The sequence below is a fragment of the Pararhizobium mangrovi genome (assembly GCF_006516965.1).
Lineage (GTDB): Bacteria > Pseudomonadota > Alphaproteobacteria > Rhizobiales > Rhizobiaceae > Pararhizobium_B > Pararhizobium_B mangrovi.
In genome coordinates, this window is record NZ_VHLH01000010.1 from 56,698 (window position 1) to 114,368 (window position 57,671).

A 57,671-nucleotide genomic window follows, 5' to 3' on the forward strand; every position below is an offset into this window, starting at 1 on the left:
GCCGTCGTCAGCCCGAGGCTGACGGAGTTCATGACGGGAAAGGAGACGTCGCGCGTGCCGATCTGAAGCGGCATGGCGAAGTTGATCACACCGGTGAGGAACGGCATCGCCATGAAGAAGATCATGATCGTGCCGTGGGTGGAGAAGAGTTCGCCGAAATGCTCCGGCGAGAGGAAACCACCGCCGAGCCCGAAGGCCTGCTGCGTGCGCATCAGCGCGGCCTCGATCAGCGCACGCGACATCATGACGAAGGAAAGCGCGATATACATGATGCCGATGCGCTTGTGATCGACGCTCGTCAGCCATTCGCTCCAGAGATAGCGCCATTTTCCCGCGCGGGTGACGAGCGCGATGACGACGATGGCCGCCAGCACCTCGAGACCGGCCGCGGCAGTCGTGATCGTGCCGTTGACGATGGTCTCGTGCGTCGGATGCTCGATCATCGTCCAGAAGGGCAGGGCGTGCAGGTCGAGGCGGCCTAAGAGGAGATGGTGCAGCGTCACGTGCTCATTCCTCTCGTGCGGGTGGCTCGCCCGTCGCGGATGCGGCGTGCCCGGCGTCGGATCGCAGGGCGGTATCGTTCGCCGGCGATCGTTCGGAGACGATCACCTCGCTTGACGAGGCGCCGCCGTTGAACTGGTGCATGACGTTTGCCAGCAGATCGGCGGATACGTCGGTAAAGTAGACGGTTCCAGGCGGCATGGATCCACCGGCGACAGCCCGGCGAACGTCCGTCAGGCCTCCCTTGGCGCGAACGACGTCGTAGGCCTTCGCATCGAGCGGCACGCCTTTCGCCCGCACCTGCTTCACCCAGTCCGTGAAACCGCGAGCCGTCATGGCGCGGGCGCGGAACTTCTGATCATGGAAGCCCTTGCCGTTGTACTGGGTATTCTCACCGAGAAAGGTGCCGGGACGGTTCGCTTTCAAATGCAATTTCGTGCGCATGCCTGCCATGGCGTAGATCTGGCTTCCGAGAGCGGGAATGAAGAAGGATTGCATGACGCTCGCCGAAGTCAGGCGGATGTCGAGCGAGCGATCCGACGGGAAGCCGAGCACGCCCATCGTCGCGATATGCAGGTCGGGATAGACGAAGAGCCATTTCCAGTCGTAGCCGATGACCTCGACCCGCAGGGACTTGTCGGCGGCAAGCGGCGCGTACGGGTCGAGATCGTGCGTTTCCTGCCATATCCAGACCGACAGCACCACGACCACGGCCACCGGCACGCCCCAGATCAGCGCTTCGAGCGGCCAGGAAAATTTCCAGTCCGGCGCATAGCGCGCCCCGTGGTTGCGGTAGCGATACCGCCAGGCCACGAGCGGCGTGAAGATGAGCACCGGAACGACGACCACGAGCATGAGAAGGATGACGGCGTAGAAATGGTCGCGCTGCGCGGCCGCCACCGGTCCCTGGGGATCGAGAAAGCTCAGGCCTTCTGCCGCGGCGGGCCCGGAGCCTGCCGAAAGGGCAAGGGCTGCGAGCAGGCCGGTGCCGATCGCGCGCCGCCCGATGTGCGGCCTCCTGCGGAAGGTCGGCATGCTCACCGGCGCAGTCCGCGCACGAGCACGCGAAGGCCGGCCGACGCGACGAAGGCGGCGGCGCACACGCCGATGCCGGTCGCGACCGGATGCTTCACGAACTTCAGCTCGCTGCTGTAGGAAAGGGCCTCGCCGTCGAAACGGCCATGGCTGCCGTAATCGCCCTTCACGGTCTGGTCGAGATTGCCGGGACGCTGCGGCGCGTCCTCGCCGGTCATCTGGCCTTCATAGGCCGTCTTGGCGAGGTAATGATCGAGAAATTCCGCAGCGAACATCTGGCCGAGCATCACCTTCCAGGTCGACCATGTCAGCCAGATCTCGCGGCGCGGGCGAAGCGCCATGGTGTAGATCGCTTCCGCCGGCACTTCCGGCTGGTAGATCGGCGGCACCGGCTTCGGCTGCTTGCCGAGCTTGTTGCGGCCCCACGAAAACTGCGGCGTGTTCACTCCCGGCAGATGCACGACGCCGACCTTCACGCGGCTGCGGTCGTGGATGAGTTCCGAACGCAGCGAATCGGTGAAGCCGATGATGGCGTGCTTGGCGCCGCAATAGGGCGATTGCAGCGGCACCGAACGATAGGCGAGCCCCGAACCGACCTGGACGATGGTGCCGTGGTCGCGCGGCTTCATGCGCTTCAGCGCGCTCATCGTGCCGTAGACGAAGCCGAGATAGCTCACCTCGGTCGCACGCTTGAACTCGGCCGGCGTCAGATCGGCCACCGGGGCGAAGATCGTCGCCATCGCGACGTTGACCCAAACGTCGATCGGCCCGAAAGCCGCCTCGATCCTGTCGGCCGCCGCTTCGATCGCGTCGGCGTCGGCGACGTCGGCAGGGCAGGCGAGCGCCGTGCCGCCGCACGAGGCGACGAAGTCCGCGAGCGAGGCGAGGCGTTCCTCGTCGCGCGCGATCATGCCGATCTGCCACCCTTCTCGGGCGAAACGCTCCACGGTCGCACGGCCGACCCCTGCCGAGGCGCCGGTGACGACGACGGTCTTCCGCGTACGGGCTAGGTTCGGCATTTTCGTTCGCTCCTGTTTCGTTCCGCGTGCCCGTTCATCGCCGGTCATGGGCGTCGAGCGCCAGCACCGCGCTGATGAGCGCCAGATGGCTCAGTGCCTGTGGAAAATTGCCGTTGAGCCGCTTGCAGGCAGGATCGTACTCTTCCGACAGCAGCCCGAGCGGGCTCGCGACGGCGATGGTCCGCTCGATCATGCGCGCGGCGTCTTCGCGACGGTCGTCCATGAGCTGGCATTCGGCGAGCCAGAAGCCGCAGGCAAGAAAGGCGCCTTCCGGTGAGACCGATTCGCTCTCGTGCCGGCGCACCAGCCCGTCGACCAGAAGGCGGTTCTCGATTCTCGCGACGGTACCCGCCATGCGCTCGTCGCTCATCGGCAGGAAGCCCATCATCGGCAGCAGAAGCAGCGAGGCGTCGATGGTCTGGCCGCCGAAATAGGAGGTGAAGCTGTTCAGCCCGGAACTGTAGCCTTCGATGCAGATCACCTCGTGCAGCCGGTCGCGCACCGCCGTCAGCCGCGCGTGTTCCTTCCGCGAGAGCTGCTCGCAGCCGCTTCCCTTGAGGAACCGGTCGAAGGCGACCCAGGCCATGACCTTGGAGGCGACATAGTGGCGAGGCTTGCCGCGATCCTCCCAGATGCCGTGATCGGGCTCCTTCCAGGCGCTTTCGAGCTGGTCGATGATCGATCGTTCCAGCCGCAGCCCCTGTTCGGTGCGTTCCATGCCCGCCTGCTCGGAGGTGTGGAGCATGTTCAGCATCTCGCCGAAGACATCGAGCTGGAACTGGCCGGCGGCCGCGTTGCCGATGCGCACCGGCTTGGAGAAGCGATAGCCCGGCAGCCAATCGAGCACCGCTTCGTCGAGCCGGCGCGAGCCGTCGACGCGGTACATGATCTGCATCTTGTCTTCCGCGCCGCCGACGGCACGCAGGATCCAGTCTCGCCAGGCTGTCGCCTCCTCGAGATAACCGCAGGCGATCAAGGCATGGAGCGTGAAGGCCGCATCGCGAAGCCAGCAATAGCGGTAGTCCCAGTTCAGTTCGCCGCCCGGACGTTCCGGCAGCGAGGTGGTGGCCGCCGCGACGAGGCCGCCGGTCGGCCGGTGGATCAACGCCTTGAGGATGAGCAGCGATCGGCGCACTTCGCGCTCGTAGGGGACCGGCCGATCGAAGCGCGAGATCCACTCCTCCCAGTATTGGCGCGTTTCCTTCAACGCCTTGTCGGCGTCCGGCGGTTCGGGCGCCTCCTCGTGGGCGGCGGAGTAGCCGAGCGTGAAGACGTGGCGTTCGCCCTTCTTCACCTCGAAGCGGCTCGTCAGCGTTCCGTCGACGTGCTCGACCTCGCCGAGCCCGCACAGGACGAGCTTGTCCGGGCCAACATGCATGGTCGCCGATTTATCGCCGAGCGTGATCCATGGCGGCATGCGGCCATAGTCGAACCGAAACTTGCCGGTCAGCACGGTCGGGACCGTTCCATCGAGACCCTCGACGATGCGTACGATGAGCGGGCAATGGTCGCGCACCGGCATGAAGTCCGTCACGCGGATCGCGCCGTCCGCGCAGTGCATATCGGTCTCGAGGATGAGGGTGTCGTCCTGATAGCGCTGTTCGCAGCCGCTGATCTCGGCCTCGGGCCCGATCGTCCAGTGGCCGTGGTCGGTGTTGCCGACCAGTCGCGCGCAGCACGCCGCGGAATCGAAGCGGGGAAGGCACAGCCATTCGATCGAGCCAGCGGAAGAGATGAGGGCGACGGTCTCGCCGTCGCCGATCATGGCGAGGTTTTCAAGCGGTGTCGTCATGCGGCGCGTCGATCCTTTATCGCGTCGGTCGGGCTGCCTCGCCATCCCCGTGTGGTGCAACGGTACGATCGGCGACGCACGGTGAAGCGGCAACGATCGGCATTGCGAAGACGAGACCACCTGCCGTTGAAGATAGGAAGGCGTTGCAAACGAAAAGACCGTTCCAGCTCTGAAGACGCGATCGGTTTCATGACACCCGTTCTGTAAGCGTCGACGGAACGCCCCGGTTCTGCGCGAAGTTCACCAGGTCCGACGCTTCAAAACGCCGCGTCGCCGGTGGGCGGGTCGAGATCGAAACTGCCTTGCACATGGCCGCTTTCGCATCGGCTCAAGCCGAATGCTGCGGCCCCGATCAGGAGCGCGGCCGGATGAAGTGGCCCGAAAGGTAGAAGAACGTATCGCCGAGCACGGTAACGATGCGCGAGAGCAGCACCGCGACGACGATGCTCGCCTCGGTGCCGAAGTCGGGTAGCAGAAAGATGAGGACCGCTTCGCGAACCCCGAGCCCCGCAGGCGCGCCGGGCGTCACCAGTCCGATCATCCAGGCCGCCACGTAAGCGCTGACCGCAACGAGAAACGGCGAGAACGAGGCGATATCGAGCCCCGTGAAACCGGCGACCAGCGCGAAGAGCGCGCCCGAGACGAACAGGAAGCCGAGATAGAGCAGGAATGCCCGCGCGGCGAACGGGCTCAGGACCCGGGCGATCGCCGTCGCGCTGATCGCGGCGAGGGCGATGAAAACCGCGATCGCCGGACTGATACCGAGCGCGGGGAGGAACAGCGGCGCGATCAGGGGGGCGAAATGGCAGGCCGCAAAGCACAGCAGCGCCAGTTCGTAGAGGATGGACTTGCCGAGAGGCCGGTTCGGCAGCCCGGCGCCGACACCGATCACCTGGCGCCCGGCGAACTGGAAGACGTTGCCCGGCACGTATTTTGCGAGCTGCGACGTCGCGTAGGCCCAGAACGACCAGCGCACGCCGACCGTGAGATCGAGATGGCGAAGGAGGTTTAGCCATGCGGCCGCGAGCAGCGTGTCTGCAAGCGCATAGACGATGGCGAGCACGGCGATCGCGACATAGGTGCCCGGTCGCAGATGCTCGGTCTGGATGTGGCTCGAATAGGCGTAGAGCTTGAAGCCGACGAAGACGATGCCGGCGAGCCCGATCAGCGTGCCGAGCCGAACGAGCCAGACTTTGGATACCGGAAGGTTCACGCAGCCGGCGTCGCCTTCTTCGTGCAGCGAAGCATCGTCCATGGAAGCGGCGAGGCAACCTCGACGACATCGAAATACCGGCCGACGAGCGAGACGATCTTTGCCCTGGACCAATGCTGGATGTGACCGGGCGTATTGCCGAGGTTCGCGACATAGCGCCCACGTGCGAGGTTCAGCGCACGCCACAACGGCTCGCGTGGAACGCTGAGGATGAGGTCGCGTCCGACGATCCGCTGCAAGGCTTTTAGGGCCGCTTCCGGGTCCTCGATATGTTCGAACACTTCACAGCATACGACGAGTTCTGCCTCGTCGCGTCCGGATGCGACGTCGTAGATGCTGCGGACTTCGAACAGGTCAGGGGAGAGGCCGTTCCTGACGGCGTTGTCACGCGCCATCCGGATGACCTGCGAGGAGAAATCGCTGCCACGGGCGGCAATGCCCCGGCCGGCCCATTGAACGACCCAGTATCCTTCCCCGCATCCCACCTCGTGAATGCTTTCGGGTGAAAGCGCGTCGACCCAACCGTTCAGGGTGCGGGTGAAACCATCCACCATATGGCGCACGATCCGGTTGGAAGAGCCGTACTTGTCGAACGTATTGCCAATGATAACGCCGTTTTCCGCCAAGCCGCCGGCAACCTTCATGTCATCTCGCTTTCACTCTGACCGACGCACGAGAAACGGCGCCGTACTCTACTCGCGAGGCTAATGAACGGAGCGACGATCACGGCCTTCGAGTTCCGCAGCATCTGCACGCAAGATGTGGCTTTTCTGCGAGAATCGAATGTCTTCAAGAAGTCTTCGGTTGGCGGCGACGACATCGGCGAGGAAACACACGAGAACGGTCTGGAAACCGATCGTCAGGAGTGCGCCGGCAAGGATGAGGGACTGGATATGGCCTTGCCCGTCGCCGACCGCGTAGAAATAGACGAACCGGAGACCGATCAGGAGCGCGATCAGCAGGAAGAAGGCGGCGATGGCGCCGAAGAAGCGTGCGGGCCGATAGATGACGAAGATACGGATGATCGTCAGGATCGACCGGTTGATATAGGAGGGAATGCTTTTAACGAGGCGAGAGGGGCGCAGATCCGCATTGACGCCGACCGGTACCGAGACCACGCCCAGATTGTGCTGGCCCGCCTGGATGATCGTCTCGAGCGTGTAGGTATAGTTGTTGAAGAGCACGAAACGGCGTGCCGCCGTGCTGGACATGGCGCGAAAACCGCTCGGCGCGTCGGCGACGTCGGTCTTGCTGGTAATCCGCACGACCCAGCTGCCGAGCCGCTGAAGCACCTTCTTGACTGGAGAAAAATGCTCGATCTCGCGGATCGGCCGTGCGCCGATGGCAAGATCCGCGGCGCCGGAGACGATCGGGGCCGTCAGCGCGGGGATATCGGCGGCATCGTACTGGTTGTCGGCATCGGTATTCACGATGACGTCGGCGCCGAGCTTCAGGCAGGCGTCGATGCCGGTCATGAACGCATAGGCGAGCCCCCGGTTGCGCGTATGGCGCACGACGTGGTCGACGCCGTTCGCCCGTGCGACGGCGACCGTATCGTCGGCACTCCCGTCGTCGATGATCAGCCACTCGACCGTATCGAACCCTTCGACCTTTCGCGGCAGATCGTTGAGTGCGATGGCAAGCGTGCCGGCTTCGTTGTAGCAGGGAATCTGGATAATGAGCTTCATGCCGGAACTGCATCTCCACGGGTCGAGCGCGTCATGACCGCCTGATCCTTTCGCCACGGGGATTGACGTTCTAACAGTGGAAGGGCAAGGGTCAAGCAATGCTTCGGGCGCATATGTCCGATTTCTGAATCGAATGTTTTCGAATGCCGATGAAAGACCCCGATCGCAAAGCTTTGGCAATCTTCAGGTGCCGCAAACACTTTGGAAAAATCGTTTGCCCGTCCACGATCTCGAACGACCACGTTCCAGGGTGTAGAGCGCAGTGCTGAAAGGTATTTTCAAGTCGCCGCGAAACCCCCTGAGCGTCCTCTTCATTCTCTTTTCGCTGGCAATTATCATCAATATTGTCGAGTTTCCGTTCATCGAGAGGGATTCGCGACATAATTACAGTGCCGTCTACAAGTATCGATATCAGAACGTTATCCGTGTTGCCATCGATCACGACAATTCATCACGTACGGCCGTAGCGCCCTATTACTATTTAGGGCTCGTCTTTCCGGAAAGCGTCGTGGTGATGCCGACCGATGATCGTCTTGCCGATTCGGTCAGCATACGTTCCTTCGGTCTTGCTTCCGAAATTCGGTATCGCGACTACGATCCGGTCAAGCTTTTCGAGAAGACGAACATCAAGCCGCATCTGTGGAACCTGATGCAACTTGCCGACGATCGGGGAAACGTCGAGCGGGTCATCGAAAAGACGTTCGGCATCGCGACGAGCAATCAGCCCTCCGGCACGTTCGTCATCCTTCATGATCGATCCGGGCGCTTCTATTACGTGGATAGCAACCTTCTCGACGCGCAAACACGGAAGGATCTCGGCATTGGGTGAGTACGTCGTCGTTTCGGGTCTTTTCCTTTCGGGCTGGTCGTTCGGCGTCCTGACCGGACTTTCTGCGGTCGCCGCCTTCTTCTTTTCCTTCATCTGCGGCCTGTCGCTGGTCGTCTTCGTCAGCGCCGTCCTGTTGTGGCTGGGTCTGCCGACGAACGCGTTCTTCGTATGGGCGGTGGCCTGCGGTCTGCCTTTCACGCTGCTAGCAGCAAGACCGATGCGACCCGAACATCTTCGTCCCGGACATTTCCGCACGAGTCTGATCACGATTGTCGTAGGCTTGGTAAGCCTTGCGGTGCTCGTCTTTTTTCTTCGAAGCGTTCCGCTTGAAAAGTATCATATAGACACCTTCAAATATTTCAGAAGTGGGATCCTCTTCTCCCGGAACGAAACGCAATACATAAACCTTAACGACCTCGAAAAGCGGCTCTTCTCGTTTCCGATCGCGCTTTCCCTCGCCCGCATTTATGGCGAATTCTACGTCAAGTCGTTAGTGCCGGCACTGTCCATCGGCGTGCTTTCGGTCTCTCTCTTCTTCTTCTGGGCGATATCCGCGAAGGAGAACGTCACGCGTGCGGCGCGGTACGGTATAGCCGCGCTTATGCTGCTTCTGATGGTAAGCAACAATCGTTATGTCTGGAACTCGTTCTACCTCAACGATCACCTTTACGTAGCGGCCTGCGTGCTCATCATTGCCGGTGCCGGAGTTCTCAACGAGCGGATGGCCGACGTCCCGCGCAGCTTTCTCGTCAGCGTCCAGATCCTCATGATGCCGGCGCTGATCATGGGCCGGGCCGAAGGGTTTCTCCTTGCAGGCTTCGCCATCCTTCCCTTTATCCTCAATCCCGAAGTCGCTCCACGGGACAGGCGGGTGGTGCTGGCCGGCTTCGCAGTGGTGACCTTCGCCTGGCACATGTATCTCGCTCATGCCTTTATGCGAGAAGGCAGTTCACTGCCGCTTTCGGTTTTCGGCCCGGCAGCGCTCGCGGTTCTTGCCGTTCTCGCGGTCCCTTTCATCACGATCACGCCTTTGGTGCGTTTCCGAAGGGCGATCCTAATACTTGCGGAAACCGCTTTATGGGTCGCGCTGCTGGTTGCAACGATCGGCAAACCCGGCGTGATGGTCGAAAGCCTTTCCGCGACCTACCAGAATATCGTCGTGGGAGCTGGCTCCTGGGGGCGCTCTCTCGTCGTCCTCGCGGTGATCTTCGTCTTCGTCCTGGTCTTCTGCAAGGATCGGCGGCTGGCGACCCTACGCTTCCCGGTCACAGCTTCGATTCCGATGTTCTTCCTGCTGGCGTATCTACGGAATGGCGGGGCTTATCGCGTCGGAAACGGCGATTCGCTCAACCGGATGCTGATCGAGATCTTCCCGCTCGCCGTCCTCTATCTTGCGGTGGCCGCGATCTCGCTCGACTGGCGGCGTCCGTTCGTCGTTCCCGATAGGCAAGCGATATCACCGGAAAACGTTTCGAGTTCCCAAACCGCCCATCCTGCATAATCTGCGCATGGAATGGACGGACGAACCCGGCGTCCTGTCTCGGCGATCTCGTTCGTCTGAAGCTTGCACCGTAGCCAACTGTGCAAAACCGGTCGGTCCGTACGGAAAAACGCTTCTTTCTGAATCGCTTCGCTTTCCGCCTGTAAATCGAAAGGGGGAATTAAGGAATTGACTCTGCTGGAACGTGAGAACAAAATGGGAACAAGCTTGTTTTCAGCAGAAGCCGATGGACCTCGGGAATCATGGAACTCGATCATTTGCGTGGGGCGATCGCCCGGATCGAAGGGCAGGCTCGTCGCTTCGAAACTCCGATCCCGACCGGGGAAGGAAGATGGACGTTCGGTCTCGAAGCGGTGGATGCCAACCTGCCGAAGGAAGGGCTGGCGTGCGGGGCTTTACACGATCTTTTTACGGAACAAAAAGTGAACATTGCAGGCGTTTCGGCATTCCTTCTACGGCTCGTCGCGCGGCTTCCGCGTGCAGGTGCCGTCGTATGGTGTCAGTCGCCTTTCGAAACGCGAGAGTACGGCCGCCTCTACGCGCCGGGACTTGCCGGCATGGCGCTCGGGCCGGAGCGGCTCGTCGCCGTCTCGCTGTCGCATCCGCGCGAAATGGGCTTCGTGCTGGAAGCGGCACTTGCCATGGCCCCCGTGGCGGCCGTGGTGGGCGAGGGCGCACCCCTCGAATTCACGCAGACGCGCCGGCTTTCGCTGATTTCGGCAAGGAGCGGCGTGCCATGCATCTATCTCAACACCGAATGCGAGGTGGAGGCTTCCGCCGCACGCACGCGCTGGCGGGTGAACCCTGTGCCCGCCGCCGGCGATCCCGCGGACGAAAGGATGCCCGGCGCACCTGCCTGGGGGGTCGCACTCACCCGTGCGCGCGGTGGCAGGCCCGGTTTCTGGGAGCTTACATGGCATGACGCGACGCATTCTTTCCGTGCACTTTCAAGGCTTGGCGATCGATCGCCTGCGTCGGCTCGAAACCATGCGGCGACGCATGGCGACGAAGCCGCAGGACAACGCAGACGGACGGGCTGAAGCGCCGTTCGTCCTCGTCGAGAACGGTGCGAAGGGCACGCGCATCACGGCCGCCAACGGAGCCGCGTTCGGGGTCGGCGCGCGTCTCGGTCAGGCGCTGAGCGATGCGCGGGCGGTCTTTCCCGGCTTACGCGCCGAACCGGCCGACCCGGGCGCGGACGCCGAGCTTCTCGAAGGGCTTGCGCGCTGGGCGATGCGCTATTCGCCGATCGTGGCGCTAGATGGAACGGACGGGCTGATGATCGATACGACGGGATGCGAACATCTTTTCGGCGGCGAAGCGAAACTCGTCGCCGATTGCCTGAAACGGCTGCGCGCGGCCGGCTTCGCGGTCGCGGCCGGCATGGCCGGTACGCCCGCCCTTGCCTGGGCGCTCGCCCGTTTCGGGGAAGAGGCGGCGATTGCCGGTCCCGGCGAAACGCCGGCGCGCATGAAGGATTTGCCGGTTGCCGCCCTTCGCCTTTCACGGGAGCGCCGGACGCTTCTCAAGCGGTTGGGACTGAAGACGATCGGTGCGCTGGCCGCAGTGCCGCGGGCGGCCCTCGAGCGGCGCTTTCGCTCGCGGGAGGCGGCGCAATCGGTGCAGCTTCGCCTCGACCAGATGATGGGAACGCTCGATGAGCCACTCGTCCCGCTCTATCCGCCGCCGCCCTGCCGGGCGTTTCTTGCCGTCAACGAGCCGGTGATCGACATCGGCGGGGTCGAAATCGTGGTGGAGGATCTGCTCGTCAGGATCTGCCATCGCTTGGTGGAGCGTGGCGAGGGCGCACGGCTCTTCCGCCTGACGGCCTTTCGCGCCGATGGCGGCTCCAGCACGCTCCTTGTTCGGCTGTCTCGACCGGGACGGGCGCGCGAGGCGATCATGCGTCTCTTCGCAGAGCGGCTAGAAGAGATCGACTGCGGCTTCGGCATCGATGGTTTCGCCTTGTCGGCAGAGGACCTGTCGGAGCTTTCGCAAGTCCAGACGGCGCTCGCCGCCGAGGAAGCCGGAGACGGTGCGCAATCCGATCCGCGCGTCTTTTGCGACGGCATCGCGCCCCTCGTCGATACGCTCGCCAATCGGCTCGGCGCGCACAACGTGCATCAGTGGGCGCCGGTCGAAAGCCACGTTCCCGAACGGGCCGTGCGGCGCGTGGCCGTCGGTGGGGCACTCGCCTGGCAGCAATGGCAGGAAAGGGCCAGTCCAGCGCCGCGCCCCTTCCGTCTTTTCGATCGGCCGGAAGCCGTCGAGGTGACCGCCGAAGTGCCGGACGGCCCGCCCATGCAATTCACCTGGCGGCGTGTCCGGCGTCTCGTCACGCGCGCGAGCGGGCCGGAGCGTATTGCGCCGGAATGGTGGCGGGCGGATGCGCGCGGGGTCGCCGTCCGCGACTATTTCGTGGTGGAGGACGGGGAAGGGCGGCAATACTGGCTCTACCGCGAGGGCGGCTACGCCTGCGGCGAACCGGCCCATCCGCGCTGGTACCTGCATGGGCTCTTCGCGTGAGCCGGCCGAACGAAAATCCGCCGATACCCTTCGAGCGTCCGGCCGGGCATGTGCCGAAGCGCGCGCCGGGCACGCTCGTTCCGGCCTATGCGGAATTGAGCTGCACCTCGAACTTTTCCTTTCTGCGCGGTGCGTCGCATCCGGGTGAACTCGTCATCCAGGCGAAGGCGATCGGCCATGCGGCGATCGGCATCGCCGACCGCAATACGCTCGCCGGTGTCGTGCGCGCCTATACGCAGGCCCGAAAGGAGGGGCTGCATCTTCTCGTCGGCACACGGCTCGAAACGACGGATGGCTTTTCCTGCCTGTGCTATCCGAAGGATCGCGCTGCCTATGGCCGGCTCTGCCGGCTTCTGACGAAGGGAAAGATGGCAGCGCAAAAGGGCGAATGCCATTTCACCTTCGACGACATGCTCGCCTTCATGGAAGGGCAGGTGATCGTCGCCCTGCCGCCGGCCGAGGTTGAGGAAGCTTCCTTTTGCCACCGGCTCGGCGATCTCGCGAAAGCCGTGCCGGACGATCTGTGGATTGCCATGCACCGCCTTTACCGTGGCGACGAGCAAAGGCGTTCCCGCCGCATCGCGCACCTTGCCGGCCGGCTGGGCCTGCCGCTGGTGGCGATCAACGACGTGCATTTCCATCATCCCGACCGCCGGCCGCTGCAGGACGTCGTCACCTGCATTCGCGAGAAATGCACGCTGGAGGAGGCGGGGTTTCGCCTTGCGGCCAATGCCGAACGCCATCTCAAGCCTCCCGAAGAGATGGCACGGCTCTTCGCAGCCTATCCCGAAGCGATCGAAGCGACGATGCAGATCGTTGCCCGGTGCACCTTCGATCTGGGTTCGCTCGTCTACACCTATCCGAGCGAGCCGGTCCCTCCCGGTACGACGGCGCAGGCGCATCTCGAGCATCTGGCGAGGGCAGGTGCCAGGCGCATCTACGGCGACCCCGTGCCGGATAAGGTCGCAAAGGCGCTCGAGAAGGAATTCGCGCTGATCGAGGCGCTCAACTACCCGCATTATTTCCTGACCGTCCACGACATCGTCTCCTATGCACGTTCGGAAGGGATCCTGTGCCAGGGTCGCGGCTCGGCGGCGAATTCCACCGTATGCTACTGTCTCGGCGTCACGGCGCTCGATCCGATGCAAAGCAGCCTGCTGATCGAGCGGTTCCTGTCGCGCGAACGCAAGGAACCGCCGGATATCGACATCGATTTCGAGCATAAGCGCCGCGAGGAAGTCATCCAGTACGTCTATGGCCGCTACGGCCGACACCGGGCGGCGCTGGCGGCCACCGTCATCAGCTATCGTCCGAGAAGCGCCGTGCGCGAGGTCGGCAAGGTGATGGGCCTTTCCGAAGACGTTACCGCCGCGCTCGCCGGCACGGTCTGGGGCGCATGGGGCAAGGACATTCCCGACGCGCGAATCCGCGAGGTCGGGCTCGATCCCGAAGACCCTCATCTCAAGCGCACGATGGAACTGACGAAGCAGTTGCTCGGTTTCCCACGCCATCTCTCCCAGCATGTCGGCGGCTTCGTGCTGACCGACGATGCGCTGGAAACGATGGTGCCGATCGGCAACGGCGCGATGGATAAGCGTACCTTCATCGAGTGGGACAAGGACGACATCGACGAACTGAAGATCCTGAAGGTCGATCTTCTCGCTCTAGGCATGCTCACCTGCATGGCCAAGGGCTTTGCGCTGATCAAGAAGCATTACGGCGAGACTTACGAACTGCGCGGCCTAAAGCAGGAGGACGAAGTTTACGCCATGCTCGCGCGTGCCGATGCGATCGGCGTCTTCCAGGTGGAAAGTCGCGCACAGCTTAATATGCTGCCGCGCCTGAAGCCGAAGAGATTCTACGATCTCGTCATCGAGGTGGCGATCGTACGCCCCGGCCCCATCCAGGGCGACATGGTGCATCCCTATCTGCGCCGGCGGGACGAACTGGAAAAGGTCGATTACCCGTCGCCGACCAGGGGCCCGGAGAACGAGCTTAAAGCGATCCTTTCCCGCACGCTCGGGGTACCGCTCTTTCAGGAACAGGCGATGCAGATCGCCATCGACGCGGCGAAGTTTTCGGCCGAGGAGGCGAACGAACTGCGCAAGGCGATGGCGACCTTCCGGCAGGTCGGCACAATCCACACGCTCGAGGACAAGATGGTGGGTCGCATGGTCGAGCGCGGCTATGACGAGGAATTCTCGAAGCGCTGTTTTAACCAGATCAAGGGCTTCGGCGAGTACGGATTTCCCGAAAGCCATGCGGCCAGTTTCGCGTTGATCGTCTACGCTTCGGCCTGGCTGAAATGCTACTACCCGGACGTGTTCTGCGCGGCCCTCCTCAACTCGCAGCCGATGGGCTTCTACGCGCCGGCTCAGATCGTGGGCGATGCGCGAAAGCATATCGAGGTCAGGGCCGTCGATCTCAACCACAGTTTCTGGGACAGTACGCTGGAGGAGGCGGAGGGAAAATATCATGCCGTCCGGCTCGGCTTCCGCCAGGTGGACGGGCTTTCCGAAGCGGTGATGGAGGCGTTTTCCCACTGCCGTGCAGCGCATGGGCCTTTCGCGACGCTCGAAGAAGCCCGTCGGATCGGCGGGCTTACGCTTGCGACGCTGGAAAAGCTCGCAGCAGCGGATAGCTTCCGCTCGCTCGGGCTTGACCGGCGAGAAGGGCTCTGGGCGGTGCGCGGGCTGATGAGCGACCGGCAGTTGCCGCTCTTCGACACGGCCGACGCCGACCCGGCCGGTGCCGACACGCCGGCGACCTTGCCGACCATGCCGCTCTCCGAGCACGTCGTCGCGGACTATCAGACGCAGCGTCTTTCCCTGAAGGCGCACCCCATGCATTTCCTGCGCGAGACCTACCGTGCGCGGCGCATCCGTTCGGCATCGGATCTCGAGGCCACCCGCCACGACCAGCGCGTTGCGGTCGCCGGTGTCGTGCTCGTGCGCCAGCAGCCGGGCACGGCCAAGGGCGTGGTCTTCATCACCATCGAGGACGAGACCGGCTCGGCCAATATCATTGTCTGGCGCAAGGTTCTGGAGAAATACCGGAAGGTGGTCATGGGTGCGCGCGTGCTGATGGTGCGCGGTCGGGTGCAACGCAGCGGTGCGATCATCCACGTCGTGGCCGAGGAACTAGTCGACCTGTCCGACGACCTCGCGATGCTTTCGGAAGGGGAGATGCCCGTACCGGTTTCTCGCGCCGACGAGACCAGGCGACAGCAACGCGAGGACCCGCGCGGCCAGCCCCGGCGCAGCGACCGTGCCATGGAAGGCGCCAACCGGGCACGCCATCCGCGCGAGGTACGCATCATTCCGAAGAGTCGCGACTTTCACTGAGGGCGAACGGCGATGCGTGTTGCGTTGGAGCGATTCAAATCATGTTGGAAATGCCGGTGGTGCGGTGCTCACGGTGCGGCATCGACGGCGGATCTGTCGAAATGGACGACCGGCCTCTTCCCGTCCCAGGGATTAACCTAAAGTGTTTTCAGCCAGACTTGATCTACACTGGCGTCGCGAACGATGCGTCAAACAAAGTGTTTCAACGCCGCTGCCATGCGAGCGGCGTGCCGGATTGAGCATGGACGAAGCGCTTCTTCGGATACCTGACCCTGCAATCGTAAGGAGTAGTTGAATCCCCGAGTCGAACTCAAGAAGGATGCCAGTGTGTGGAGATTGCGTTGCGTTAGATGGGGGCGCGAAGGACGCAATAATTTAAGGTTCCTTCCGCGAAACCGCGGCGTTTCACCTGAAGATTGAACGGCACTGATGGGTATGCCGCCCAGCGCCACGCCTTTGAAATATCGGAATGCGCCGGCAACCGGCATCCTTCGCCCCCAATAGTCGTTGCTATGAGAAAGAACGAGGCCCTATTTCGTGATATAGAAACCGACCGGAGCGGACGAAAGCGCGGTCGCGAGATCGTTCAGGCTTTGTCCTTCCAGGCTGTCGCCCGTCAGTGCGTTGGTGAAGCTTCGCTCGGCAAGCTCGTCGGCCAGCGTCAGTCGTGTTCCGCTCCATTCGGCCGGATCGATCACGCCCGGCGCTTTCGTCATGGCCAACACGCAGCGCGGTACGACGATCAGCGCGACGGCATTCGCATGCCGACAAAGAAAGGCCAGCGCATGGGCGGCCTTCGGACCGTCGATCGGGACCGGTTCGTACGATCCTTCGTCGAAAAGCGCCCGGTTTTTCTGCCGGGCGGCAAGGGCGGCGGCGACCAGATGTTGCTTTGCCGCGCCGCTCGTCACGTCTTCGGGCTTTGCGGGCCAGGATACCGGGCGGTCGAGCGAACGCGTGAGAGCGTCGAAGTCGACCGGACGGCGATTGTCCGGGTCGACGAAGCTCAGATCCCAGCCTTCCGCGCCGTTGTAGACGTCCGGCACACCGGGCGCCGTCACCTTCAAAAGCGTCTGGGCGAAGCTGTTGACCACGCCCGCCGAGACGAAGGGCGCAATGCTCTGCGTGAAGTCGTCCAGAAAACGCCCGTTATCAGGATCGACCAGCCGCTCGGCATAGGCCTTGACCGTGCGCTCGTAGGGTTCGTTGACGGCTGTCCATTGCGTGCGCCGCTTGTCCTCGCGCATCGCCTTTTCGACGAAGCCGAGGAAGCGTTCGCGAAAATCGCCCAGCCATTCGGTTCCTCCGGCCGCGAACGGCCAGGCTCCGAGCAGCGCCTGGTAGAGCATCCATTCGGTTTCGCCGTCCGGCGCCGGCCCGTCTTCGAGGTCCGCGTGGTAGTCGGCATGCATCGCACGCCAGCGTTCCACGTGCCGTCCCCATTCCGCCGGCGCCTCGCTGATCGTATAGAGGCGCGCCCGGGCATCCTCGCCTCTCTTCGTGTCGTGGGTCGCCGTCGCCGAAAGGCCGCGCGGTTCCAGTTCGGCACGGGCGAGCATCTCCGCATGAAAGCCTTCGGCACCGCCGTCGATGCGCTCGGGTTCGCCGCCGACCTCGTTGAGGGCGATCAGCCGGTTCAGGCGGAAAAAGAGCGTATCTTCGAGCGCCTTCGCCATCACCGGGCCGGTAGTCTGCTGGAACCGTCGCGCGAAGGCGAGCGCATCACCGCGCGCGTCGCCGGGAACGTCGAGGCGCAACAACCGGAAGATCAGGGCGCGCGCCGCGGGCTCGCTCTCTGTCTGGTGTCCGTTCTCCAACGACGTTTCGATCTCGCGAAGCCGTTCGACGTCGTTTTCGGTCGGTCCTGATTCGTCGACATAGGTGCGGTAGACGTCGAAGCCGGCCATGACGTCGACGAGGGCGGCACGCAGCACGGTCTTCTCCCGCAGTTCGGCGTCGACCGAAACGGCGAGGGCCGCGGCGCGCCGCGTGAGAATATCGAGTTCGCCTTCGAGATTGTGCGTGATGATCTCGAGCTTTGCCGCGCGCAGCGCTTCGGCGAAATCCGGCGTTCGGCCGAGGGCGTCGTGATAGGCACGATCGAGATCGGCGCTCTTCTCGCCGTCGGCAAGCAGGCGGGAGAGGGCGGCAATGAACTCGTATCCGGTCGTTCCCTCGACGGGCCAGCCGGGTTCCAGCGTCTCGTCTCCCTCGAGGATCTTTTCCACGTGGATCGGCACGTCGGGACCGACGGCAGAGCGCAACCGCTTCAGGTAGCATTCCGGATCCGCGAGCCCGTCCACATGGTCGATGCGCAACCCGTCGATCCGGCCGGACCTGACGAGCGTCAGGATCGAGCGATGCACGTCGCGGAAGACCGGTTCGTCCTCGACACGCACGCCGACGAGACCGGTAATTTCGAAAAAGCGGCGATAGGTCAGAAATTTGCGACCTTCGCGCCATTCGAACAGCCGCCATGCCTGTGCATGATGGAGGCGTTTGATCAGATCGCCATCCTTAAAAAGTTCGGCGAGACGGGCGGGAAGATCGGTATTTTCCGCGGCGTCGGCGAGAGCGGTGCGAAGCATGTCCGGGTTGCCAGGCGTCGCTTCGCCGGCCGCGTTCGCGAGTTCGGCGAAGCCCGGCCCGTCGAGCCGTTCGAAGACGAGCGGATAGCTCTTCGGATGAAGAGGCCAGGCGTTTTCGTAATAGGTGAGCACCAGACGGCCCGCGGCGACGGCAAGGCCGAACTCACCATTTTTCAGGCAAGCGTCGAAATCGGCGCCGAGAAAGGGAAGGGTGATGAAATCGGCCGACCAGTCGATGTCGAAATGACCGGCGAAGGGGCTTTCGGCTCCCCATTCCAGCACGTTCGCCCACCACGGGTTTTCCGTCGAGGCGGCCATGTGGTTCGGCACGATGTCGAGAACGAGGCCGAGGCCGTGTTCCTTCAGCGCATCGGACAGGCGAAAGAAGCCTTCTTCCCCGCCGAGCACGGGATCGATCTGATTGTGGTCCGTAACGTCGTAGCCGTGCGTCGAGCCGCTGGTCGCGGCGAAGATCGGCGACGCGTAGAGATGGCTGACGCCGAGCTCGGCGAGATAGGGGACGATCGCCCGCGCGGCGTCGAAGGTCATGTCCCTGCGAAACTGGATGCGGTAGGTGGCGTCGAGCTCGATCATTTGTCGTGTGGTCTTTCTGCTCGCATCGCTTCGGTGAGCGCTGCGAAGAGGTCGCTTGCGGCGAGATCTTCGAGCGACATGCCGAGGCGGCGACGCCAGTTGGGATATTCGGCAACCGTGCCCGGCAGGTTTACCGGCTTGCGTTCGCCGGCCAGATCCTCGATGCGCACTGCTGCCATGCGCGATGCGGTGCAGGCGAGATGGCGATGAACCGCTGCGACGAAGCCGGTCGGCAGCGCGGATTGGTCGTCTGCCGTGCGCGCGAGAACGGCGTCGGCCTCTTCACGGGTGAGCAGACCGGTGCGCGCGAGATCGCCGGCAAGTTCGCGGCGTTCGCGTTCGCGCATGGCGTTCTGCTCCTCAGCCGCCTCACCGTCGATGAGACCGAATTCGTGACGCAGTGCCACGTCGTCGGCGCGCCACCAACCCTCGATCGTCGGCAGATCGTGCGTCGAAAGGCAGGCAAGCGAGCGTACGGGGTACGCGTCCGGCGGGCGAAAGCCGTCCTCGTCACGCTCGAAATAAAGGATGCGGTAGGATTGCAGGTTCGTCGCGTCCATTACCTCGCGGAACCCGTCCGGCACGTTGCCGAGGTCTTCGCCGACGACGACCGCCTCGTTCTGTTCGGAGGCCTTCGCGATCACGCCCAGCATCTCGCCGATCGGGAAGCGAACGTAGGTGCCTTCGGCGGCCGGCCGGCCACGGGGAATGAAGAAGAGCTGCCAGACCCCCATGGCGTGGTCGACGCGGATCGCGCCGGCGTGGCGCATCACTGCTTCCATGAGGTCTCGATAGGGGCCGAAATCGCGGGCGACGAGTTCTGCCGGCGACAGGCCCGCGAGCCCCCAGTTCTGTCCGGCCTTGGTAAAATAGTCCGGCGGGGCACCGAGTTCGGCGCCGACAACGGCGACCGCTGGCTCCGTCCAGGTGGCCGAGCCATCGGGCGCCTCGCCGACGGCAAGGTCCAGATAAAGCCCGATCGCCATGCCTGCGTCGCGTGCCGTTTCGGCCGCTTCGCCGAGCTGGCGGTCGGCGATGAACTGAAGCCATGCGTGGAAGGAAACATCGTCCGCGTTTTCGCGTGCGAATGCCTCGACCGTGTCGCCCTGCGCGTCGTGCCATTCTTCCGGCCAGGCGTGCCATCCGCCGGTTTCGCCGCTGGACCCGCCGGCACGCGAAAGCGCGATCGCGTCGAAGAGGGCGTGCTTTTCGAGGTTCTGTCCGGCGCGTTCGCGCCAGATCCGGAAGGCATCGTGGGAATAGTCTGCCGAAAGGTCGCCCTTTGCGCGATAAGCCGTCCAGACACGGCGCAGTGCGGCGTATTTCAGTTCGGTAACGTGCGCGTAGTCGACGAGGTCGCCTTCGCGTGCTTTTTCGATGCCGGGCCCATCCGCCATGTTCGGCTTGTAGCCGGGTACCAGATCGACCGCGATATAGAGCGGATTGAGGAACTGCCGGTTCGACGGAAAGAATGGGCTGACGCGTTCCGGTTCCGCCGGGAAGAGGGCATGCAGCGGGTTCGTCCCGACGAACGCTGCGCCGGCGGCGGCGCTGAGTTGAACCGCCACGCGCAGATCGGCAAAGTCGCCGATGCCCCAGTTTCGCGTCGAACGAAGCTGGTAGACCTGAAGCGCGACGCCCCAGACGGAACGGGATTTGAGGATCGCGGGCTCGTAGCACGACAGGCCGCTCGGCGCGCGCAGCTCGAGTTCTTCGGCAGGTGGCGCGCGTTCCAGGCTGAGCGACTGCGCTTCCTGCGTGTCGGCGGTAACGCCGAACGCTTCGAGAAGGGCGATCTTCGTCGCTTCTGAAACGGTGCGATACGATCCGTCGAGCTCATGGTAGCCGAGAGCGATGTGGTAGCGTTCGGCAAGCCGGTCGAGGGTCTCGCCCATCATGCCTCTCCGGTGTCGATGCGCACGATGATCGAGCGTGCGTCGATGTGGTCGTCGCTTCGGATCGTCGTCGCGAACAGGGTTCGGCCCGTGGTCGGCGGGCATTCGCGCGTTTCGCCGGTGAAGTTCGCGCGCATTTCGAGAAGCGCGCCGTCGAGTTGCCAGTCGATACCGATCACGCCGTCGTCCGCCTGAACGACCCGGCTGCAATTGCCGCCGGTACCGGCAAGCCGCGGTACGATCTGGCGATGGCGGATCGTCAGAAGCTCGCGGTAGAGCGCCAGCCAGTGGCGTCCCGTCTCGCTTCCGACCTGCTCCCAATCGATCTTCGCGGCCTCGAATGTCGCGGCGGCGTTCGGATCGGGAATCTTCGCACGGTCGGACGGACTGTCGAACGCGGCGAAATCCGCGAATTCCCTGCGGCGGCCCTCGCGAACGGCTTCGGCGAGCTCGCCGTGGAAATCCGTGAAGAAGGTGAAGGGACGCGTTTCGCCCCATTCCTCTCCCATGAAGAGGAGCGGCACGTGCGGCGAGAGCAGGAGGATCGCCGTCAGGATATGCATCATGTCCTGCTCGGCCAGGTCGATCAGCCGCTCGCCGAAGGCACGGTTGCCCGTCTGGTCATGGTTCTGGAGAAAATCGACGAAGGCGAGCGGCGGAAGGTGGGCGCTCGGCTTGCCGCGTTCGCCGCCCGTCACCGTCTTTTCGCCCTGATAGGCGAAGCCTTCCGCCAGCACGCGGGCGAATTTCGTCCAGTGGTCATGCGCAAAATCGGCGTAGTAAGCGTCCGTTTCTCCCGTCGCGATGACATGGGCAACGTTGTGGAAATCGTCGTTCCACTCTGCGGTGAAGAGGGGGACGGCGCCATTCTCGCCACGTTCGTGCAAGCGGGTGATGTTGCGGTTGTCCTCCGTCGTCAGGTGGACCGGGCGATCGGTGATCTCGGCGCGGATGCGCTCGGCCATTTCGACGAGGATCTCCGGCTTGCTGTCGTCGCGGATGTTGTCGATCGCGTCGAAGCGCAGGCCGTCGAAGCGGAATTCCTTCAGCCAGTAGAGCGCGTTGTCGATCACGAAGGTGCGCACCGGCGCTTCGCCGTAGGCGATGGCAGCACCCCAGGGGGTATGCTTCGATTCGTCGAAGAAGGCGCCGGCATAGGCGGCGAGATAGTTCCCGTCCGGTCCGAAGTGGTTGTAGACGACGTCGAGGAACGCCATCAGGCCTCGGGCATGCGCCGCATCGACGAGCGCCTTCAGGTCGTCCGGCGTGCCGTAGGCATTGTGGGGCGCGTAGAGCGCGACGCCGTCATAGCCCCAGCCGCGGTTTCCGGCGAACTGCGCGACCGGCATGATCTCGATCGCCGTCACACCGAGATCGGCAAGATGGTCGAGCTTGTCGATCGCCGCACGGAACGTGCCTTCCGGCGTGAAGGTGCCGATATGCAGTTCGTAGAAGACCGCCTCCTCGAAGGGGCGTCCGCGCCACTCGGCGGTCTGCCACGCGTAGCTTTCCGGGTCGACGAGGCGCGAGGGGCCGTGGACGTCGCCGGCCTGCTCGCGGGCGGCCGGGTCCGGCACGGCCATGCCGTCCGGGCGCACGAACATGTAATCCATGCCGGGCTTCGCATCGGCCGCGTCGAGCGAGTACCAGCCGTCGCCGGCGGCCTCCATCGGCCGGTCGTCTTCGCTGAGACGCAGCGTCATGGCGTCGACGCCCGGTGCCCATATGGCGAAGCGCGTTCCCCCGCCTTCAAGCGGTGTCGGTCCCCAGTGCGGTGCCTCGGTCATTGCGTGATCGCCTCGAGCAGGATCAGCGAACGGGCAGGGACCTTGAGGCCTTCCTCGTAGCCGGTCTCGCCACCGGAAAGCGTGACGGCGCCGGAATCGGTATCGACGAGGCGGCGCCAGTCGCGGTTTGGCTCTTCGTTGGGGAAGCGGAAGTCGATCGCCTCGAAATGGGCGTTGAAGAAGAAGAGCAGCCGGTCGCCATGGCCGCGCAGAAGCATCGCGACCGAGCGGTTTTCGCCCTTCCAGTCGTCCTCGCCCATCGGTTCGCCGTCCGGGCGTGCCCAGGCGATGTTGCTCACCCCGTCCTCGACCTGCTGGCCGTGGACGAAATCGAACTGATGCAGGAGCCGGCGCGACTTGCGCAGCGCGACGAGCGTGCGCGTAAAGTCGAAGAAGGCTTCGTTGCGCTCGCCGATGTCGTTCCAGTCGAGCCAGTTCATCGGCTCGTCCTGGCAATAGGCGTTGTTGTTGCCGCCCTGGCTGCGGCCGGTCTCGTCGCCCATCAGGATCATCGGCGTGCCCTGCGAAAGCAGCACGGTCGCCATCATGTTCCGGCGCATCTTGTCGCGGAGCGCCAGCACATCCGGATCGTCCGTCTCACCCTCGACACCGCAATTCCATGAGCGGTTGTCGTCGTGGCCGTCGTTGTTGTCTTCCTTGTTCGCCTCGTTGTGCTTGTCGTTGTAGGAGACGGTGTCCATCAACGTGAAGCCGTCATGGGCGGTGACGAAGTTGACGCTCGACCATGGGCGTCGGCCGCGTCGCTCGAAGAGGCTGGAGGACCCGAGAAGCCCACCGGCGAGACCGGGTAGGGCACCCTCGTCACCCTTCCAGTAGGAACGGATCGTGTCGCGGTATTCGCCGTTCCATTCCGCCCAGCCGGGCGGGAAATTGCCGAGCTGGTAGCCGTTCGGTCCGATGTCCCACGGCTCTGCGATCAGCTTGACGTCGGCCAGCACCGGATCCTGGCCGATGGCGCTCAGGAACATGGCGTTTTCGTCGAAGCGGTCGCGTTCGCGGCCGAGAGAGGAGGCAAGGTCGAAGCGGAAGCCGTCGACGTGGCACTCCTCCACCCAGTAGCGCAGCGAATCCATCACCATCTGGAGCACGCGCTTGTGGCCGAGGCGCACCGTGTTGCCGCAGCCGGTCGTGTCGAAATAATAGCGTGGATCGTCGCCGAGGATGTAGTAGCTTGCGTTGTCGATGCCGCGGAAGGAAAGCGTCGGGCCCATCTGGTTGCCCTCGGCGGTGTGGTTGTAGACCACGTCAAGAATGACCTCGATGCCCGCCTCGTGCAGACGGCGCACCATCATCTTGAACTCGTGGATGTTGCTGCGCGGCGAGAGGTAGCGCGTTGCCGGCGAGAAGAAGCCGGCAGTATTGTAGCCCCAGTAGTTCGTCAGGTTCTTCTCGGTGAGGTAGCGATCATCGAAGAAGGACTGGATCGGCATCAGCTCGATCGAGGTCACGCCGAGCTTTTCGAGATGCTCGATCGCGCGCGGGTCGGCAAGCCCGCCGAAGGTGCCGCGAAGCTGGTTCGGCAAATCGGGGTGCAGCGCCGTCATGCCCTTGACGTGGGCCTCGTAGAAGATGGTGTCGGCCCATGGAATACGCGGTCGCGTGTCGTCGCCCCAGGTCACCGCCTTGTCGATCACCTGACACTTCGGCATGACGAAAGCAGAATCGCGCCGGTCGAAGGAGAGGTCTTCCCGGTTGGATCCGACGCGGTAGCCGAAGAGCGCGTCGTGCCAGCGGGTATCACCCACCATCGCGTCGGCGTAGGGGTCGAGCAACAGCTTGTTCGGGTTGAAGCGGTGGCCATTCGCCGGGTCGTAGGGCCCGTGGACGCGGTAGCCGTAGAGCTGGCCCGGCCTTACGTTCGGAAGATAGCCGTGCCAGACCTCGTGGGTGAACTCCGGCAGCGGAATCCGGGCGAGTTCGCGCCGGCCGGCGGCGTCGAACAGGCACAATTCAACCTTTTCTGCATTCGCACTGAAGATCGCGAAGTTCGTTCCCGAACCGTCCCAAGTCGCGCCGAGGGGAAAGGATGAGCCGGGCAGGACCCGGTATTCGCTGGATGCCATGATGCGGACGTTTCCTTCTCGAAGGCATGGGAATGGAATCGCTCACATATCGACATCGCGATCTGCGAGGCTTGGCACTGGGGACCGAAACGGATTGAGCAGATAGCCGCGACCTTTCGCGCAGAACGCGGAAGGTGCCACTATGTTTCCGCAAGCAGGTTCAGTGTGCCCTGTATGGGGATATCCGCCCAGGTGGGTCGGTTCGCCAGTTCGTAGCCGATCTCGTAGAGAGCCTTCTGAAACGTGAAGAGGTCGATGAGGTTCCGCGCTTCCTCCACGCTCGGCGGAAAAATCGGCGAACCGGCAAGCTCCTGCGTATAGGCGGCCATGAAGGCGGCGCTTGTCTCGGCAAGCCAGACGTGAGCCCGGTCGGCCGCCGCCTCGGTGATGCCGCCCGCACCTTCGAGATGTCGGGCGATCGCCGTTGCGGCCGCGTAGTCGAAGGAGCGCAGCATGCCGGCCACGTCGCGCATCGGCGACGCCTTTTCGCGGCGTTCGTCGAGGGAACGGCGCGGTTCGCCCTCGAAATCGATGACCATGACGTCGTCTTGCGCCACGAGTACCTGACCGAGGTGATAATCGCCGTGGATGCGGATGCGCTTGCCCGGGTTGCCGACGTCGCCGCATACGCGGATGCGTGCGAGAAGCGCGTCTTCCATCCCGAGCAGCCGATCGGCCTTCTCGCGGGTGCCCTCCGCCAGGTGCTCGCGTCCGCGGCGCAGATTGGCGAGCACCTGCTTTGCCTCCTCGACGGTGGTCGATACCCATTCGGCGAGCGTGCCCTGGTCGACGTCTTCGGCGGCAAAGGCAGGGTCGTCCGTCTCGATCGCGAGGGCAGCGTGAAGCTCGCCGGTGCGCTTGCCGAGCAGGGTGCCGAGGTCGAGCGGGAAGACGAAGCCGTCGCCGGTCGCGCCTTCCTCGTGCTCTTCGGCGCCGATCACGTGTTCGTCGAGATCGCGCACCAGCGCGTCCACGAGGTTCGCCCATGCGTCGCCTTGGTTCGGGACGAAGGCAAAGGCGGCAGCGAGCGCCGTCGGTTCACTGCCGGTGCCCTGGTACTCGATCGCGCCGAGATATTGCGGCGTGTTCTGGAAGCCGGCGGTCTCGGTCAGGAACCTCGCGACCTCGACGTCGGGCTGCTCGCCCTCGCGCAGGCGCCGGTAGAGCTTGAGGATGACCTGGTCGCCGAAGACGATGGAGACGTTAGACTGTTCAACTCCGAGTGGGCGCGGATCGCCGAAATCCTCGATCGCGCGCAGCTTCTCGTTGCCGGAACACTTCACTTCGCCGTCGTCGCCCTCGAGTTCGATCCCGTCATGCATCGCCATGAGGAGCGCATGCGAGAACGTCTCGTCGAAGGCACCATCGACGATGCCGCCGAGGCGCGAAGCGCGTCGGATCTTGGCGAGCGTATAGGAAAGCTTCGGTGCGCCGGGCTGCACGTTTTCCTCGCCCCAGCGGACCGAAAGCGGCAGGAAGTAGCGCTGCACGTCGCCTCCCGTCTCGACGTCGCAGGCGACGAGCGCGTGCGCGCCGCCCGGCAGTTCGCCGAGCGGGGTCAGCGAGACGTCGTCGATCGTGCTATCCTTGGCGCCGAACCAGCGCTGCAGCGGCAGGAACTTCGGCAGCACCTCGCGTTCGAGCTGGCGGCGTTCGCGGCCGGTCAGCGCGGTATGGATGCGCCCGTCCCGGGTCGTCAGCGTGATGAATTCGGGCAGGATCTCGGGCATCTGTTCGTGCCAGGCCGGAGCGTTTTCCTCTTCGGCGAGCAGGAACCAGAAGAAGCCGTAGGCCGGCAGGGTCAGCTGGTAGGGCAGGTCGCCGATCGGCGGAAAGGCGGAGCGGCCGGTGAGCTCGATCGGCACCATGCCGCGGAAACGCGAGAGATCGAGCTCGACGGCTTGCGCGGCACGGGAGAGGTTCGCCACGCACAGGACCGACTCGCCCTCGTGCTGGCGAACATAGGCGAGGATCTTGCGGTTGCCGGGATAAAGCAGCGTCATCTCGCCCCGTCCGAAGACGGTCAGCTGCTTGCGCACGGCGATCATGCGCCGCATCCAGTTGAGGAGCGACGACGGGTCGGCGGACTGGGTCTCGACGTTGATCGCCTGAAAGCCGTAGACCGGATCCTGGATGGTCGGCAGGTAGAGCTGCTGCGGGTTGGCGCGCGAGAAGCCGGCGTTGCGGTCGGTCGACCATTGCATGGGCGTGCGCACGCCGTCGCGGTCGCCGAGATAGTAGTTGTCGCCCATGCCGATCTCGTCGCCGTAATAGACGATCGGCGTGCCCGGCATCGACAGAAGCAGCGAATTGAGAAGCTCGATCTTGCGCCGGTCGTTCTTCATCAGCGGCGCGAGGCGCCGGCGAATGCCGAGATTGATGCGTGCGCGGGAATCCTCGGCGTAGGTGCGCCATAGATAGTCGCGCTCGCGGTCCGTCACCATTTCGAGCGTCAGCTCGTCGTGGTTTCGCAGGAAGATCGCCCACTGGCACGGATCGGGAATGTCCGGCGTCTGGCGGATGATGTCGGTGATCGGGTGCCGGTCCTCCTGCGCCAGCGCCATGTACATGCGCGGCATCAGGGGAAAGTGGAAGCCCATGTGGCACTCGTCGCCCTCGCCGAAATAGGGGCGGGTGTCCTCGGGCCACTGGTTCGCCTCGGCGAGCAGCATGCGGTCGGGGTAATGCGCGTCGAGTTCGGCGCGGATCTGCTTCAGGACGTCGTGCGTCTCGGGCAGGTTCTCGTTGTTCGTGCCCTCACGCTCGACGAGATAGGGAATGGCGTCGAGGCGCAGCCCGTCGACCCCCATGTCGAGCCACATGCGCATGACCTTCAGGACTTCGCGAAGCACGCGCGGATTGTCGAAGTTGAGGTCGGGCTGGTGCGAATAGAAACGGTGCCAGTAATAGGCGCCGGCGACCGGGTCCCAGGTCCAGTTCGACTTTTCGGTATCGAGGAAGATGATGCGCGTCTCGGGATACTTCTCGTCCGTGTCGCTCCACACGTAGAAGTCGCGCGCGGCCGAGCCGGCCTTGGCGTGGCGCGCCTTCTGGAACCACGGGTGCTGGTCGGACGTGTGGTTGATCACGAGCTCGGTAATCACGCGCAGGCCGCGCCGGTGCGCCTCGGCGACGAAGGCCTTGAAATCGCGCATCTGGCCGTAGCTCGGATTGATCGAGCGGTAGTCGGAGATGTCATAGCCGTCATCGCGAAGCGGCGAGGGGTAGAAGGGCAGCATCCAGATGGCCGTGACGCCGAGTTCCTGGATATGATCGAGGCGCTGCATCAACCCGGCAAAGTCGCCGACGCCGTCATTGTTGGAATCCTGGAACGCCTTGACGTGAAGCTGGTAGATGATCGCATCCTTGTACCAGTCCGCCTCGCCACGCTCGAACGCGTCCGTACCAGCCTTCTTCACTGCGACGGTTGCCTGTTCCCGGTCGCTTGCGGGGGTATTCGTATCCATTACTGCGCGTCTCCCGGTCTGATCAGGCGCCAGATGAAGTATGGCCGTTGTTGCGGATCGATCCAGATGTGCTGGATCTTGCCTTGCCATGTAAAGCGGTGGCCGGTCACGAGGTCCTCGACCTCGATCGGCGCATCGTCGGGCAGGCCGAACTCCCACAGCGGCACCTCGAAATACGCTTCCTGCGCATGGTGGGGATCGAGATTGACGTGGAAGAGCAGGAAGCTCGAAAGGTCCGGCGTGCGCTTGCCGTAATAAAGGACGTTGTCGTTCCAGGCATTGTAGAACGTCAGGTTGTCGAAGGCCTGCAGCGCGCGATGGTCGCGACGCAACGCGTTCATCAACCAGATATCCCGCGTGATGTTGCCTTCGACCTCGAAATCCCAAGCGCGGATCTCGTACTTTTCGGAGTTGAGATACTCCTCCTTGCCGGGAACGGGCGCGGCCTCGCAGATCTCGAAGCCGTTATAGACGCCGTAGTTTCCGGCAAGCGTCGCCGCAAGCACGAGCCGCGTCTGGAAACCCGGCCGGCCGCTCGTCTGCAGATAGATCGGATTGATGTCCGGCGTGTTGACGAAGAAGTTCGGCCGCATGACGTGCGCCGATTCCTGCGTCAGCTCGGTAAGGTATTCCTGCAGTTCCCACTTCTCGTCGCGCCAGGTGAAGTAGGAATAGGACTGCGAGAAGCCGACCTTGGCGAGCCGTCGCATGACCTTCGGTCGGGTGAAAGCCTCGGCGAGGAAGATCGCCTCGGGGTGCTTTTCATGAACCTCGCCGATCATCCACTCCCAGAAGGGGAACGGTTTGGTGTGCGGATTGTCGACCCGGAAGATCGTAACGCCCTGTTCGACCCAGAAGAGCACGATGTCGCGCAGCGTGAACCAGAGATCCGGGATGGCGTCGCGATAGAAGTGTACGTTGACGATGTCCTCGTACTTCTTCGGCGGGTTCTCGGCGAACTTGATCGTGCCGTTCGGGCGCCAGTCGAACCATTCGGGATGCGCCTTAATCCACGGGTGGTCCGGCGAGCACTGGATGGCGAAATCGAGCGCGATCTCGAGGCCGTGTTCCTTCGCCGCCGTGATGAGACGCTTGAAGTCGTCGAACGTGCCGAGTTCGGGATGGATCGCCGCGTGTCCGCCGTCTTCGGAGCCGATGGCGTAGGGGCTGCCGGGATCGCCTGCTTCGGGCGTCAGCGAGTTGTTGCGGCCCTTGCGGTTCGTCTTGCCGATCGGGTGGATCGGCGGGAAATAAAGCACGTCGAAGCCGAGATCGCGGACATAGGGCAGGCGGGCGATCACGTCGTCGAAGGTGCCATGCCGATCCACATCGCCGGCCTGCGAGCGCGGCATCATCTCGTACCAGGCGGAAAAGGCGGCCGCTCGGCGATCGACGAAGACGTCGAGCGCGGGCTCGAACTGCGTCAGGTTCGTGCGTTCGGCCGACCGGCGCATCAGCGCCGAGACGTCGTCATTGGCGAGAGCCGCGAAGCGGGCGGTGTTTTCCGAAAGCTCGTCGAACCTGGCGAGCAGCTTCTTCAGCGCAGTCCGGTCGGTGCGCGCGGCGCGCTTCGATTCGCTCGCGGCCCGCTCGACGAGGCTGCGCCCTTCCGTCAGTTCCAGCGTGATGTCGAGATCGGCGGCGAACTTCTTTCCGACTTCCGAGCGCCAAGAGGCGAAGAGGTCCCGCCAAGCGAGAACCGTGTACTCGTGCAGCGCGTTCTCGTCGAAACGCGTGCTCGCCCGCCAGCGGTCGTTCTCGACGAAGACCATCGGCGTTTCCAGCCATTCGCGCGCGCCCCTGCGCCGGTTCGCGAGTGCGGCGTCGATGACGTCGTGACCATCGCAGAAGATATCGGCCTCGACGGTGAACGTCTCGCCGACTGACGTCTTGACGGGAAAGCGACCGAGTTCGATCGAGGGCGTGATCCCTTCGATCGCGACGCGCGTATCAGCGAGGTGCTGAAGCATGCGTTCGCTTGCAGCGGACCGTTCGTAATGCGGATCGACCGCCTTTTCGGCCTTGCGTTTGCCCTTCCGATCGGAGGGCTGCTTGGCGCGCACAGTGGATTTGGTCCGTGCCGTTGAATTGGCCATGGCCCGAAACACTCCCGGTAGCGTATGATTCCCGAACCTGCCCGAAGAATGAACGAGAAGCAGATTGGTTGCACACACCGAAGTGCGGACACCACCCGAAATGCCGAGAAATGGTCAGTCCGCCAGGCGGACCATGAGGTTGGTCGCCTTCTTGCCGATCGACTGGAACGCGCTCACGAGCTGGTCGCTGTCAGCCGCTGCGTAGAAGTGATTCTCGTCGTTCGCGCAGCTTCGCAGAAGAGCTTTGGCATGCTCCGGCGCCGCGAAGGCAACGCTGAAGATTTCGACATCGTGAGCTTTTGCCGCGTTGCAATAGGCCGTGGTCTGCTCGTCCGATCCGTTAACGTTGTTCTCGCCGTCCGTCATCAGCACAATGATCTTCTTCGGCTTCTGACCGTTTCGCTTCTCATGTTCCTTGTCTTCGTCGCCGTTTACCAGTTTCTGGTAAGCGAGCGCCATGCCGACGGCGGAATTGGTGTTCCCGCTCGGAAGGATCGCATCGACGTATGATCGGGCGGGACTACTCGACCAGTGAAGGTCCGTATCCCACGACCAGCCGTTCTGGAGATAGTAGTAATATGCGCAATCCTTAAGCTCCCTGCGGCCGTAGAAATACTTTAGCGAAAAACACGTGCTGTATTCGTCGTTCCAGTCGCTGCGAGTGCGCGGAATGAAGAGATCCGTATTGTATGCGATGACGCCGGTGCGCACGTATGACGTCTGGGGGTCGGCTTGGTCCGCTTCGTCCAGTCGGTCCAGAAACGAAGTCATCGCCGTCTTCAATGCCATGATCTTCATCGTGCCGTTGGAATAGTCGCTCATCGAACCCGATCGATCGAGGACGAAGTAGATGGACAGGGCGCTGCGCGTTTCGCTGGCGCTCTTCGACGTGCTGCCGACCGTCAGATGCACGTCGTCCAAGCCGAGGAGATGGAGGAAGCCCATCAGGCCGTAGTCGATATCGACGCTGGCACGCGCCGTGACGTCCTTGTGACCGCTCGTATTCGCGGTTTCGACCTTGAAATTCGGCGTGACCGTGATCTTGGAACCGAGCGCGACGCCGGTCATCTCCGCGTGGAAATGATCGGTGGCATATTCCTCGCCGTCCGTTGCATCGATGGCGCCGTTCGCGATCGCCGCGGCGGCGGCAAGCGTCGCGTCGTCGGCGGCCGCCTGCGCATGTTCGCGCACCATCAGCATGCGCCCGGTCTCTACGGCGACACCTGCCGCGCCGAGCGTTACCGGCAATATCAACGCGGTCACGAGGGCGAAATTGCCGGCATTGTCGCGCAGGAATTTTCGGGTCAGGCGCAGCCATCGTTCGTATCGTCGGCGGCATGCCACGGTTCAAGCAGCTCCTTGGCGCAGAACGCATGTGGGAAACGGCGTAAACGATCCTGATAGTCGACGCGTATGAAGACGGCGTTTATCGGTTCGGTGGAATTTGAACGATCGTGTTCGTATCGGCGATCGAGGCCGGACGGGCGGTGCCTGTCAGCGGCCGTCGAGGTGCAGATAGTCCGGTAATGCCGCGATATCGGGCAGGCACACATCGGCGATCGGCGCCAGGCGCTCGCGCGTGCCGGTTCCGCTGAGCACGGCGATGCGCAGGCCGGCACCCGCCCTGCAGCCCATCTCCATGTCATGCCGATTGTCGCCGACCATTGCGACGTTCCGCGGATCCTCGCCGATCGCCTCGCAGAAGGCGGTGAACATGCCGGGACCGGGTTTTGCGCCGTAGCCGCTGTCGTAGCCGGCGATGAAGGCGAGGTCGTCCGCAATGCCGAGCGTGCGGGCGGTCACTGCGATCGAGGCTGCGTTGTCGCTGCTGGCGATTCCGAGCCGGAGGCCGGCCGCCCGCAATCTTTCAAACAGACGAGGAGTGTCGACAAGGCCGACCGCGTTCTCGGAAGCTTCGCGGAAGATATCGTCGAGTTCGCCGACGAGCGTGGCGGGGTCGCGAGTGACGCCGGCAGCGGCGAAGGCGTCGACGATTTCCGCCGTGTTGCACGCGGCAAACAGGGAGTCGGCCTGTGTCCGGCCGGTACGTGCATCGTAGCCGCCGAGCGCACGGAGCCGCTCGGCGAGTTGGCGGTCGCCGCCGGCGGCGTGGTCGGTCGCACGAAGGATGCACGTGCCCCAGGTTCGCTCGAAGTCGACGAGCGTTCCGTCCTTGTCGAAGAGGATCGCACGGATATCCGGTTTCGGCAGGCTCATTCGAACATCGTTTCCATCGTTACGGCCGGAAGGGGGAGGGCCCATATATAAAGACTCCCTGTCCGGCCCGTTCACGGTTCATACGAAGACGATCGTGCGGTGGCCGTTCAGCATGACGCGTCGTTCGAGGTGGTTCTTGACCGCCCGTGCCAGCACCCGCGATTCGACGTCGCGGCCGGCGGCGACGAGATCCTCAGGCGACATGGCGTGGGTCACGCGCTCCGTCTCCTGCTCGATGATCGGGCCCTCGTCGAGATTCGCCGTGACATAGTGCGCCGTCGCGCCGATCAGCTTCACGCCGCGCTCGTGCGCCTGGTGATAGGGCCTTGCGCCCTTGAAGGACGGCAGGAAGGAATGGTGAATGTTGATGATACTGCCGAAGAGCCGGTCGGAAAGCGTCTCGGACAGGACCTGCATGTAGCGGGCGAGCACGACGAGATCGGCGCCGCTCTCGCGCACGAGCTCGATGAGCCTTTCTTCCTGTTCGGCCTTCGTCTCTGCCGTTACCGGCCAGTGATGGAAGGGGATGCCTTCCCATTCGGCCGTGCGGGCGCTGTCGGCATGGTTCGAGACGATCGCCGCCACTTCCGCGTTCAGCCAGCCCACCCGGATCTGGTAGAGCAGGTGAAGCAGCGCATGGTCGAATTTCGAGACCATGATGACGATACGCGGCCGATGGGTCCAGTTCACCAGGCTGCTCTTCATCGCGAAGCGCTCGATCGGTGAGCGTAACGCACGCTCGACGCCTTCGCGGTCGAGGCCGGGCGGTGCGGTGAAGGCGATGCGCATGAAGAACATGCCGCTCTGGCGATCCCAGAACTGGTTGCTCTCGGCGATATTGGCCTTGATCGCGGCGAGTTCGGTCGTGATCGCCGCGACGATGCCGGGCCGATCCGGGCAGGTCAGGTTGAGGATGAACGTCGTATCCATCTGCGTATGACTTCCAAAAAACGGCCGAACGAAACGGCGCCGGCGGCCGAAGACGTTCTGCCCATGCGCAGTTGCGCTCGTTCGCCGTCGAGCATACCCGAAATCCGCCCCGGCAACCTCAACCCAAGGTGGTTGCCGACCGGTTCGGTAGCATCCCTTTTAATTCGCTGTAATTCTTCGTTATTCCAAAGCTCTTTCGATCGGAGAAAGCCTCGTCACGAAGCGTTTTAACCTATTGGTAAGTGACAATTCTGCAACTCGCCGACCAAAGTGATTTCGCCGATCTCAAAATAAGGAACGGCTGCCTTATTTGGAGCTTTCGGATGTGTCAAACAACGCAGCGAAGGGGACGTAAACCCCATTCGCAGAAGTATCAGGAGTACGATGATGAAAAAGCTTTTGACCGGCGCCGCTCTTGCCGTCGTTCTTTCCACCCCGGCCTTCGCTGCCGACATGGTCATGAGCCCCGAGCCCGCACCGGCTCCGGTCCAGACCGCTCCGTCGTTCAGCTGGACCGGCTTTTATGTCGGCGGTCAGCTCGGCTACGCCTTCACCGACGTTTCGGGTGACGGCGCGGACGACGATGACGGCATCTCTGGCGGCGGCATGGTCGGCTACAACTACGACCTCGGCGGCTTCGTCGCCGGTGCGGAAGTTGGCTACGACTTCATGGGCAGCGACTTCGGCAACGGTGTCGGCGCTGACGGCGTGATGCAGGCGAAGCTTCGCGTCGGTGCCGATCTCGGCCGCACGCTGCTTTACGGCACGGGTGGTTACGCTCTGCTGCACGGCGATGCCAGCGAAGACAAGTCGGGTTACGTCATCGGCGCAGGCGTCGATTACGCCATCTCCGACAACACCTTCGTCGGTGCCGAGTACGACTACAACTCGTTCGACAACGTCGAGTCGCATGCCAACAACAACGAGTCGGATGTCGACTTCCATCAGGTCAAGGCTCGCGTCGGCTTCAAGTTCTAAGCTCAAGCGTTTGCTTCGGGGGAGCCGTTCCGCGGCTTTCCTGCCTCTCAAACCCCGCCGCTCGTCGGCGGGGTTTTTGTTTGTCGGGTACAGACGTTGACGATTTCCGTTTCATGCGTCCGCAGATTTCGCCACGCGGCAAACGTTCGCCGCGGTCTCGTCATGCGCTCTCATGCGTCTTTCGGGTCCTGCAGCATTTTCCAGCCAGACCGATCCAGTTCGGCGATGCCGAACAATGCGCAAAACGGGGAGACAGGCGCTCGACCTGATCGATCAGGTCGCAAAGCTCCCTAGTGGCGCAGCCGGTAGACGGTAAGCGGATAGCCGTGCTTTGGATGGGTGGTCCGGCGATCGAGCGTCATGCCGATCTTGCGCATCACGCGTTCGGAAGTGGTGTTTTCGCTTCGGCAGATGCTGACAATATCGGCGTAGTCGTCTCGTCCGTCGGTCGCGGCCAGGACGGCTCTTGCTCCTTCGCAAGCGTAGCCGAAGCCCCAGTGCGGCCGCGCGAGACGCCATCCGATCTCGATTGCCGGCAGGATTTCGGGGAGAAAGTCCGGCTTGGAAAGCCCGACGAAACCGATCATGTCGCCCGTGGCAACGAGTTCTACGGCGAAAAGACCGTAACCCGAGCATTCCCATTCGTGTTCGAAGCGTTCGATGGAACGCGCCGCTTCGGCCGGCGTAGCGGTCGAGCCGTCGCCGATATATCGCATGACTTCCGGATCGGCGCAGATGCGGGCGAACGGCGCTCTGTCAGCCTGCTTCCAACGGCGCAACGTCAGCCGTTCGGTCGCAATTTCGGGAAGCGGATCCATCGCATCTTACGTTGGTTCAATGCGACGAACGTCCCCGCGACATCACCATATCGGTGGTGCGACCGCGGGGACGATATTCGTACTGGCGGCGTCAGTCGTTTCCGCCGGGCAGGGCGTAGGCCACGACCTGGTCGCTGACCTTGGGCGCGATAATCGAGTTGCCGCCGACGGCGAAGACGACGTACTGCTTGCCCTTGTAGGTGTAGATCGCCGGCATCGAGACGGCTGGCGCGTCCACGTTGGCGCGCCACAGCACCTTGCCGCTCTTCAGATCGAGTGCACGGACACGGGAGTCCATGGAAGCGCCGATGAAGATCAGCCCCGACTTCGTGATCGCCGGCGCGCCGATCGTCACCGATCCCCAGGATTTCGGCATGTAGAAGCCGTATTTCTGGACCTGGCCGAACGGATGCTTCCACAGGAGGTCGCCCGTGTTCATGTCGTAGGCGGAGATCGTGCCGTAAGGCGGCTTCCAGCAGGGCATGCCTGCCCAGTTGAGGAACGTCTCGAGGTGGAACGCGTAGGGTGCGCCTTCCATCGCGTAGTCGCCCGAGGTCTCCCCGTTCTTCTTGGCGTCCTCGTAGTCCTTGCGCTTGATCAGCTGGTAGATCTGGACGACGTGGTTGGCGTTGACGACGTAGGTTCCGTTCGTCGGGTCGACGGCACCGCCGCCCCACTCGACACCGCCCGTCGTCGGCGGGAAGGTCAGCGTACCCTGAAGGCTCGGCGGCGTGAACTTGCCGTCGTCGCGCAGCTTCTTCGCCTTGCGCGAACACGCACCGAAACTGACGGCGTCGGCGAGCTTCGAAACGCCCGGCCAGTTCGCGCCGATGACGGGTTCCGGCCGATCGACGAAGGGCTGCGTCGGAGACGCCTGCTCGCCCGGAACGTCGGACTTGGGAACCTTGCGCTCCTCGATCGGGAAGATCGGCTTGCCGGTCTTGCGATTGAGAACGTAGAGGAAGCCCTGTTTCGACGACTGGACGAGGGCGGGCACCTTCTTGCCGTCGACCGTCAGGTCGACGAGCGTCGGCGGTGCATCGGTGTCGACGTCCCAGATGTCGTGATGGACGAGCTGGCGGCTCCATACGACCTTGCCCGTATCGGCGTTCAACGCCGTGACCGACGTCGCGAGCGGCAATTTTTCCTTACGATTGCCACCGTAGAAATTCGGGCTCGGCGAACTCACCGGTATGTAGAGGAGCCCGGTTTCCGGATCGATCGACATCGAAGCCCACACGTTCGAGGTGCCGGTCTTGGAGATTACCTCCTTCGGCAGGGCGTTGAACGTCCATTTGAGCTTACCCGTGCGTGCATCGATCGCGAACACCGTTCCGGGCGGTGCGGCCGCGTCCGTCCAGTCCTTGCCGGCCCAGCCGAGATAGAGCGTGTCGTGATAGACCGTCGGCGGCTGAAGAAGCGAAAGCGGCCACTTGTCGTTGGTCGTGTTCCACTTGTTGACGTCGAGGACGCCCTTGTCGGCGAAGTTCTCGCAGGGCTTGCCCGTATCAGCGTCGACCGCGAAAAGCTTCGCGTCCATCGAGCCGATATAGACGATTTTCTGACAGGTCTTCGACGAATCGGGATTGTCGGCCTGCCAGTAGGCGACACCGCGGTTCTTCAGATCCGGCTGGGTCAGCGCCTTGAGCTGGGTCTTCGGATTGAACTGCCATTTCTGCCGCCCGGTCGCGGGATCGAGCGCGATGATGCGGTAGAAGGGCGTGCCGAGATAAAGCGTGTCGTTCACGAAGAGCGGCGTCGCCGACCATACGGTCATCGGCAGCTTGCCGCTGCCGTTCGAAACGTCGCCGGTGTGCATTTCCCAGGCCTTGGTGAGCTTGGTCACGTTGTTCGGCGTGATCTGTTCGGCGGGCGAATATTTCTGCGCCATCAGATCGCCGTTGAACGTGTACCAGTCCGTCGGCTTCATCCACTTGTCAGGGCCGGACTTGGCGGTGTTCTGGCTCGCCGGTCCCTGCTTCGTCCGCCCGGCTTCGGCCTTCGCCGCGCCGTTTCCGTCCGCACCCTGCGCCTTGCCTTGTGCGGAAGGCCCCGAGGTCCCGTCCTCCGGGTTCGCCTGCTGGCCGGCCTGCGAGCCTTGGGAAGGCTTCGTGGCATTGCCGGAAGAGCCGGAATTCGTCTGACCCGACGACTGGCTGCCGCTCTGCGAACCGGACGCGTCGTCGTTGCCGGTACCGCCCTGCTTTTGCCCGCCGGAGTTCGAGGTGCCGTTGCCGCCGTCCGCTCCGTCCTCGGAAGACGATGCGTTGTTCCCGCCGTTCCCGTCATTCTGGGAGGAGGATGCACCGTTACTGCCCGAATTCGTGGAGCCGGATCCCGAAGCCGCCGAACCCTCAGACCCGCCGCCGGTCGCGTCGGAATTCCCCGCCGGGTTCGTGGACGTGCCGGTGTCACCCTGGGTCTGGTTCTGCGTCCGGGATTGGCCGGCGTCGCCTTTCGGTTGCTTCGGCTGCTGGTCCTGCGCGTGGACGGCCGCGAGCGGCAGCGTGACGGACAGTGCGAGGGAGAAGGCGAAACGGCGGATCATGACAGCACTTCCTTGCGAACGGCTTCCTTGGCGCGTTCTTCCTCACTGGCGTCGATGGTGGCGTGCACGAACCAGCCGATCAAGGCCACGACCATCGCGATCGCCAGCCAGTAGGCCGCCAGCATGTAGGCGGCGAAGCCGTTGCCGAGAATGCCGAGCAGCAGGAGAACGTAGAGAATGCCGCTCAGCCAGGCTGGCTTGTTCCACAGGAAAACCATGACGAGCGCGCCGAGAAGAATGAGCACGCTGACGACGAGCACGAGACCGGCGCCGTAGGAATAGGCGATCCCGTTTCCGGTATTGACGAAATCGTAGATGGCGATGACCACCGCGGCGAGGGCGGCGACGAACATCAGTAAACCGCCGTAGCTTGTGGTGCGCGTGGTCAACTTTGCCATGGCTTGTCCTGTTCGATGAGATGCACTGCAGAAAACCGTTCGATTCGTGCGAACGGGCGACCGGATGGCTTCCCGAACGCCGCACGGCGACGGGTCGGAACCGGAACCCGCGCTGAATGACGGTCGAACTGCGAGACCGGCCGGTTTGTTCCTGCCGGAAACGATGGTAGATATCAACCGTATCTTTCCGGCGCGCGGCTGCGCCGCAGCGAAAAACCGGCATCGCGTCCGGCTTCGATGCGGCGCGCACCGTTGCACTGGATGGACCTGGCGTAGGCCACCGTAATCGATGCCCGCCAGGGGGGCGGGCACCAAGGGGAGACTTGATGTCCAGAATTAAATATTACCTCAATACCCACACGAACCCGCCGGTCTTCCTGGTGTCCGGTGTGGTCATCGTCGGCCTCGTCTTTCTGGCGAGCGTCTTTCCGACCGCGTTCGGCGAATCGGCGAACGGCGTGAAGAGCTTCATCACCACCGTTTTCGGCTGGTGGTACATCCTCATCGTCAGCGCCTTCCTCATCTTCACGATCTACCTGGCCTTCAGCCGCTACGGCTCCATCAAGCTCGGCAAGGACGACGAGGAACCGGAGTGGAGCCGCTGGTCCTGGTTCTCGATGCTGTTCACGGCCGGCATGGGCATCGGCCTCGTCTATTACGGCGTCGCCGAACCCGTGATGCACTTCAAGAACCCGCCGGTCGGTCAGGGGCAGACCGCCGACGCCGCCATGGAGGCGATGAACCTCACCTATTACCACTGGGCGATGCATCCGTGGGCGATCTACATCATCGTCGGCATGTCGGTCGGCTATTTCTGCTTCCGGCATGACCTGCCGCTGCGTCCGGCCGCCGCGCTCTATCCGCTGATCGGCGAGAAGGGGCTTTACGGCTGGATCGGCAACCTCGTCGACATCCTCGCAGTATTCGGCACGCTCTTCGGACTGGCGACCTCGCTCGGCCTCGGGGCAGGGCAGATCAATACAGGCCTCAACCAGCTCTTCGGCCTGCCGGAAGGGCCGGTCGAACAGGTGTTCATCATCGCTGCCGTGACGAGCGTCGCGGTGACTTCGGTCATGCTCGGCGTCGATGCCGGTATCCGCCGGCTTTCGGTCATCAACATGTATCTCGCGATCGCGCTGGCGATCGTCGTGTTCGTCGTCGGGCCGACGCTCTTCATCCTCGACTTCACGATGGGTTCGACCGGATACTACGTCCAGAACCTCGTTCGCACGTCGCTCAGGATGTTCACCTTCAACGAGGACGGGTCGAGCTTCATGGAAAGCTGGACGCTGTTCTACTGGGGCTGGTGGATCGCGTGGTCGCCCTTCGTCGGCATGTTCATCGCCAGGGTCTCGCGTGGGCGCACCATCCGCGAGTTCATCGCCGGCTGCCTGCTCGCGCCGACGCTGGCTTCGATCGTCTGGTTCACGATCTTCGGCGGAAGCGCGCTGCACATGCTTCTGACCAAGGTTCCGGGTGCGCAAGCCCTGCTCGATGCGGGCACGACCGATTCGCTCTTCGTGCTTCTCCAGCAGCTTTCGCTTCCTTCGGTCATCGCCTGGCTCCTGTCGCTGCTCGGCGTCGTCGTGGTGGCGATCTTCTTCGCCACCTCTTCGGACTCCGGCTCGCTCGTGGTCGACATGCTGACCAATGGCGGCGATCCGGACCCGATCTGGCAGCAGCGCCTCTTCTGGGCGGTGCTCGAAGGCGTCGTCGCGGCGATCCTGCTTCTGGCCGGTGCTGCGACCGGCGGCGATCCGCTGAGCGCGTTGCAGACGGCATCCGTCAGCACGGGGTTGCCGTTCTCGATCGTCATCGCCTTCATGGCGTGGGCGCTGCTGCGTTCGCTCCGTCAGGAGCCGCGCTTTCAAAAGCCGGAGCAGCACTGGCGCCGCGAGGTCCTGAAGGATTCCGAAGTGCGCTGGGCCGGCAAGGCACGCGTCGCGCCGACGCCTTCCGACAAGGCGTGACCGGCTGACCATGCCATCGGGAGCGGCCTCCTCGTGGGGGCCGCTCTTTCCTGCCGCGGCGTTCGAGTTGCGGACGGGCACGCTCACGCTTCGCTCACGAAGGGGCGAACGCGCCTCCAAAACCGCCTCGGCACCGGGGATGATCCATCATGTGCGGGATATGCGGCGAGATACGGTTCGACGGCGAAGCGGCTTCCGCCGCGACCGTCGCTGCGATGAGCGAAGCACTCGCTCGCCGTGGGCCGGACGATTCCGGCATCGTCATGCGCGGGCGCGTCGGCTTCGGCCATCGTCGCCTCGGCATCATCGACCTTTCGGCGAACGCCAAACAGCCGATGGTAGACGCCGCCCTCGGCCTGACTATCGCCTTCAACGGCTGTATCTACAATTATTCCGAACTGCGCGAACAACTGGAAACGGCCGGCTACCGCTTCTTCTCGCACGGCGACACGGAAGTCATTCTCAAGGCCTGGCACGCGTGGGGCGAAGCGTGCCTCGAACGCTTCAACGGCATGTTCGCCTTCGTCATCCACGAGCGCGACACGGGCCGCATCGCCATGGCGCGCGATCGCTTCGGCATCAAGCCGCTTTATCTCGCCGAAAACGGCAGACGGCTGCGCTTTGCTTCTTCGCTGCCGGCGCTGCTTGCAGCCGGCGACGTCGATACGGCGCTCGATCGCATCGCGCTCGACCATTACATGGCCTTCCACGCCGTCGTTCCCGCACCGAGAACGATCCTTGCCGGCGTGCGCAAGCTGCCGCCGGCGACGCTGCGGGTGATCGAGGCCGACGGAACGCAGCGTGATACCCGCTACTGGCAAGCCCGCTTCGAGCGTGATCCGGCCGATGCGCAGATCGGCGCCGGGGAATGGCGCGACCGGGTGCTTGCCGCGCTACGGCTGGCCGTTGAACGGCGGATGGTCTCCGACGTGCCCGTCGGCGTGCTTCTTTCCGGCGGTGTCGATTCCTCGCTGATCGTCGCGCTTCTTGCCGAGGCCGGGCAGCGCGACCTGATGACGTTTTCCGTCGGCTTCGAAGAGGCGAACGGCGAGAAAGGCGACGAGTTTGCCTACTCCGACCTTGTCGCCGGGCATTTCGGGACGAACCATCGACAGATCTTCGTACCCTCGCAGCGGCTGATGTCGGTGCTGCCGGAGACCATCGCCGCCATGTCGGAGCCGATGGTCTCCTACGACAATGTCGGCTTTTATCTGCTGGCCGAGGAAGTCTCGAAGCACGTCAAGGTGGTCCAGTCGGGGCAGGGGGCGGACGAAGTGTTCGGCGGTTACCACTGGTATCCTCCGCTCGCCGGCTCGCGGGACGCACTGGCGGACTACGCGGGCATCTTCTTCGATCGCGACCACGCCACGCTGAAGCGCCAGCTCGCTTCGGGCTGGTGTCCGGACAAGGACGAGGCGCGGGCCTTCGTTGCCGAGCAGTTCGCGGCGGCCGGCGCCGAAACGGCCGTCGACAAGGCGCTGCGGCTCGACACGACTGTCATGCTGGTGGACGATCCGGTCAAGCGCGTCGACAACATGACCATGGCGTGGGGGCTGGAGGCGCGCGTGCCGTTCCTCGACCACGAGCTCGTCGAGCTTGCCGGGCGCATTCCGCCGGAAGAAAAGCTGAAGGACGGCGGCAAGGGCGTGCTCAAGGATGTCGCTCGGCTCCTCGTCCCGAACGCGGTGATCGACCGCAAGAAGGGCTATTTCCCGGTACCGCAGCTCAAATACATCGACGGTCCCTATCTCGATCTGGTGCGCGACGCGCTGACCAGCCGGCGGGCGAAGGAGCGCGGCCTCTTCGACGAGCGCTATCTGGACACGCTTTTCGCGGCGCCGGCCGAACACATCACGCCGCTTAGAGGTTCGGAACTGTGGCAGGCCGGTCTTCTGGAGATGTGGCTGCAGGCGCATGGTATCTGAGGGCAGGAGGAAGCGAAGCATCGCCATGGCCAGAACGGACAGGAAGGCGGGCGATACCGGCCAGTCCCGCCAGGCACAGGTACAGGCGCACCGGCCGGGTCGCACGCGCAAGGAAGAGACGAAGTCCGCCGTTCCCACGGGGGAAGTCGATACGGACCGCATGCGCGAGAACTTCGTGCTGGAATGCGGCTGGGGTCGGCTCCTTTTCGGGCAGACCTTTGCAACCGGCGCCGCCATGCTGGAGGCGATCCGCGACGAAGCGCCGGAGCGGCGCGACATCGCCTTTTACATTCGCGACCCGCACGTCCTGCTTTCGATGGCGCCGCAGGAGCTTTTCCTCGACCCCTCGCACACCTTCCGTCTGGATCTTGCGACTTACCAGCCGTCGAACGAGGCGCATTCGGGCTTTTGCATCCGCAGGCTCGTTTCCGAACACGATGCGGACGCCGTCAACACCATCTACGAATCCCGCGGCATGATCCCCGTTCAGCCCGCCTTCTTCTGGGCGAACCGGGAAAGCCGTGTCCTGACCTATCTCGTCGCCGAGGACGTGGCGACGGGTGCGCTCGTCGGCACGGTGACGGGCGTCGATCACGTGCAGGCTTTCGACGATCCCGAAAAGGGCACCTCGCTGTGGTGCCTCGCCGTGGACGCGCAGGCGCATGCGCCCGGTATCGGCGAAGCACTGGTACGCCGTCTCGCAGAGCACTATGCCGTGTGCGGGGCGCGGTACATGGACCTTTCCGTTCTGCACGACAACGCCCAGGCGATCGCGCTCTACGAGAAGATCGGCTTCGATCGCGTTCCGGTCTTCGCGATGAAGCGCAAGAACCCGATCAACGAGAAGCTCTACGCATCGCCGCTCGGTGACTACGACGCTCTCAACCCCTATGCGCGCATCATCGTCGACGAGGCGCGCCGGCGCGGCATCCATGCGGAGGTGACGGACCCGCAGGGCGGCTTTTTCCGCCTGACCTTCGGCGGTCGCGGCATCCGTTGCCGGGAGTCGCTGTCCGACATGACGAGCGGCGTCGCCATGTCGATCTGCGACGACAAGGCTGTCACGCGCCGCGTCGCCGCGCGCGCCGAGCTCGCGGTGCCCGAGCAGATCGAGGCCGGTGCCGACGAGGATGTGATCGCAGCTTTTCTCGAACGCCATGGAAGCGTCGTCGTCAAGCCGGCGCGCGGCGAACAGGGCCGCGGCGTCCACGTCGATCTGACGACGATGGCGGAGGTGCGAACGGCGATCGGGGCCGCGCGTCTCGTTTGCGAGCGCGTCCTCGTCGAGGCCTGCTTCAAGGGGCAGGACCTGCGCCTCGTCGTCATCGACTTCAAGCTCGTCGCCGCGGCGATCCGCCGGCCGGCCCATGTCGTCGGCGACGGCGTCCGGACGCTCGCCGATCTGATCCGGCGGCAGTCCCGTCGACGTTCGGCCGCGACGGGCGGCGAGAGTTCCATTCCACTCGATGCCGAAACGCAACGCTGCCTGGAGAGCCAGGGCATGGCCTACGACTTCGTGCCGGAGGCCGGCCGCGATGTCGCCGTACGCCGGACCGCGAACCTGCATACCGGCGGTTCGATCCACGACGTGACGGGCATCGCCCACCCCCGCCTCGTCGAGGCGGCCTGCCGCATCGCGCGCGCCATCGACATTCCCGTCGTCGGCATCGACTTCATGGTACGCGAGCCGAGCGAGCCGGACTACGTCTTCATCGAGGCGAACGAGCGGCCCGGTCTTGCCAATCACGAGCCGCAGCCGACGGCGCAGCGCTTCGTCGATCTTCTCTTTCCCTTGTCGCGACCTGAATCGGTCAGTAAGGCCATGCGCGGATGAATGCGTGCAAACCACAGGAGAAGCGGCGGTCGTGAGCGTTCTCGATATCGATGTCGACTATCTCGTCGGCCAACTGAAGGCGCTGCTCGATATTCCGAGCCCGACCGGCTACACCGACACGATCGTGCGGCACTGCTCGCAGGAGCTGAAGCGCCTCGGCCTCACCCCGGAACTGACGCGGCGCGGCGCCATTCGCGCCATTCGCCAGGGTTCGCGACGTGCCGGTGCACGTGCGCTCGTTTCGCATCTCGATACGCTCGGTGTGCAGGTCAAGGCGATCAAGGAAAACGGCCGGCTGGAACTCGTGCCGGTCGGCAACTGGTCCTCGCGCTTCGCCGAAGGTGCGCGCTGCCGCGTCTTCACGCATTCGGGCACCTATCACGGCACGATCCTGCCGCTCAAAGCCTCCGGCCACACCTTCAACGAGGAGGTGGATTCGCTGCCCGTTTCCTGGCCGAACGTGGAATTGCGCATCGACGCCGTGACGACGAGCCCTGCCGAGACCATGGCGCTCGGCATCGAGATCGGCGACATGGTCGGTGTCGATCCCGGTCAGAGCTTCATGGAGAACGGCTTCATCGTCTCGCGCCACCTCGACGACAAGGCAGGCGTCGCCGTCATGCTCGCCGCGCTCGAGGCGATGGAGCGCGAACGGGCCGCGACGCCGGTCGATATCCACTGGCTCTTCACGATCGCTGAAGAGGTCGGCGTCGGCGCGACCTCGATCCTCACCCCCGAGGTCGCCTCGATGGTCGCCGTCGACAACGGTACGTCGGCACCTGGTCAGAACTCTTCCGAGTTCGGTGTGACGCTCGCCATGGGCGACCAGACGGGGCCGTTCGACTGGCACCTGACGACCAAGCTCGTCGATCTCTGCCGGGACAACGATCTGCCCTTCCGCAAGGACGTCTTCCGCTACTACCGTTCCGACTCCGCGTCCGCGGTGGAGGCCGGCCACGACGTGCGCACCGCGCTCGCCTGCTTCGGAATCGACGGCTCGCACGGTTACGAGCGCATCCACGTCCACGCGCTCGAAACGCTCGCCAAGCTGATCGCCGCCTACGCGGTCAGCCCCGTCGAGATCGAACGCGACACGCAGAAGATGTCCGGGCTCCATGGCTTCACCGACCAGCCGACGGCCGAAGCCGATCAGCCCGCCGTGCTCGATCCGCCGGACGGGGAGGGGCAGGAGCATGCTCACATGGGGCAGGGCAAAGGAGCCCAGACCTGAAAGGCTTCAGGCGTAGCCGGTGTCGGGCCCGCCGTCAGGACCCGGCGTTGGCGCGCACCTTGCGGCGCGGTGCTTCCTGATCGATCGGTGCCACGCTTTCGAGCACCCGGCGCGGCGGAAGGATGGCGATCGCCTCCGTCCCGCGGCGAAGCTTCGAGCGAAGGACGAACTCGCCATCGTGCTTGTCGAGCACCGCCTGGACGATCGGCAGGCCGAGCCCGGTTCCCTGTTCGGCGCTCTTGATGGCGATCGCGCCCTGGCCGAACGCGGAAAGCACGAGCGGTATCTCCTCCTCGGGAATGCCCGGGCCGTTGTCCTTGATGCTGACATACTGCCCGCCGCCGGCCGTCCAGCCGACCTTCACCTCGATCGAACCGTTCTGCGGGGTGAACTTGACGGCGTTGGAAAGAAGGTTGAGCACGACCTGGCGCAGCGCCCGCTCGTCCACCCAGACGGCGGGCAGCTTCTGTTCGAAGCGGCTCGTAATGGTGATGTCCTTCGCCCGCGCGCGAAGCTGCACCATGCCGATGCAATCCTCGGCGAGCTCGCGGAGCTCGATCGCCTCTTCCTGCAGTTCGTATCGTCCCGCCTCGATGCGCGAAAGGTCGAGGATCTCGTTGATCAGGTCGAGGAGGTGCGCGCCGGAACGATGGATGTCGCCGACATAGTCGCGATAGGTGTCGTTCTCCATCGGTCCGAGCACGCCGTCCTTCATGACCTGCGAGAAGCCAAGGATCGCGTTCAGGGGCGTGCGCAGCTCGTGGCTCATCGAGGCGAGGAAGCGCGATTTCGCGAGGTTCGCTTCTTCGGCACGCCGTCGCGCCTCGTCGGAGAGCGAATTGGCGACCTCGAGTTCGGCGATCAGGCTATCCTTTTCCGACTGGAACGAGAGAAGCTTGACGTGGGAATCGTGCATGCGGCCGGCGACGAACTCGAAGAAGCCGAGCGCGCCTGCCATGACGGCGAAGATGCCGATCTCGTAAGGGCCGCGGGTGAGTGCGGCTTCGACGGCGAGCGCGGCGACGGGCGGCGTGAAGGCAAGGGGCACCGCGCCACGGATCGTGAAGCTCGACATCGCCGTCATCGCAAGTGCGACGAGCAGCATCAGCCCCTTCAAAAGCAGGAAGGCCGGTCCGTCGCAGTCGGCGCAGCCGATGACGGCGAACCAGGTCCAGCAGAGGCCGACGACGATGTGGGCGGCAAGGAAACGCCGGCGCCAGCGGGACGAATCGGCAGCCGAAAGGTCGTGTGGCGTCCGCCGCGCCACGAGCGTCACGCCCGCATAGACGACAAGCGTGACGATGACCCATGCCACGAGATTGAGCGTGTGCAGGAAATAGACGCTGAGCGCGCCGGCGAGGATGACGAGCAGGGGTGCGGCGGCCGCGTTCTGCAGGAGGGCGTTGGCATGCAGCAGCGTCATTTCGCGACGGAACTGCGGGCCGGAAGCGAGCGTGCCGGTCTGCAGTTTCTCGCGGGTCGCCCGGATCGCACGGGTCAGCGGCGCGTTGGCACTCGCGCGCGAGCGATCGACGATGTTCTTGTCCGCGGGTTGGCCGGGGGCGAAATCCATGAAATGCCGAGTGATGCTTGAGCGTTTCTTCGAGGCTAAGCGGCAATGATTAAGAAGATGCTGACCCGGCATGAAAGTGCCCGCCGAATGCGGCTCAAGGTTGCGTTCGATCGCCGGGGAGGCAACGCATGAGTGCCGGCGATGCCGTGGCGGCCGGCGAACTGGCGCGGCGCGTGCGGGCATGCCGGATCTGCCGCGACGCGCCGGCACCGGGCCGACCACCGCTGCCGCACGAACCGCGTCCGGTATGCCGGCCTTCGGCAAGCGCGCGCCTGCTCGTCGCAGGCCAGGCGCCCGGGCGGCGGGTTCACGAGACGGGACTGCCCTTCAACGACGCTTCCGGCGACCGGCTTCGCACATGGCTCGGCATCGACCGCGAGACGTTCTACGATCCGGCGCGCATCGCCATCGTGCCAATGGCGTTCTGCTTTCCCGGCAACGACGCGAAGGGTGGCGATCTTCCGCCGCGGCGCGAATGCGTCGCGACGTGGCACGACGATCTGATGGCGACGATGGGCCAGATCGAGCTCGTGCTCGCGATCGGTGCATACGCGCAGCGCTACCATCTCGGCCGGCGATGCCGCGCGAGCCTGACGGAGACCGTCGCGAGCTGGCGCGAGACCGTCGTGGAAGACGTGTCTCCGCGGGTCCTGCCGCTGCCGCACCCATCCTGGCGCAACACGGGCTGGCTGAAGCGCAATCCGTGGTTCGAAGCGGATGTCCTGCCCTTTCTTCGCAGCGAGGTGGCGCGCCTGGTCCGCTGAACGGTTGCAAGCATGGGATTCCCACATGGTGCCGCTCGAGGGATGGAATTTCTTTGCGCTACGCAAAGCGCTGCCTTAAGGAGATGGAATATCCAACGGCGCGAGTATTCTCATGGACCGTCTCGATCGCAAGATCCTGCGCCTTCTTCAGGATAACGCGACCTACGCCGTCGCCGACATCGCCAAGAAGGTCGGCCTGTCGACGACGCCGTGCTGGCGGCGCATCCAGCGGCTCGAGGAAAGCGGCGTCATCCGCAAGCGTGTCGCGCTGCTCGATCCGGCAAGCGTGAACGCGCGCGTCACCGTCTTCGTGGCGATCCGCACCGGCACGCACAGCACCGAATGGCTGAAGCGCTTTTCGGAGGTCGTGGTCGATTTTCCCGAAGTGGTCGAGTTCTATCGCATGAGCGGCGACGTCGACTACCTGCTGCGCGTCGTCGTGCCCGACATCGAGGCCTACGACGCCTTTTACAAGCGGCTGATCCAGAAGATCGAGATCCGGGACGTCTCGTCCTCCTTCGCGATGGAGCAGATCAAGTACACGACGCAGTTGCCGCTCGACTACATGGTCGTGGAGCCGGGCAGGGGCGAAACGACCGCCTGACCGACCGACGGCGCTTTCCTCGCGCCTTTACGCTGCCGGTTCGCCTGTTACCTTCGCGGCAGGTCAGGGAGATTCCATATGGAACGATTCGCCACCGGGAAGGACGCGGCACTCGCGCGCCGTCCGGATGCGCCGCTTTACTGTTTTCGTCCGGCGGTGCTGCGGGCCGACGCGCAGCGTTTCATGTCGCTCTTTCCGGGCGAAACCGCTTACGCCGTCAAGACGAACGGCGAGCCGATGGTGCTTTCGACGCTCGTGGAGGCCGGCGTGAAGACCTTCGACGTCGCGTCGCCCGGCGAGTTCGAGGCCGTGCGTGCGGCCTCGCCGGATGCGGAAATGCTCTACATGCACCCGATCAAGGCGCAATCCGACATTCGCCTTGCACTCGAGACCTACGGCATCCGAACGCTGGCACTCGACCACGAGGACGAGATCGCCAAGGTGTTGCGGATCGTCCGCGCGCTCGATCTCGATCCCGGCGACATCACCATCTATGTGCGGCTTCAGACGAAGGGGCACGCACTCTACGAACTTTCCAAGAAGTTCGGCGCCGCACCCGGCCACTCGGTCGAGCTCGTCAAGCGGCTCGACCGGATCGGCTTCAAGGTGGGGCTGTGCTTCCATGTCGGCAGCCAGATCGAGGAGACGGAAACCTACGAACGCGCGCTCGCCTCGGCGGATTGGGTGCGCGGGCGGGCGGGCGTCGAGCTTGCCGGGCTCGATCTCGGCGGCGGTTTCCCCGCCGATTACGGGCAGGATCCGAGGGCGAAGCGCCCGACGCTGCCGGATCTCGACGCGCTGATGGGAAGCCTTCGCGACAACATCCGCGAATGGGACTTTCAGGATCTTCCGCTCGTCGCCGAGCCGGGCAGGGTTGTCGTGGCGCGCGCCTTCTCGCTGATCTGCCGCGTGCTGCTTCGAAAGGGCAAGCGGCTTTATATCAACGACGGCATCTGGGCTTCGCTTTCGGATAGCTGGACCGGCAAGATCACGCTGCCGGCCCGCTTCATTCCCGATCCGGCCCGCAAGACCCGGGCGGGCGACGCGAACCGGAACGTTCCCTTCAAGGTGTGCGGTGCCACCTGCGATTCGGTCGACATTCTCTCGCGGCCATTCTGGCTGCCCGACACGGTCGATACGGGCGACTGGATCGAGATCGGCCACATCGGCGCCTATTCGCTCGCCCTGCGCACGCGCTTCAACGGCTTTTATTCGGACGATTTCGTCGAGGTGGAAACCGCCTTCGCCGACAACGGCGCGCCGGACGGCTATGCGAGCCTGGAGACGATGGCCGACTGATCACCGGACGGTCGAGGGCGCCGCTCAATCCTGCGAAGCGCGCGCCGTCATGCGATAGGCAAGCAGGATCGGCACGAACGTCACGGCAGTGACCACGAGCACGATGACGTTCACCTCTGGCAGCTTCTGGCCGAGCCGGATCGCGCCGAAGATCCACAGGGGCAGCGTGTTCTGCGCGCCGGCGGTAAAGGTCGTCACGATCACCTCGTCGAAGGAAAGCGCGAAGGCGAGCAGGCCGCCGGCGATCAGCGCCGTCGAGATCGAAGGGAAGGTGACCCGGCGAAACGTCGTCCACGCATTCGCTCCGAGATCCATCGACGCTTCGGAAAGCGAGGCGGAGACACGCCGCAACCGTGCGAGCACGTTGTTGTAGACGATGACGATGCAGAACGTCGTATGGCCGATGACGATCGTCCAGAAGCTCAGGGGCAGGTGCCAGAAGACGAAGAACGAGTTGAGCGCCATGCCCGTGATGATGCCGGGCAGCGCGATCGGCAGGACGACGATGAAGGAGAGCGCCTCGCGCCCGTAGAAGCGGAAGCGATGGACCGCGAAGGCCGCCATCGTTCCGAGACACACCGAAAGGATCGTCGCGATCACCCCCGCCTTGACGGAAAGCCACAGCGCCATGCGCACCTCGCGATTGGCAAAGGTCTCGGGAAACCATTTGAGGCTGAAGCCGGGGATCGGCCAGCTTTGCACGTTCGAGGCGTTGAACGCGTAGAGCAGGATGATCCCGATCGGGATGAAGAGGAAGGCGAGCACGCCGACGACCCAGGCGCCGAGAAGGATGCGGGTGAGGCGGCTTTCCATCGTCACATCACCTCGAAGGCGCCGATGCGGCGCGCGAGCCACAGATAGAGCGCCATCATGACGAGCGGCACCGTCGCGTAGGCGGCGGCGAAGGGAATGTTGTTGGCGACGCCGACATTGGCGTAGACGACGTTACCGATGAAATCCGAGCCCGGCCCGCCGACGAGGACGGGCGTGATGTAGTCGCCGAGCGTGAGCGAGAAGGTGAAGATCGAGCCGGCGACGAGGCCGGGCATGGCAAGCGGCAGGACGACTTTGCGCAACGTGCGCAGGCCGCGGCCGCCGAGATCCTGCGAAGCCTCGAAATAGGAGTTCGGAACGCGTTCCAGCGCCGCGAAGACCGGCATGATCATGAAGGGCAGCCAGATATAGCTGAAGACGATCCACATCGCCCAGTTCGAATAGCCGATCGCAAGCGAGGGCAGGCCGACGAGCGAGAGCGCCCAGTTAAGCGCACCGTCATGAGCGAGGATCAGCCGCCATGCATAGACCCGTGCAAGGTAGCTCGACCAGAGCGGCAGGACGACGAGCGTCGTCAGCACGAGGCGCAAGCGCGGCCCCGCGATGCGCGCCATGAAATAGGCGACCGGGAAGGCGAGGATCGCATCCGTCACCGTGACGGCAGCGGCGATGAGGACTGTCCGGTAGACGATGTGGCGATAGGTCGGAAGCGTCGCCACGTCCTGGAAGTTCTGGAAGGTGAAGTCCCGCACGACTTCGCCGGTGAACGGATCGACGGACCAGAAGGCGGCGACGAAGAGAACCGCGAGCGCCGCGATGTAGATCAGCAGGAACCAGGCGAGCGGCGGCACGACGAGTGCGGAGAGCGCGGCGAATGGCCGGCGCCACAGAAGCGCCGAGAGGCGGCGAAGCCCGCCACCCCCCGTGCGCGTTGCCGGCCATTCCGCCGTCGTCATGCGAGCCGCCGCTTCGTCTCTTCGGCCATGGTCAGCCCTTCACCTGCTGCCATGCGCGCTGCCAGTCGGAATAGCTCGTACACTTCTTCGAGCCGTCGGCGCATTGCGGCAGCGGCGTGCGCCAGAAATGGATCTGCTTGAAGTAGGATGCCGGCGCGTTGAGGTGGTACTTCTCGCACGCACCCGCCTCGATCGCGTTCATCGGGTCGCAGGCCTTCTTGTTGGCCGGCGTCTCGCCGAAATAGATCGCCTGCTGGGCCTGCACCTTCGGTGTCGAGACGTAGCGCATGAATTTGTAGGCGCAGTTCACATGCTTCGACTTTGCCGAAAGCATCCAGCTGTCCGCCCAGCCCGTGGCGCCTTCCTTCGGGATGGTGTCCTTGACGTTCACCTTGTCGGCCTGAAGCGCGTTCGTCGTATAGGGCCACGCGGCACCGATCACGGCGTCGCCGTTCTTGAAGAGTTCGATCTCGTCGGAGGCGAGCGCCCAGTATTTCTTGATGAGCGGACGCTGCTTCTTGAGCAGGTCGGCAGCCGCCGACAACTGCTCCTGCGTCAGTTCGTAGGGATCCTTAATGCCGAGATCCGGCTTGGTGCTCATCAGATAGACGGCGGCGTCGGCGATCTGGATCGGGTTGTCCGGAACGGTGATCTTGCCCTTGTATTTTTCGTCGTAGATCGCCTGCCAGCTCTCGGGCGCCGTGTCGATCTTGTCGGCGTTCCACAGGAGGACGTTCGGACCCCATTCATAGGAAATGCCGTAATGAAAGTCGTTCAGCGTGTTGTGCGGCGGTGATTTCAGCTCGTCGATGAAATCCTTCCACTCGGGAATGAGGTCGACGTCGATCGGCTGCACGTCGCCGCCATAGACGAGGCGCAGCGACGCGTCGCCCGAAGCCGAGACGAGATCGTATTCGCCGCCGCCGCCCGAGCGCATCAGCGCCACCATCTCGTCGGACGAGCCGGCATATTTGCGGTGGACGGTGCAGCCCGTCTCGCTTTCGAAGGGCTTGATCCAGTCGTCCTGCGCGTAGCCCTCCCAGGCCACGATGTTGAGATCGCCTTCGCCCTTGCCGATCTGGTCGGGATAGTTCGCCGAAACCGGTGCGGCGAAGGCGTTGAGCGGGATCGCCGTCATCGCCAGTGCGGCAAGCGCGCGGCCTGCGGGTCTGAAACGCCGTGTCATGTCTGCTTCTCCATTGTTTGCCGTTCCCCTGGCAGAGCGAAGACGTTCGCCTTCCTCCATGCAACCGTGACCGGCTGACCGCGCGCCGCTGCGAGCGTGCTCGCCGGTCCTTCCGCGTTCTGTTCGACCGAAACGACCGTCTCGCCGGCATCGAGGCGGACGATGTGGCGGGTATAAAGGCCGAGATAGACGGACTCGGCGATCCGGCCCGTCTCGACGTGCCAGCCTTCGCCGGTGAACGCCTCCGCCGATCGCGCGATGTGAACCTTTTCCGGCCGCAGCACGAGACGGTCGCCGCCGCGCTCGACGAGCGACGACGTTCCGACGAAACCAGCGACGAATTCGGACTTCGGCTTCTCGTAGACCTCGCTCGGACTGCCGATCTGTTCGATCCGCCCGTCGTTGAAGACGGCGATGCGGTCGGACATCGACAGCGCTTCCTCCTGATCGTGCGTGACGTAGAGGAAGGTGATGCCGATCTCCTCCTGAATATGTTTCAGTTCGAGCTGCATTTCCTGGCGAAGCTTGAGATCGAGCGCGCCGAGGGGCTCGTCCAGGAGGAGCAGGCGAGGGCGGTTGACGATGGCGCGCGCCAGACCGACACGCTGACGCTGGCCGCCGGAAAGGGCAGACGGAGAACGATCCGCGAAGCGCTCGAGCTGCACCATGCGCAAGGCTTCCGCCACGCGCTTGCCACGTTCTTCACGCGCGACACGTTTCGCCTCCAGACCGTAGGCGATGTTTTCCGCGACACTCATATGCGGGAAGAGCGCATAGTCCTGGAAGACCGTGTTGACGTCGCGCTTGAAGGGCGCGAGCCGCGCGACATCGCGTCCGTCGAGGCGGACCGAACCGGAATCGGGACGTTCGAAGCCTGCGATCAGGCGCAGCGTCGTCGTCTTGCCCGAGCCGGAGGGCCCGAGCAGCGTGAAGAATTCGCCGCGCCGGATCGACAGGTCGACGGAATGCAGGGCGACGGTGCCCTTGAAGGATTTGGCGAGCCCTTCGACCTCGAGCAGCGTGTCGGCCGCCTCCGTCCGGTCGCGATCGGCCTCGTGCGATGCCGTCTTCGTCAGCACGCGCCCGTTCCCCTCAATGCTTGATCATCACGTGGCGGGCGGTCGTGTAGTCCTCCAGCGAATACATCGACATGTCCTTGCCGTAGCCCGACATCTTCATGCCGCCATGGGGCATCTCGTTGACGAGCGCGAAATGCGTGTTGATCCATGTGCAGCCATATTGCAGCCGTGCTGCGGTGCGCATCGCCTTCGAAATATCGCTTGTCCAGACCGACGAGGCGAGCCCGTATTCGGAATCGTTTGCCCAGGCGATCGCTTCGTCCGGCTCGGAAAACCGGGTGACGGAGACGACCGGACCGAACACCTCGCGCTGGACGATCTCGTCCTCCTGCCGCGCGCCGGCGATCAGCGTCGGCTCGTAGAAGAAGCCCGCACCGTCCGGCTGCTTTCCACCGGTGACGATCTCCATGTGGCTTTCCGCGCGCGCCCGCTCGACGAAGCTCGCGACCCGGCCACGCTGGCGCTCGCTGATCAGCGGGCCGATCTCGACATCCTCGTCCTGCCGGCCGTAGCGGATGCCGGAGACGGCGGAAGCGAGATCGGCGACGAGCTTGTCGTGGACTTTCGCTCCCGCGTAGATGCGGCAGGCGGCGGTGCAGTCCTGCCCGGCGTTGAAATAGCCGAAGAGGCGCACCCCTTCGACGACCTCGGCGATGTCGGCATCGTCATAGACGATGACGGGCGCCTTGCCGCCGAGTTCGAGATGGGTGCGCTTGATCGATTTCGACGCCATTTCGAGAACCTTGCGGCCGGTGGCGATGTCGCCGGTGAGCGAAACCATCCGCACGCGTGGATCCGAAACGAGCGCGGCACCAACCGTGTCGCCGCGCCCGAGCACGAGGTTGAAGACGCCCTCGGGAAGGATGCCGGCGGCGATCTCGGCGAATTTCAATGCCGTCAGCGGCGTCTGCTCGGACGGCTTCATGACGACGGTGTTGCCGGCGGCAAGGGCCGGCGCGACCTTCCACGACAGCATCATCAGCGGATAGTTCCACGGTGCGATCGAGCCGACGACGCCGACCGGATCGCGCCGGATCATGCTCGTATGGCCGGCCATGTATTCGCCGGCGGCACTGGCATGGAGCGTGCGCGCGGCACCTGCGAAGAAGCGGAAGCAGTCGACCGTCGCCGGGATCTCCTCGTCGCGCGCCTGCGCGAAGGGCTTGCCGCAATTGTCGCTCTCGAGGCGGGCGAACTCGTCGGTCTTCGCCTCGATCGCGTCGGCGAGCTTCAGGAGCATGGCGGAGCGTTCGCCGGGCGTCAGTCCGGCCCAACCGGAAAAGGCGCGGTCGGCCGCTTCGATCGCGGTCTTCACCTGACCTTCGCTGGCACTCGCGAGGCTTTCGATCGCCTCGCCGGTCGCCGGATTGATCACGGTCTCCGGCGCGGCCTCGCCCTCGACCATCGCGTTTCCGATCAGCATCGTTCGAACTCCCTGCATGCGATGCCGGGAATGCTACGAGCGTTCGATCTATAAGCAAAATCTGAAATTATGCGGCCGGCATTCGGATTTTCCGATACCCGGAGCATTTCCAGCCAGACCGATCCAGTCTGGCGCCGCGAACGATGCGCAAGACGAGAAGATGGAGCGTCGGACTTGATCCAGTCGGGTCGCGGAGCGTTCTAGCGGCGCGGTCGCCCTTGGCCGTAATCGCGGCTGAGTTCGATAAAATGGCGAACCGGTTCGCCAAGCGGCATACCGCGTCTCCATGCAAGGCCAATATCGACGGTATGAACCGCACCGGTGAGGTAGCGCGCTTCGATCCGGTCGCCCTCGAGGGAGAACGGCCGGTAGGCGACGTCCGGCAGCATGGCGATGCCCACCCCCGTGCCGACGAGGCTGCGGATCGCCTCGACGGAATCGCTCTTCATCGCGACCGGCGGATGGAAGCCGCCGCCGTCGCGCCAGAGCCGCGCGGTTGTATCGGCGAGTTCGTCCATCGTCAGCATGACGAAGGGCTCGTTCGCGAGATGGTCGAATTCGAGCGAGGAATGCGTAAGCAGCGCATGCCGTTCGGGCAGCCACACGCGAAACGGCGAACGCAGCAGGATCTCGCTCTGCAGGCCCTGATGGTCGACAAGGTTGGAGACCACGAGAAGCCCGACATCGATCTCGCCGCCGACGAGAAGATGTTCGAGATAGGCGCGATCGTCCTCGACGACGCGAACGGCGATGTTCTGGAAGACGCGCCGGAAGCGGGCGAGAAGATCGGCGAGATAGTAGCCCGACACCATACGCGTCACACCGATATTCAGTTCGCCGGCGACGTTTTCCGGCCTGAGCCGCACCGTGTTGCGCGCGTCGGCGACGGCCGCGAGGATCAGCCGGGAATGACGCAGCAGCCGGTGCCCCTCGTGCGTCAGCCGCATGCCCTTTTGATGCCGCGCGAAAAGCGGCGATCCCATCTCCTCCTCGAGCGACTGGATCGCCGCCGTGATCGCCGATTGCGAAATGCCGACGCGCATGGCCGCACGCGAGATCGAGCCCGTTTCGGCCACGAGCGAAAAGTAGCGAAACTGGCGCAGCGTCAGCGATTGGGGACCGTCTTTGGCCAACAGCATCTCGTAACGAACGGCGTTCGTCGGGAGGTTTAGCGGCAAACCGGCGACGGGGACAGCGGTTCGCCCATCGCCGTCGCCCGCCGCCGGTCAGACGTCGTTCGCCTCGAGCTGGTGCTCGAGGGGCGTGCCCGCCGCGGCGTCGACGGGGAAATGACAGGCGACGCTGCGTCCGTTGCCGCCGTGGCGACGAAGCGGCGGGCGTTCGGCGCGGCACCGGTCGCTGGCGATCGGGCAGCGCGTCGAAAACTTTCAGCCCTTCGGCGGGTTTACGGCATTCGGGATCTCGCCTTCGAGAATGATGCGCGAACCGCGGATCGCGGGATCGGGCGCGTGTAGTGCCTGCGAAAGCGCTTTGGTGATACAGCGCGAGGTCGGCTTCGCCATGCCGCTCAGGCGGTCGTAGCGGACGAGCGTGCTGCCGGGCTGCAGCACCCGGGCGAGGCTGCTCCCCCGTATGTCGCCGATCGGCACGCCATGCGGATCTGCCACGAGCCTTTCGAGCAGGCGCAGCCCATCGTCATCGAGGAGGCCGACGAATGCCGAAAGCAGGCTCTGCGCGTGCCGGCTCACGGCGAGCCGAACCCGTGCTCGTCCCGGCGGGCCGAAACGAGCTGGCGAACCGGGCGCGCGTCTTCATGGAACGCGAACATGGGTCGACGATACGCAAGATGGGCGTGCACACAAGCGCTTCCGCATGGGCAATATGGCGCACCCGCCGGCGGGCAACGAAAGGGTCGGTCGTTCCAAGGCGGACGTGCAGACTGCATAATAAGAAGGCAAATCACGTCGGTGCATAAAATTTTTTCGGAAAGCGTTGACTCCGTTGTCGGCTCGGTTACGCTTCCGTTGAAAATCAGCTCCATGAGCTAAGGGCAAACACGCCTCGTCGTCGCTCGGTCTTTCCAGAAGGCCCGGCGGACGAGGCGTTTTTCGTTCGGGATACCGGCGATGCGCAGACGGCTACGGGTCGGACTTCTCTATTCCCTCAGCGGAACCTATGCGCTGCTTTCGCAAGGCTGCCGTGCGGGTGCGCTCGCCGCGATCGAGGCGGTGAACGGTGATGCGTCCCTTCCGATCGAGATCGAGGCGGTCGAGCGCGATCCGGCAGGCAACATCGACCGCTACGCGCCGCTGGCGGAAGAGCTGCTGCGTGGCGAAAGGGTCGATCACATCGTCGGCTGCATCACCTCGTGGAGCCGCAAGGAGGTGATCCCCGCGCTCGAGAAGACCGGCGGAACGCTGTGGTACGCCGCGCCCTACGAGGGCTTCGAGGCGAACGACCACGTCGTCTACATGCATGCCTGCCCGAACCAGCACATCCTGCCGTTGATGCGATACGCGATCCCGCGCTTCGGGGTGCGCGCGTTCCTCGTCGGCTCGAACTACATCTGGGGCTGGGAAACGAACCGGATCGCGCGCGATCTCGTCCACGATGCCGGCGGCAGCGTTCTCGGCGAACGGCACCTCGCGCTCGGCGACGAGGATGTCGGCCGCATCGTCGAGGAGATCCGGCAGACGCGGCCGAGCTTCGTTCTCAACAATTTCGTCGGCGCGACCTCCTACGCTTTCCTGAAGGCGTATGCCGAACTCGGCGAATGCGATCCGTGGTTTGCGTCGGCGAATTGCCCGGTGCTGAGCTGCAACCTTACCGAAGCCGAACTTGGCGCAATCGGCCGGGCGGGCGAGGGGCATATCGCCGCCGGACCCTTCTTCGACACGCGGCCGACCGGCGCCGGGGCGCGGCGATCCTCGTTCATGATGGCTGCCGAGAGCGCAATCCGCGTACTCGCGCAAACCGTGGTGCAGGGCGGCGGTGCCGGCGGCGCGCTCGACCTCGCACGCGGGCCTTTTGACACGCCGTTCGGCCGGATCGCGTTCGATCTGCAGACACGGCATGCCCATCTGCCGGTGCATATCGCGCGCATCGAAGACGGCCGGTTCACCATTGTGGACGGCAGCTGCGGGCTCGTCGCGCCCGATCCCTACCTTTCGCGCTACGATCCCCATACCGCCTTCGCACGCACCCTGAGGGTCGTCTCGTGACCCGGCAGCGCATTCCCAATCTC

The 57,671-nt window shown here is 64.1% G+C and carries 42 protein-coding genes (2 of these 42 only partly in view); 15 read left to right on the forward strand and 27 right to left on the reverse strand.

Translation table 11 applies throughout. The features are described from left to right. The 7 genes from FJU11_RS07170 to FJU11_RS07200 form a co-directional block, all read right to left on the reverse strand. Positions 1-503: the 5' portion of a cbb3-type cytochrome c oxidase subunit I gene (locus FJU11_RS07170; protein WP_235890873.1), read on the reverse strand. The gene continues 1,603 nt to the left of window position 1, outside the view; the window shows 503 of its 2,106 coding nt (coding positions 1-503); the start codon lies at positions 501-503; its stop codon lies off the left edge, out of view. A 4-nt stretch (positions 504-507) separates the two neighbouring features. Then, the gene (locus tag FJU11_RS07175; RefSeq protein WP_141166354.1) at positions 508-1,542 is read right to left on the reverse strand and encodes a cytochrome ubiquinol oxidase subunit II family protein; all 1,035 of its coding nucleotides are present in this window, start codon (positions 1,540-1,542) and stop codon (positions 508-510) included. After that, positions 1,539-2,555, reverse strand: a complete 1,017-nt coding sequence (locus tag FJU11_RS07180; RefSeq protein WP_141166355.1) for an SDR family oxidoreductase — start codon at positions 2,553-2,555, stop codon at positions 1,539-1,541. The genes FJU11_RS07175 and FJU11_RS07180 overlap by 4 nt, the downstream gene beginning before the upstream one ends. A gap of 34 nt (positions 2,556-2,589) precedes the next feature. After that, positions 2,590-4,347, reverse strand: coding sequence for a glycoside hydrolase family 15 protein (locus FJU11_RS07185; RefSeq protein ID WP_141166356.1), 1,758 nt, complete (start codon positions 4,345-4,347; stop codon positions 2,590-2,592). A gap of 352 nt (positions 4,348-4,699) precedes the next feature. Continuing rightward, positions 4,700-5,560, reverse strand: coding sequence for a hypothetical protein (locus FJU11_RS07190; protein ID WP_141166357.1), 861 nt, complete (start codon positions 5,558-5,560; stop codon positions 4,700-4,702). After that, a complete protein-coding gene (locus tag FJU11_RS07195) occupies positions 5,557-6,204 on the reverse strand; it encodes a class I SAM-dependent methyltransferase (RefSeq protein WP_141166358.1) in 648 nt (215 codons plus the stop codon). Before FJU11_RS07195 ends, FJU11_RS07190 begins: the two co-directional genes overlap by 4 nt. A 60-nt stretch (positions 6,205-6,264) precedes the next feature. Next, entirely contained in the window at positions 6,265-7,248 is a 984-nt protein-coding gene (locus FJU11_RS07200) for a glycosyltransferase family 2 protein (RefSeq protein WP_141166359.1), read from the reverse strand. A 262-nt stretch (positions 7,249-7,510) separates the two neighbouring features. On the opposite strand from FJU11_RS07200, the gene FJU11_RS07205 reads away from it, so the two are divergent. From FJU11_RS07205 to FJU11_RS07220, 5 genes are all read left to right on the forward strand, one after another. After that, entirely contained in the window at positions 7,511-8,077 is a 567-nt protein-coding gene (locus FJU11_RS07205; protein WP_141166360.1) for a hypothetical protein, read from the forward strand. After that, a complete protein-coding gene (locus FJU11_RS07210; protein WP_141166361.1) occupies positions 8,070-9,578 on the forward strand; it encodes a hypothetical protein in 1,509 nt (502 codons plus the stop codon). The genes FJU11_RS07205 and FJU11_RS07210 overlap by 8 nt, the downstream gene beginning before the upstream one ends. Positions 9,579-10,000: 422 nt before the next feature. Beyond that, positions 10,001-10,618 (forward strand): hypothetical protein, encoded by a 618-nt coding sequence (locus tag FJU11_RS18255; protein WP_181408083.1) that lies wholly within the window; start codon positions 10,001-10,003, stop codon positions 10,616-10,618. Further along, positions 10,578-12,104: a Y-family DNA polymerase gene (locus FJU11_RS18560; RefSeq protein ID WP_235890875.1), complete on the forward strand. Its 1,527-nt coding sequence runs from the start codon at positions 10,578-10,580 to the stop codon at positions 12,102-12,104. Before FJU11_RS18255 ends, FJU11_RS18560 begins: the two co-directional genes overlap by 41 nt. A gap of 50 nt (positions 12,105-12,154) precedes the next feature. Then, complete coding sequence (locus tag FJU11_RS07220; RefSeq protein ID WP_235890885.1) at positions 12,155-15,448, forward strand: error-prone DNA polymerase; 3,294 nt, start codon at positions 12,155-12,157, stop codon at positions 15,446-15,448. A 530-nt stretch (positions 15,449-15,978) separates the two neighbouring features. Here the strand turns inward: FJU11_RS07220 and treY are convergent. The 9 genes from treY to purU form a co-directional block, all read right to left on the reverse strand. Then, positions 15,979-18,630 (reverse strand): malto-oligosyltrehalose synthase, encoded by a 2,652-nt coding sequence (gene treY, locus FJU11_RS07225; protein ID WP_141166364.1) that lies wholly within the window; start codon positions 18,628-18,630, stop codon positions 15,979-15,981. Continuing rightward, complete coding sequence (malQ, locus tag FJU11_RS07230) at positions 18,627-20,525, reverse strand: 4-alpha-glucanotransferase (RefSeq protein ID WP_181408084.1); 1,899 nt, start codon at positions 20,523-20,525, stop codon at positions 18,627-18,629. The genes treY and malQ overlap by 4 nt, the downstream gene beginning before the upstream one ends. Next, positions 20,525-22,312, reverse strand: a complete 1,788-nt coding sequence (treZ, locus tag FJU11_RS07235) for a malto-oligosyltrehalose trehalohydrolase (RefSeq protein ID WP_141166366.1) — start codon at positions 22,310-22,312, stop codon at positions 20,525-20,527. Before treZ ends, malQ begins: the two co-directional genes overlap by 1 nt. Further along, on the reverse strand, positions 22,309-24,396 hold the full coding sequence (gene glgX / locus FJU11_RS07240) for a glycogen debranching protein GlgX (protein WP_141166367.1): 2,088 nt from the start codon (positions 24,394-24,396) through the stop codon (positions 22,309-22,311). Before glgX ends, treZ begins: the two co-directional genes overlap by 4 nt. Before the next feature lie 140 nt (positions 24,397-24,536). After that, the gene (gene treS, locus FJU11_RS07245) at positions 24,537-27,863 is read right to left on the reverse strand and encodes a maltose alpha-D-glucosyltransferase (RefSeq protein WP_141166368.1); all 3,327 of its coding nucleotides are present in this window, start codon (positions 27,861-27,863) and stop codon (positions 24,537-24,539) included. Further along, positions 27,863-29,959 (reverse strand): alpha-1,4-glucan--maltose-1-phosphate maltosyltransferase, encoded by a 2,097-nt coding sequence (locus FJU11_RS07250; RefSeq protein WP_141166369.1) that lies wholly within the window; start codon positions 29,957-29,959, stop codon positions 27,863-27,865. Before FJU11_RS07250 ends, treS begins: the two co-directional genes overlap by 1 nt. 114 nt (positions 29,960-30,073) lie before the next feature. Beyond that, a complete protein-coding gene (locus FJU11_RS07255) occupies positions 30,074-31,303 on the reverse strand; it encodes a vWA domain-containing protein (protein WP_141166370.1) in 1,230 nt (409 codons plus the stop codon). 150 nt (positions 31,304-31,453) lie between these two features. Continuing rightward, positions 31,454-32,176, reverse strand: coding sequence for an HAD family hydrolase (locus FJU11_RS07260; RefSeq protein ID WP_235890877.1), 723 nt, complete (start codon positions 32,174-32,176; stop codon positions 31,454-31,456). A gap of 78 nt (positions 32,177-32,254) precedes the next feature. Further along, positions 32,255-33,106, reverse strand: a complete 852-nt coding sequence (gene purU, locus FJU11_RS07265; RefSeq protein WP_141166372.1) for a formyltetrahydrofolate deformylase — start codon at positions 33,104-33,106, stop codon at positions 32,255-32,257. 387 nt (positions 33,107-33,493) lie between these two features. On the opposite strand from purU, the gene FJU11_RS07270 reads away from it, so the two are divergent. Beyond that, a complete protein-coding gene (locus FJU11_RS07270; RefSeq protein ID WP_181408085.1) occupies positions 33,494-34,084 on the forward strand; it encodes an outer membrane protein in 591 nt (196 codons plus the stop codon). 290 nt (positions 34,085-34,374) lie between these two features. On the opposite strand, the gene FJU11_RS07275 is transcribed toward FJU11_RS07270, so the two are convergent. From FJU11_RS07275 to FJU11_RS07285, 3 genes are all read right to left on the reverse strand, one after another. Then, positions 34,375-34,902: a GNAT family N-acetyltransferase gene (locus FJU11_RS07275; RefSeq protein WP_141166374.1), complete on the reverse strand. Its 528-nt coding sequence runs from the start codon at positions 34,900-34,902 to the stop codon at positions 34,375-34,377. Positions 34,903-34,993: 91 nt separating this feature from the next. Beyond that, positions 34,994-37,450, reverse strand: a complete 2,457-nt coding sequence (locus FJU11_RS07280; RefSeq protein WP_141166375.1) for an outer membrane protein assembly factor BamB family protein — start codon at positions 37,448-37,450, stop codon at positions 34,994-34,996. Further along, positions 37,447-37,848: a hypothetical protein gene (locus tag FJU11_RS07285; protein ID WP_141166376.1), complete on the reverse strand. Its 402-nt coding sequence runs from the start codon at positions 37,846-37,848 to the stop codon at positions 37,447-37,449. Before FJU11_RS07285 ends, FJU11_RS07280 begins: the two co-directional genes overlap by 4 nt. 326 nt (positions 37,849-38,174) lie before the next feature. On the opposite strand from FJU11_RS07285, the gene FJU11_RS07290 reads away from it, so the two are divergent. The 4 genes from FJU11_RS07290 to FJU11_RS07305 all read left to right on the forward strand — a co-directional run bounded on the left by FJU11_RS07290 (position 38,175) and on the right by FJU11_RS07305 (position 44,808). After that, positions 38,175-39,818 (forward strand): BCCT family transporter, encoded by a 1,644-nt coding sequence (locus FJU11_RS07290; protein ID WP_141166377.1) that lies wholly within the window; start codon positions 38,175-38,177, stop codon positions 39,816-39,818. A gap of 149 nt (positions 39,819-39,967) precedes the next feature. Beyond that, positions 39,968-41,743 (forward strand): N-acetylglutaminylglutamine amidotransferase, encoded by a 1,776-nt coding sequence (locus FJU11_RS07295; protein ID WP_141166378.1) that lies wholly within the window; start codon positions 39,968-39,970, stop codon positions 41,741-41,743. A gap of 25 nt (positions 41,744-41,768) precedes the next feature. Beyond that, a complete protein-coding gene (ngg, locus tag FJU11_RS07300) occupies positions 41,769-43,577 on the forward strand; it encodes an N-acetylglutaminylglutamine synthetase (protein WP_141166379.1) in 1,809 nt (602 codons plus the stop codon). Positions 43,578-43,608: 31 nt separating this feature from the next. Beyond that, positions 43,609-44,808: an osmoprotectant NAGGN system M42 family peptidase gene (locus tag FJU11_RS07305; RefSeq protein WP_141166380.1), complete on the forward strand. Its 1,200-nt coding sequence runs from the start codon at positions 43,609-43,611 to the stop codon at positions 44,806-44,808. A gap of 34 nt (positions 44,809-44,842) precedes the next feature. On the opposite strand, the gene FJU11_RS07310 is transcribed toward FJU11_RS07305, so the two are convergent. Next, positions 44,843-46,381: a sensor histidine kinase gene (locus FJU11_RS07310; RefSeq protein WP_141166381.1), complete on the reverse strand. Its 1,539-nt coding sequence runs from the start codon at positions 46,379-46,381 to the stop codon at positions 44,843-44,845. A 128-nt stretch (positions 46,382-46,509) separates the two neighbouring features. Here FJU11_RS07310 and FJU11_RS07315 point away from each other — a divergent pair, with 128 nt between their 5' ends. From FJU11_RS07315 to FJU11_RS07325, 3 genes are all read left to right on the forward strand, one after another. Next, on the forward strand, positions 46,510-47,145 hold the full coding sequence (locus tag FJU11_RS07315) for a uracil-DNA glycosylase family protein (RefSeq protein WP_141166382.1): 636 nt from the start codon (positions 46,510-46,512) through the stop codon (positions 47,143-47,145). Between the two features lie 112 nt (positions 47,146-47,257). Beyond that, on the forward strand, positions 47,258-47,749 hold the full coding sequence (locus FJU11_RS07320; RefSeq protein ID WP_141166383.1) for an Lrp/AsnC family transcriptional regulator: 492 nt from the start codon (positions 47,258-47,260) through the stop codon (positions 47,747-47,749). Positions 47,750-47,827: 78 nt separating this feature from the next. After that, positions 47,828-49,048, forward strand: a complete 1,221-nt coding sequence (locus FJU11_RS07325) for an alanine racemase (RefSeq protein ID WP_141166384.1) — start codon at positions 47,828-47,830, stop codon at positions 49,046-49,048. Between the two features lie 24 nt (positions 49,049-49,072). Here the strand turns inward: FJU11_RS07325 and FJU11_RS07330 are convergent, their stop codons facing one another. From FJU11_RS07330 to FJU11_RS07360, 7 genes are all read right to left on the reverse strand, one after another. Continuing rightward, the gene (locus tag FJU11_RS07330; protein ID WP_141166385.1) at positions 49,073-49,861 is read right to left on the reverse strand and encodes an ABC transporter permease; all 789 of its coding nucleotides are present in this window, start codon (positions 49,859-49,861) and stop codon (positions 49,073-49,075) included. A gap of 2 nt (positions 49,862-49,863) precedes the next feature. Continuing rightward, entirely contained in the window at positions 49,864-50,778 is a 915-nt protein-coding gene (locus FJU11_RS07335; protein ID WP_141166386.1) for an ABC transporter permease, read from the reverse strand. A 31-nt stretch (positions 50,779-50,809) separates the two neighbouring features. Beyond that, positions 50,810-51,964, reverse strand: coding sequence for an ABC transporter substrate-binding protein (locus tag FJU11_RS07340; RefSeq protein ID WP_210242854.1), 1,155 nt, complete (start codon positions 51,962-51,964; stop codon positions 50,810-50,812). Continuing rightward, a complete protein-coding gene (locus tag FJU11_RS07345) occupies positions 51,961-52,983 on the reverse strand; it encodes an ABC transporter ATP-binding protein (protein WP_141166412.1) in 1,023 nt (340 codons plus the stop codon). Before FJU11_RS07345 ends, FJU11_RS07340 begins: the two co-directional genes overlap by 4 nt. Positions 52,984-53,056: 73 nt before the next feature. Continuing rightward, positions 53,057-54,466, reverse strand: coding sequence for a gamma-aminobutyraldehyde dehydrogenase (locus FJU11_RS07350; protein WP_141166387.1), 1,410 nt, complete (start codon positions 54,464-54,466; stop codon positions 53,057-53,059). 200 nt (positions 54,467-54,666) lie between these two features. Beyond that, positions 54,667-55,599, reverse strand: coding sequence for a LysR substrate-binding domain-containing protein (locus FJU11_RS07355; RefSeq protein WP_235890881.1), 933 nt, complete (start codon positions 55,597-55,599; stop codon positions 54,667-54,669). A 255-nt stretch (positions 55,600-55,854) separates the two neighbouring features. Continuing rightward, a complete protein-coding gene (locus FJU11_RS07360; RefSeq protein WP_141166389.1) occupies positions 55,855-56,175 on the reverse strand; it encodes a hypothetical protein in 321 nt (106 codons plus the stop codon). A 378-nt stretch (positions 56,176-56,553) separates the two neighbouring features. Between FJU11_RS07360 and FJU11_RS07365 the strand changes: the two genes are divergently transcribed. Together FJU11_RS07365 and FJU11_RS07370 are read left to right on the forward strand one after the other, a co-directional pair. Then, positions 56,554-57,648 carry a transporter substrate-binding protein gene (locus FJU11_RS07365; protein ID WP_141166390.1) on the forward strand — a complete coding sequence of 365 codons (1,095 nt, stop codon included), beginning with the start codon at positions 56,554-56,556 and terminating at the stop codon, positions 57,646-57,648. Beyond that, positions 57,645-57,671, forward strand: the start of a protein-coding gene (locus tag FJU11_RS07370; protein WP_141166391.1) for an ANTAR domain-containing response regulator. Its footprint extends 579 nt past the window's final position; only the first 27 of its 606 coding nucleotides appear in the window; its start codon is at positions 57,645-57,647; its stop codon lies off the right edge, out of view. The genes FJU11_RS07365 and FJU11_RS07370 overlap by 4 nt, the downstream gene beginning before the upstream one ends.

What these genes read in the sequence shown, in the direction of transcription:
- FJU11_RS07325 (WP_141166384.1), top strand. Translation starts at nt 47,828, where the DNA reads ATGGAACGATTCGCCACCGGGAAGGACGCGGCACTCGCGCGCCGTCCG.
- FJU11_RS07200 (WP_141166359.1), bottom strand. Translation starts at nt 7,248, where the DNA reads ATGAAGCTCATTATCCAGATTCCCTGCTACAACGAAGCCGGCACGCTT.
- FJU11_RS07270 (WP_181408085.1), top strand. Translation starts at nt 33,494, where the DNA reads ATGAAAAAGCTTTTGACCGGCGCCGCTCTTGCCGTCGTTCTTTCCACC.
- treZ (WP_141166366.1), bottom strand. Translation starts at nt 22,312, where the DNA reads ATGACCGAGGCACCGCACTGGGGACCGACACCGCTTGAAGGCGGGGGA.
- FJU11_RS07315 (WP_141166382.1), top strand. Translation starts at nt 46,510, where the DNA reads ATGAGTGCCGGCGATGCCGTGGCGGCCGGCGAACTGGCGCGGCGCGTG.
- FJU11_RS07310 (WP_141166381.1), bottom strand. Translation starts at nt 46,381, where the DNA reads ATGGATTTCGCCCCCGGCCAACCCGCGGACAAGAACATCGTCGATCGC.
- malQ (WP_181408084.1), bottom strand. Translation starts at nt 20,525, where the DNA reads ATGGGCGAGACCCTCGACCGGCTTGCCGAACGCTACCACATCGCTCTC.
- FJU11_RS07330 (WP_141166385.1), bottom strand. Translation starts at nt 49,861, where the DNA reads ATGGAAAGCCGCCTCACCCGCATCCTTCTCGGCGCCTGGGTCGTCGGC.
- FJU11_RS07285 (WP_141166376.1), bottom strand. Translation starts at nt 37,848, where the DNA reads ATGGCAAAGTTGACCACGCGCACCACAAGCTACGGCGGTTTACTGATG.
- FJU11_RS07260 (WP_235890877.1), bottom strand. Translation starts at nt 32,176, where the DNA reads ATGAGCCTGCCGAAACCGGATATCCGTGCGATCCTCTTCGACAAGGAC.
- FJU11_RS07350 (WP_141166387.1), bottom strand. Translation starts at nt 54,466, where the DNA reads ATGCTGATCGGAAACGCGATGGTCGAGGGCGAGGCCGCGCCGGAGACC.
- FJU11_RS07250 (WP_141166369.1), bottom strand. Translation starts at nt 29,959, where the DNA reads ATGGCCAATTCAACGGCACGGACCAAATCCACTGTGCGCGCCAAGCAG.
- FJU11_RS07340 (WP_210242854.1), bottom strand. Translation starts at nt 51,964, where the DNA reads ATGACACGGCGTTTCAGACCCGCAGGCCGCGCGCTTGCCGCACTGGCG.
- FJU11_RS07195 (WP_141166358.1), bottom strand. Translation starts at nt 6,204, where the DNA reads ATGAAGGTTGCCGGCGGCTTGGCGGAAAACGGCGTTATCATTGGCAAT.
- treY (WP_141166364.1), bottom strand. Translation starts at nt 18,630, where the DNA reads ATGATCGAGCTCGACGCCACCTACCGCATCCAGTTTCGCAGGGACATG.
- FJU11_RS07275 (WP_141166374.1), bottom strand. Translation starts at nt 34,902, where the DNA reads ATGGATCCGCTTCCCGAAATTGCGACCGAACGGCTGACGTTGCGCCGT.
- purU (WP_141166372.1), bottom strand. Translation starts at nt 33,106, where the DNA reads ATGGATACGACGTTCATCCTCAACCTGACCTGCCCGGATCGGCCCGGC.
- FJU11_RS07365 (WP_141166390.1), top strand. Translation starts at nt 56,554, where the DNA reads ATGCGCAGACGGCTACGGGTCGGACTTCTCTATTCCCTCAGCGGAACC.
- treS (WP_141166368.1), bottom strand. Translation starts at nt 27,863, where the DNA reads ATGGATACGAATACCCCCGCAAGCGACCGGGAACAGGCAACCGTCGCA.
- glgX (WP_141166367.1), bottom strand. Translation starts at nt 24,396, where the DNA reads ATGGCATCCAGCGAATACCGGGTCCTGCCCGGCTCATCCTTTCCCCTC.
- FJU11_RS07280 (WP_141166375.1), bottom strand. Translation starts at nt 37,450, where the DNA reads ATGATCCGCCGTTTCGCCTTCTCCCTCGCACTGTCCGTCACGCTGCCG.
- FJU11_RS07295 (WP_141166378.1), top strand. Translation starts at nt 39,968, where the DNA reads ATGTGCGGGATATGCGGCGAGATACGGTTCGACGGCGAAGCGGCTTCC.
- FJU11_RS07185 (WP_141166356.1), bottom strand. Translation starts at nt 4,347, where the DNA reads ATGACGACACCGCTTGAAAACCTCGCCATGATCGGCGACGGCGAGACC.
- FJU11_RS07180 (WP_141166355.1), bottom strand. Translation starts at nt 2,555, where the DNA reads ATGCCGAACCTAGCCCGTACGCGGAAGACCGTCGTCGTCACCGGCGCC.
- FJU11_RS07290 (WP_141166377.1), top strand. Translation starts at nt 38,175, where the DNA reads ATGTCCAGAATTAAATATTACCTCAATACCCACACGAACCCGCCGGTC.
- FJU11_RS07320 (WP_141166383.1), top strand. Translation starts at nt 47,258, where the DNA reads ATGGACCGTCTCGATCGCAAGATCCTGCGCCTTCTTCAGGATAACGCG.
- FJU11_RS18560 (WP_235890875.1), top strand. Translation starts at nt 10,578, where the DNA reads ATGGCGACGAAGCCGCAGGACAACGCAGACGGACGGGCTGAAGCGCCG.
- ngg (WP_141166379.1), top strand. Translation starts at nt 41,769, where the DNA reads ATGGCCAGAACGGACAGGAAGGCGGGCGATACCGGCCAGTCCCGCCAG.
- FJU11_RS07335 (WP_141166386.1), bottom strand. Translation starts at nt 50,778, where the DNA reads ATGACGACGGCGGAATGGCCGGCAACGCGCACGGGGGGTGGCGGGCTT.